This window comes from Staphylococcus sp. HMSC62B09 (assembly GCF_001839115.1).
In the GTDB taxonomy this organism is placed as follows: Bacteria; Bacillota; Bacilli; order Staphylococcales; family Staphylococcaceae; genus Staphylococcus; species Staphylococcus haemolyticus.
Window position 1 is genome coordinate 1 of record NZ_KV840134.1, and the last position, 49140, is coordinate 49140.

Below are 49140 nucleotides of genomic sequence, written 5' to 3' on the forward strand. Positions count from 1 at the left end.
TTTTAGTCATCAGTCCAATTTATTATAGAGCCCTAATTATTCAACATTAGGAGGTTTCATTATTAATTCACTCACAATATGTGACTATTCAAATTTAAGAGCATCACCATCAAATGGTTCTTCTTCAATCTTAATTGAATCAGTCGGACAACCTTCAAGCGCATCTTCCATATCTTCATATAATTCTTCTGGTACTTCTGCAGTACCTTGATTATCATCAAGAATTACGAAAGCAATACCTTCGTCGTCATAATCGTAAATGTCAGGTGCAGCAGCACCACATGCTCCACAAGCAATACATGTATCCATATCAACGATTGTATACTTTGCCAAATTCTTCGCCTCCTTTGATAAAAATGCTACACTAGTATAACAAATGTTAAATAACACTTCGATTAATTTATTTACTATTCTATTAGTTATATAAAGTGAGGATTCATTAATGCACTCAATTATTACCTATGCATCAAATCATTCATTCGATTATAAAACCAATAAAAGTATTTATAATATTTTGAATGGAAAAAAATCACATCAAACATTTTTTGATGCTTGTTCCCAACAACTTTTATCATTATATCATAGTTTACCTAAATTAAAATATCCGTCTTTTGAGCGATTTTTAGACACCTATAATAATCAAAATACTGACATTACAATACATCCAAGATATACATACGATAGTATGATTCAAACTTTTAGTTGCATTCAATTACTAATACAAACTATAACTCATTTTAAAAACAACCACTTAAACTTTATACCAATTACACAACAAATAACTGTTCAAAGTAGAGTGAAACAAATCTATTCAAAAATACTGGAACAAAATTTAGTTGATGATTTTGAAAAAGAAATCGAACAGCTCTTTCATTTTATTGATGAAAAATGTAGTAACAACTGTTTAATCCATTATTATCTACAAGGTTATGAAGAACCTATGTATACGCGACAGCAGGTTTCTTTAATAGAAGATATACCTGTAACTAAGTTATTTGAACTTGAACTCAATAATTTAGTGCAAATGATGTTTGCATTAGAAAACGATAAACAATTTCCTATATTAACTCAAACAATCATATTACCGACTTTGTTAAATAAAACGACAATTACGTATCATCAATTACTCAAAGGTCTTTCTATGGATGAGGCTGCAGTGACCCAAAATGTTAAAATTAACACAATCGAAGATCACGTTCTTGAATTATTTATAAAAGGATATTTTTCAGAATACCAAACCTTTGTTAATGGCCCACAAACAAGTGAATTTATAGCATTTTATTATCAAAACAGAGGACATAGATTAAAATTATATAAAGAAGAATTTGATCAATTATCTTATTTTCAAATTAAATTGTTAATAGTCGGTATTGAGAGAGGTGAATTGAGTGCTTGAAGAAAAATTGAGAGAATGGTTCGGATTCTCATCATTTAATCCTGGTCAAAAAGAAATAATCGAAAGTGTAGTTAGTAAGAAAGATACCCTAGGTATTCTTCCTACGGGGAGTGGTAAAAGCTTATGTTACCAAATGCCAACCTATATAAAAGGAAAGCCAACATTAATAATATCTCCGTTAATCTCTCTTATGGATGACCAAGTGATGCAATTGAAAGCTCAAGGTGAGAAATTTGTTACTTCTATTCATTCAGGCATGGATGAAAATGAAAAACAACAAAATATAAATTCATTACACAAAAGTCGCTTTGTTTTTTTAAGTCCAGAATTTATTTTACAAACACAAAACTTTAAATTAATTAGGAAAATTGACTTCGGATTAATTGTACTTGATGAGGCACATTGTTTATCTGAATGGGGTTATGATTTCCGACCTCATTATGCATTAATAGGTAAGATAACATCTCATTATAAAAATGCATCAATACTGGCTTTAACAGCTACAGCACCACCTCATTTAGAAAACGACTTGAATCTTATCTTATCTAGGAAATTAAACGTAATTAAGACTTCTATGAATCGGGAGAATATATCTTTTTCTCATCTTAACTTTGAAAATGATGGTGCTAAAATTAAGTGGCTATTAAACTTTTTAGAACAATCCGGTCCAACTATTATTTATGTTTCATCTAAAAAGGTCTGTTTAGAATTAGCCAATATGATATACGACCATGGTTATTTAACCGGTATTTATCATGGTGATTTATCTTATCAAGAACGACATACTGTACAAAATCAATTTATGGAGAACTTTATACCCGTTATCGTGGCTACTAGTGCTTTTGGCATGGGCGTTAATAAAAAAGACATTAGAACAGTCATCCATTTTCATTTATCAACAAGTCCTTCAAATTACTTACAAGAAATTGGTAGAGCCGGGAGAGATAATTTACAAAGCCAAGCGATTAGTCTATATCAGCCAGACGATAGCTATATATTAGAGACATTATTGTTTAGTGATGCGATAACTACTGAAGACATCGATGCTTTTGATATAGGTGCTTTTTTACCTCCTCAAAAGCAAGAAATACTAACCATATTGAGTCAAAGATATTCATCCAACGTACTCAAAACAATTTTTGACAATTCATTAATTCGAAAAAAATTAGGTTATCAAAGAATGATCGGTTATACATCCCTAGATAAATGTAGACGTCGTTATTTATTAGAATTTTTTGGTGATAATCCAACTCAACCTCAGCAATGTTGTGATATAGATTCTAATTTGATGCCTATAAAAGTTACCAATAGAAAAAAAGTTAAAAGAAAATTAAGTTATACTGAAAAGTTAAAATATTTATTTAAAGTATAGTTGCTTTTCTTTACTAAATTTATTTTAAGAGGATATAATTATAATACTTAAAGTTTTTCAAGAAATATTTAAATACTATACATATTTCACGCTTTGTGGGGTATATGGTATGTGATATTTAAATAATTATTTAAGAGAGGATGATGACCGTGTCTAAAAATAATTTTAGAGATGATTTCGAAAAAAATCGTCAGTCTATTAATTCTGATGATCAATTCGAAGATAATACAAACGAGTTTGATGAAAATTCAAATGAGTCCAATGATTTTGATAATCAATCAGACCAACAATTCCCACCTAGAAACGCACAAAGACGTCAAAGAAGACGTAACCAAGCTACTAATAAAAACAGAAAATTTGATAATCAAAGTTCTGATTCAAATGCTAATGGTTCACTTGATAATCGACACGATGAAGACTCTTTCAATGAGTTACAACACAATCAGCAAGAAGAGCATCTAGATAACGAGCCAATACATAAGGATGACAAACGTTCTTTTGATAGAGACTTTAATGATGATGCTTCACGTAGAAATAATCGTCATGAAGCATCAAATAGAAAATATGATAAAGACTATGATAATGATAGTTTGAATGATGAGGATCGTCATCGTCGTAATCATGAAGAAAGTATCGATGAGCGTCAAGATAATCGAAATCACAAAGATCAACAAAACAAAAAGTCTCGACATGGCAAAGACGCTGAAATAGCTGGAGGTTCCGCAGTCGCTGGAGCTGCTGGTGCTAAAGCTGCAAAAGACAAACGTAAAAAAGATGCACATCATGACTCAAAATATAACGAACATAAAGATGATCGTGGTTTAAATAACGATAATCAATATGATCAAAACAGAAAACATGATAAAGACCTTCATGACGAGCATCTTGACGCCAAAGATAACCATTCTAAAGAAGAACCCAAAAAAGGTAATAAAGGTAAAAAAGCAGCAGTTGGTGCCGGTGCAGCTGGTGCGGCTGGCGCAGCTGGAGTAGCAGCTGCAAAACATAAAAAAGACCATAAAAATAATAATCATAACCATAAAGATAATCATAGCCATAACAGTGATCATCAAGACGATCATAGAAATCATAAACATGACGAGGGTAATGATGGATTCCAAGCTCACAATGGTAAAAAGAAACGTGGTCTAGCAGGTATTTTACTTCCACTTATCGCTTTATTACTTATTCTAGCTGCACTTGCTATCTTTATTGGAATGTATTTAAACAACGATAAAAAAGATAGCAACCAAGCAAATAACAAAACAGAACAAACTGCTAACAAAGATAACAACAAAGATAGTAAAGACAAAGCTAGTAATGATAGCGACAAAGACAAAGCAAGCAGTGACAAAGATAAAGACAAAGCAACTAATGATGACGACTCAAATGACAAAGCTACAACAGACAATGAATCATCTAGTAATTCAAGTGATGATAATAGTAGCACTTCAGATAATAGTACTTCATCAAATTCATCTGATAACGTTTCATCATCAGATAATATTGGTAGTAATTCAAATAGTGACAATAACAATGGTAACTCTCAAGCTACTTCAAACAGTAGCAGTCAAAGTAACAGTAATAATAATCAATCAAATAGTTCTAATTCAGGACAACAAACTCACGTAGTATCAGGTAATGAAAACTTATACCGTATCGCTATTCAATACTACGGAGAAGGTACTGTTGAAAATGTAAATAAACTTAAACAAGCTAATGGCTTATCAAGTAATAATATTTCTAACGGTCAAAAATTAATAATCCCACAATAACTTAATCATCATTCTAAAGAGACTGAAACAAAATTGTTTCAGTCTTTTTTTGTTTCAATGCACATATAATTTTAATTTTATATAAATATTGTGAGTGCTATTCTATTTAGAAATAGCGAAACAACTGCTATAATATATGGGTGATTAAAGGAGGCCAATGACATGCAAAGCATAGAAAGTATTATTATCGGCGGAGGCCCATGCGGTTTAAGTGCTGCTATTGAACAAAAAAGAAAGGGTATTGATACATTAGTCATCGAAAAAGGGAATGTTGTAGATGCTATATATAAATATCCAACACACCAAACATTTTTCTCATCTAGTGATAAATTAAGTATCGGTGATATTCCTTTTATAGTCGAAGAAAGTAAACCCCGACGCAATCAAGCACTAGTATATTATAGAGAAGTTGTTAAACATCATCAGTTAAATGTTCATGCATTTGAAGAAGTACTCACTGTTAAAAAAATTGACAATAAGTTCACTATAACAACTACTAAAGATGTTTATGAGTGTAAATTTTTAACTGTTGCAACCGGTTATTATGGTCAACATAATAAGTTAGAGGTTAAAGGGGCAGAACTTCCTAAAGTACAACATTATTTTAAAGAAGCACACCCGTTTTTTAATTTAGATGTTACTGTCATAGGTGGTAAAAATTCTGCTGTTGACGCTGCATTAGAATTAGAAAAAGCAGGTGCAAATGTAACTGTACTATACAGAGGTGATCGATATTCAGCTGCCATTAAACCATGGATATTGCCAAATTTTGAATCATTAGTTAATCATGAAAAAATCACTATGGAGTTCAATGCGAACGTTACTGAAATAACAGAGAATAGCGTGATTTATGAAAAGAACGGTAAAGTTACAGAGATACCTAATGATCATGTATTTGCAATGATAGGGTATCACCCTGATTACGATTTCTTAGAATCTATTGGAATTGAAATTAATACAAATGAATATGGAACTGCTCCAGTTCATAATAAAGAAACTTTTGAGACAAATGTTGAGAATTGCTATATTGCTGGCGTAATTGCTGCAGGTAATGATAATAATGCAATCTTTATTGAAAATGGTAAATATCATGGCGGGATTATTACTCAGAGTATTTTAAGTAAAAAGCAAACACCTCTTGAAAGTTAAGGACAGAAGTATAAAACAGCAGTATAGTTAATAAGAGCTGAGAACGACGCAACATTAGTGTCTTCTCAGCTCTTATCATCCTTATGAAAATAAATTAATATGATACCAAAAGATTATTAAGTAGTAACTTCTCAAGCAAATCAAATTAAATCACATTATTTTTCTAAAATCTTGTAATTAATTTTGCTTTTCAAAATAATTTTTTAATTCTACAATATTGAGTTGATTACTTAGGCCAATTAGTAACTTAAGTCTTGCTTTAGGACCATTTAATCCATTTGAAAATATTAAACCATTATTCGCTAATTGAAAGCCACCACCTTCATAGGCATAAACTGGACTTACAATCCCATTAAAAGATCTAGAAACTAACACAATAGGTATATTATTATTTAAACAAGATTGGACACCTTTCAAGCAACTTGGAGGTAAATTTCCTTGCCCTAAAGCTTCAATGACGATACCATCTACGTTTTGTTGCGCATAAAAATTAAATATGTCACTTTCCATACCCATATAAGCTTTTATCAATGGTACTTTCAACTGATAATTTATTATTTCAAATGACTGTTGTTTATAAGGTTGATTATAGAATTGAACATTATCTTTAGTTAATATTCCTAATGGTCCTTGATTTGGACTTTGGAAGGTATTGATGTTAGAAGTATGCGTCTTCGTTACATTTCTAGCAGTATGTATTTCATCATTGAATACGACCATAACGCCTTTGTAATTTGCATCACTAGAAGAGGCTACACGAATTGATGAAATGAAATTATATAATCCATCGGAACCAATCTCATTAGAAGATCTCATTGCACCAGTTATAACAACAGGACATCTAATGTCTAATAATAAATCTAAAAGGTATGCAGTCTCTTCAAGAGTATCAGTACCATGTGTAACTACAAAACCATCATATTTATCTGTCTCATTAGCTTCAATAATTATATTTCTCAACTTCTCGACATTTTGAATTGTTATATGAGGAGACGGAATGTTAAATGGATGAATTTCATCAACATCAGCGTATTGGCCAATAATGTCTCTATGAAGAGATATTGGATTCACATCATTTGTTACTACCTGACTAAATTGGTTTTGGGACATACTAATTGTGCCACCAGTATGTATAACTAATAATCTTTTCATTTCGTTCCTCCTATTTTTAATTTACATATTTATGATAAAATAATACAAATAAAACAACAAGGAAGGATAAATAATATGGACTTAATAAATATTGCCTTGGATGGTCCTGCAGCTGCAGGTAAAAGTACTATTGCACGACAAGTAGCTAGTAAATTGTCTATGATTTACGTTGATACAGGTGCAATGTACCGTGCGATTACTTATAAATATCTTCAAAATGATAAACCAGAGGATTTTAAAACACTCGTTAATCAAACGACGTTGGAATTAACCTATGACAAAAGTAAAGGACAACGAATTTTATTAGATAATCAAGACGTCACTGATTTTTTAAGAGAAAATGATGTAACTCAAAATGTATCTTATGTTGCTTCTAAAGAACCTGTTAGAACATTTGCAGTTGAAAAGCAGAAAGATCTAGCAGCTAAAAAAGGAATTGTTATGGATGGCCGAGATATTGGCACAGTAGTATTACCAGATGCAGAATTAAAAGTGTTCATGATCGCTTCAGTTGAAGAAAGAGCTGAAAGACGTCAAAAAGAAAACGAACAAAGAGGTATCCCATCAACACTATCGCAATTAAAAAAAGAAATAGAAGAAAGAGATCATTACGATATGAATCGGGACATTTCACCTTTAAAAAAAGCTGATGACGCCGTCACAGTGGATACAACTGGTAAAACGATTGAAGAAGTAACTGAAGAAATAATGACTTTGGTTAACAATATTTAAATAAATAATGACAGCTATTTAGAGTGATTCGTACTTAACTAAGTTTAAAGTGCGAATTATTTTAAATAGCTATTTTTATTCTATATAATAAAAAGTGGTAACTATTAAGCACTTTTTTAATCGTATAACATACATTTAGTTCGTATAAAAATTTTAAATTTTCAAAAGTTATAAATCAGTTAAATTTTCATTTTATAATTTTAATAATTGATAATTTTTTTAAGAACTTATGAAACTAAAGGGGAATTTCTTGACAATTCTACTGGTTTATAAGATGTTATATGTATGTAGTGTATAAGGAGGCAAACAAGATGACTGAAGAATTCAATGAATCAATGATTAATGATATTAAAGAAGGTGACAAAGTCACTGGTGAGGTTCAACAAGTTGAAGACAAACAAGTCGTAGTTCATATTAATGGTGGCAAATTCAATGGAATCATTCCAATTAGCCAGCTTTCAACTCATCATATTGAGAACCCAAGTGAGGTAGTTAAACAAGGTGATGAAATTGAAGCATATGTTACTAAAATCGAAGTTGATGAAGAAAATGACTCAGGTGCGTATATTCTTTCAAAACGTCAACTTGAAACTGAAAAATCATATGAGTATTTACAAGAAAAACTTGATAATGACGAAATAATTGAGGCTAAAGTTACAGAAGTAGTTAAAGGTGGCCTGGTTGTAGATGTAGGTCAACGCGGTTTTGTACCAGCTTCACTAATTTCAACTGATTTCATTGAAGATTTCTCTGTATTCGATGGACAAACTATTCGCATTAAAGTAGAAGAATTAGATCCTGAAAATAATAGAGTCATTTTAAGCCGTAAAGCAGTAGAGCAAGCTGAAAATGATGTAAAAAAAGCTTCTTTATTAGAATCACTTAATGCTGGTGATGTTATTAAAGGTAAAGTCGCTCGTCTAACTAACTTTGGTGCTTTTGTTGATATCGGTGGCGTAGATGGTTTAGTCCACGTTTCTGAATTATCTCATGAACATGTTGATTCTCCAGAAGATGTAGTTTCTGTAGGTCAAGAGGTAGATGTAAAAGTTAAGTCTGTAGAAAAAGATGCTGAACGTATTTCACTTTCTATCAAAGATACTTTACCTACACCATTTGAAAGCATTAAAGGACAATTTCATGAAGATGATGTTATTGAAGGTAAAGTTGTGCGTTTAGCTAACTTCGGTGCTTTCGTTGAAATTGCTCCAGGTGTTCAAGGTTTAGTTCATATTTCAGAAATTGCTCATGAACATATTGGCACACCAGGTGAAAAACTTGAGCCAGGACAACAAGTTAATGCTAAAATTTTAGGTATAGATGAAGAAAATGAACGTATCTCACTTTCAATTAAAGCTACATTACCTAAAGAGGACGTTGTTGAGAGCGATGATGCTACAACTCAATCTTATTTAAGTAATGATTCAAATGAAGACAATCCAACATTAGGTGATGTCTTTGGCGATAAATTTAAAGACTTAAAATTTTAATCTCAAGTTATTATACAAACTCATTCCCAATTAAAGTTTAAGACTTTAATTGGGAATTTTCATTTTCTCACAATTTAATGGATCATAATGGTAATTAAATTATGAAATGTAGCGAGATTTATTGTTTTAAAAACCATATTTTTGCTTAACTTACATACTTTGTTTGAAATAAGATGGTCATATGATAAAATTATAGAGATTTTAGAAAGAGAGGAAGTTAGCTTATGACGAAACCTATTGTAGCTATTGTAGGTAGGCCTAATGTAGGGAAATCTACAATATTTAATAGAGTAGTAGGTGAACGTGTTTCAATTGTCGAAGACACACCTGGTGTTACACGTGATAGAATTTATTCATCAGGCGAATGGTTAACACATGAATTTAATATTATTGATACTGGTGGAATAGAAATTGGAGATGCTCCATTTCAAACCCAAATAAGAGCACAAGCTGAAATCGCAATTGATGAAGCAGATGTCATTATCTTTATGGTGAACGTTCGAGAAGGTTTAACCCAAAGTGATGAAATGGTTGCACAGATGCTATATAAATCTAAAAAACCTGTTGTATTGGCCGTTAATAAAGTAGATAACCTTGAAATGAGAAATGACATTTTTGACTTTTACTCATTAGGTTTTGGAGATCCATATCCAATATCAGGATCACACGGCTTAGGTTTAGGGGATTTATTAGATGAGGTAGTTAAGCACTTTAATGAAGAAACTGAAGATCCATATGATGAAGATACTATAAGACTCTCAATAATTGGTCGTCCTAATGTAGGAAAATCTAGTTTAGTAAATGCAATTCTTGGTGAAGAACGCGTTATTGTATCAAATGTTGCAGGAACCACTAGAGACGCTGTTGATACTGAATACAGTTTTGATGGACAAGATTATGTTTTAATAGATACAGCAGGTATGCGTAAAAAAGGGAAAGTATATGAATCAACTGAAAAATATTCAGTACTACGTGCACTTAAAGCAATTGAACGATCTAATGTAGTCTTGATTGTAATCGATGCTGAGGAAGGTATAATCGAGCAAGATAAACGTGTTGCAGGATATGCTCACGAAGAAGGTAAAGCAGTTGTCATTGTAGTGAATAAATGGGACACAGTTGACAAAGATAGTAACACAATGAAGAAATTTGCTGATGATGTCAGAAATCAGTTCCAATTTTTAGATTATGCTCAAATTGCTTTTGTTTCTGCTAAGGAAGGCACTCGTTTACGCACGTTATTCCCATATATTAATGAAGCAAGCGAAAACCATAAAAAACGTGTTCAAAGTTCTACTTTAAATGAAGTTGTCACTGACGCTATATCTATGAATCCTACGCCAACAGATAAAGGCCGTCGTTTAAATGTATTCTATACTACACAAGTAGCTATCGAGCCTCCAACATTTGTTGTATTCGTTAATGATGTCGAACTAATGCATTTTTCTTACAAACGTTACCTTGAAAATCAAATCCGTCATGCATTTGGTTTTGAAGGAACACCTATTCACATCATTCCAAGAAGAAGAAACTAAGAAGGAGATAAAACTATGACTAAAATTACTGTTTTTGGTATGGGAAGTTTTGGTACTGCATTAGCTAATGTATTAGCTGAAAATGGACATACTGTTTTAATGTGGGGAAAAAATGAAGATAGTGTGAAAGAATTAAATGATCACCATCAAAATAAACGCTATCTAAAAGATGTCGTTTTAAATAGTAGTATTAAAGCAACTAGTGATATTAAAGAAGCCGTGAATTTTACTGATATATATTTAATGGCTCTACCAACTAAAGCAATGCGCGAAGTTACAAGTGAAATTGATAATTTAATTGATACTAAGAAAACTTTTATACATGTTGCAAAAGGGATAGAAAATGATACATTCAAACGTGTTTCAGAAATGATTGAAGATTCAATTTCAGAAGAACACAATGGTGGAATCGGTGTTTTATCAGGTCCTAGTCACGCAGAAGAAGTAGTGATTAAACAACCAACTACAGTCGCCGCATCATCAAAAGATGAAAAAGTTAGCAAATTGATTCAAGATTTATTTATGAATGATTATCTACGTGTATACACTAATAATGATTTAGTCGGTGTTGAACTAGGAGGAGCATTAAAAAATATCATTGCAGTTGCAAGTGGTATTGTAGCCGGCATGGGCTATGGTGATAATGCTAAAGCTGCTTTAATGACACGAGGTTTAGCCGAAATAAGCAGATTAGGTGAAAAATTAGGTGCTGATCCAATGACATTTTTAGGTCTTGGTGGTATTGGAGATTTAATTGTTACTTGTACATCAACGCATTCACGTAATTACACTTTAGGATTTAAATTAGGACAAGGCCAAACGATGGATGAAGCTTTAAATGAAATGAATATGGTAGTAGAAGGGATTTATACTACTAATTCTGTATACCATTTAGCTAAACAACAAAATGTTGATATGCCTATAACTAATGCACTTTACAAGGTTTTATTCGAAGATAATCCGGTTAAAGACAGTGTTAAACATTTAATGGGAAGAGATAAAAAATCTGAATAAAGTGTAATATTACTCGTTATCAAAAATTTTTCGCAGACTTGTACATAAAATACTGATATTTCAGTGTTTTAAGTGCATAAATTATTGCGGTAACATTAATTGTTGTGTTAAAGTCATAGCATAATGATATAAAGATATCATTATCATTCATCTGGAGGTGAACTCGTAATGAATAAAACTGATTTAATTAATGCAGTTGCAGAACAAGCTGATTTAACTAAAAAAGAAGCTGGTTCAGCTGTAGATGCTGTTTTCGAATCAATCCAACAATCACTTTCTAAAGGTGAAAAAGTTCAATTAATTGGTTTCGGAAACTTTGAGGTTCGTGAACGTGCTGCACGTAAAGGACGTAACCCTCAAACAGGTAAAGAAATTGAAATTCCTGCAAGTAAAGTTCCAGCATTTAAAGCTGGTAAAGCATTAAAAGATGCTGTTAAATAATTTACTTAAAAGCCCTATAAAGGGCTTTTTTTTATACATAAATCATTTTAGAGAATTAATGCATATAATTTATTACTATATTATGTATGTTGTTATTCCGTAATAGCTTTTCAATTCAATAAATAAAGTAATTGTAACGTTAAGTCGCTATATTTTATTTTTATTCATATAATGTTAAGATGTATAGTGATAATAACGTGAGGTGTGAACATGGAAAGAACTATAAGCAAATTAAATAGACAAATTAATCAAAAGCTTAAGGGAATTCATGACTATGAAGCTATTAACATAAACTCTAGATTGGGTGAATTATTAGATTGTTATGATATTCCTGAGAATGCTAAACTTGCTTGCCTCACTATCGATACTTCAATGAAACATCTTGATGAAATTACTCAAAATCAAAAGTCAAAGAAATCTATTTTGATTGGTGATTTGCTAAGTGCTCATTTTTATACGTTGTTAGCTGAAATAAATGATCCAACTTTTCAATTAGCAATGAGTAAAGCAATTGTTAAATCTAATGAATTAAAATCATCTTTACATCATCAAGTAATAGAAACTGAAGATATCTATGATGCAATTATTGAAATAGAAACAATCTTCCCATATATAACTTTGTCTCATTTCAGTAAAGAAAAAGTAGCCCCTTTAAATTTGTATCAAAAATTAATTCCTGAGGTTGATGATTACTATCCATCTTACCTTAAAATGTATCAAGCCGCTGATGTACATCAGTTTTTAAAAGATATCAATCAAAGTTATATAGAGAAAAGTAGAGGTAATATTAATGACTGAAAATAATGCAAAAAAAGAACAAGTTCATACAGTCTTTCAAAATATTTCAAGTAAATATGATCGTTTAAATAACATAATTAGTTTCGAACAACACAAAGTATGGCGTAAACATGTAATGAAAGATATGCAAGTTAAAGTTGGTAGTAAAGCACTTGATGTTTGTTGTGGTACTGCTGATTGGACAATAGCCTTAAGTAAAGCAGTTGGTGCTCATGGTGAGGTGACGGGTTTAGACTTTAGTGAAAACATGTTAGAAGTTGGTAAAGAAAAAACCAAACATATGAACAATATTCATTTAGTACATGGCGATGCAATGAATTTACCGTTTGAAGATAATTCATTTGATTATGTAACTATTGGTTTCGGTCTACGTAACGTACCTGATTATTTAGTTGCATTAAAAGAAATGAACAGAGTCTTAAAGCCAGGCGGAATGATTGTTTGTCTTGAAACAAGTCAACCAACAATGCCTGTGTTTAAACAAGTTTATAAATTGTACTTTAAATTTGTAATGCCAGTATTTGGTAAATTATTTGCCAAATCAAAAGAAGAATATGAATGGTTACAACAATCTACGTTCGATTTTCCAGATAAGGATAAGTTAAAACAATTGTTTGAACATGCTGGCTTTAATAAAATTAAAATTCGTAGCTTTACAGGTGGCGTTGCTGCAATGCATCTAGGCTATAAACAAAAAAGTTCGACTAAATAAAAGGTGATTAACGTGGCAAAGTTAAACATGAATAGCGAGATAAAAAATGTAGAAAAACGCCTTCAAAAAGCTATTGAAAGCAATGATCCAATATTACGTGAAGCCTCATCACATTTGCTTTCTTCAGGAGGTAAAAGAGTTAGACCGGCATTTGTTATATTAAGTAGTCAATTCGGTCCACAAAAGAAAACAGAAGACACGTATCGCGTCGCAGTTGCATTAGAGTTAATTCATATGGCAACGCTCGTTCATGATGATGTTATAGATAAGAGTGACAAACGACGTGGACGATTAACCATAGTAAAAAAATGGGATGTTACTACTGCAATACTAACTGGAAACTTTCTACTAGCATTAGGACTCGAACATTTATCTGAAATTCGTGACAATCGAATTCATCACATAATTTCAAATTCAATTGTAAATGTAGGACTTGGTGAGTTATTCCAATTTCAAGATCAATTTAATAGCGAACAAAGTATTACTAACTATCTGAGACGTATCAATAGAAAAACAGCTTTATTAATTCAGCTAGCAACTGAAGTAGGAGCAATTACTTCAGAAGCTAATGATGAAACCATTCGAAAACTTAAAATGATAGGTCATTATATTGGTATGAGTTTCCAAATAGTAGATGATATTTTGGATTTTACTAGCACTGAAAAGAAACTTGGCAAACCAGTTGGTAGCGATTTAATGAATGGACATATAACGTTACCAGTTTTACTTGAAATGAAAAAAGATACGTCATTTAAGAAAAAAATTGCTGCTCTAAATCATCAATCTGAATCTCAAGAGTTTAAACCTCTAATTGAACAGATTAGAAATTCTTATAGTATTAAAGAATCAAAAGCAATTAGTGACAAATATTTAGCTAAGGCGCTTAAGTTAATTGATGAACTTGATGAACCCAATGCTCAAAGTCTTTTTATTAAATTAATAAAGAAAATGGGATCACGTAGTGTTTAGAACGAAAAAATATTGAAAGCGCTTTAACAACCTGTTACTATTGAATAGTAGCAGGTTGTTTGTTACACAATATTACTATACATAAATAAACATTTATATTTTAAGTCTTAAATTAATCAGACTTAATTCACAGGGGGATCAATTACGATGGAAAGAACTTTCTTAATGATTAAACCAGATGCAGTACAACGTAATTTAGTGGGAGAAATTATTTCACGTATTGAAAGAAAAGGGTTAAAACTTGTCGGTGCTAAATTAATGACAGTTCCTCAATCTCTAGCTGAAGAACACTATTCCGAACATACTGACAAGCCATTCTATGGTAAATTAATTTCATTTATTACTTCAGCACCTGTTTTTGCAATGGTTGTCGAAGGTGAAGACGCTGTAGATGTATCAAGACATATTATAGGTAAAACAAATCCTTCTGAAGCTACGCCAGGTTCTATAAGAGGAGATTTAGGTTTAACAGTAGGAAGAAACGTAATTCATGGTTCTGATTCAGTTGAATCAGCACAAAGAGAGATTAATTTATGGTTCAAAGAAGAGGAATTAAGTAGCTACGAAGCACCTAGAGATACTTGGTTATATGAATAGTAAATTGAAATATTTTATTAAGCGTTTACAATTCAAATTGACTTTAGTTGATTGAAATAAGTAATTTCTTAAATTAAGCATATATTCAACATTTTAAAGGTAGGACAATGAATTCAAAATGAATTCTGTCCTACCTTCTTTGTTAATTTGAATATTAAATCACTAATCTATCATTTGATAATTATTAAAATATTCTAATAAATTAAAAAATACTGTAGCACACTAGTTATGTTATAAGGTTGAATGTGATATGATAACACATATCACAATTTAACGTAGTAAAGGGAAAGGAGCGTATTCTCATGAGATATTTAACATCTGGAGAATCACATGGTCCTCAATTAACAGTAATTATTGAAGGTGTGCCTGCTAATTTAGAAATTAAAGCGGAAGATATAAATAAAGAAATGTTTAAACGTCAAGGTGGCTACGGTAGAGGACGTCGTATGCAAATTGAAAAAGATGCAGTAGAGATTGTATCAGGAGTCAGAAATGGATATACACTTGGTAGTCCAATTACGATTGTTGTCACAAATGATGATTTCACACATTGGAGAAATATTATGGGTATTGAGCCTATTTCTGATGAAGAAAGAGATAATATGAAACGTACGATTACAAAACCCCGTCCTGGACACGCAGATTTAATCGGTGGTATGAAATATAATCATAGAGATTTAAGAAATGTTTTAGAACGTTCATCGGCTCGAGAGACAGCAGCACGTGTTGCAGTAGGTGCAGTTTCTAAAATTCTTCTAGAACAATTAGACATTCACATGTATAGTCGTGTTGTTGAAATTGGTGGTATTAAAGATGAAGGTTTATATGATACTGAAACATTCAAACAAAATATTGATAAGAATGACGTACGTGTAATTGATGAAACTATCGCTCAAAAAATGAGAGATAAAATTGATGCTGCTAAAAAAGATGGCGATTCAATTGGTGGTGTTGTTCAAGTTATGGTTGAAAATATGCCTGTTGCAGTCGGTAGTTATGTGCAATATGATCGTAAATTAGATGGTCGTATAGCACAAGGTGTTGTAAGTATTAACGCATTTAAAGGAGTAAGCTTTGGTGAAGGATTCAAAGCTGCTGAAAAACCAGGTAGCGAAATTCAAGACGAAATTTTATATGATAATGAAATTGGATTCTATAGAGGCTCCAATCATTTAGGTGGCTTTGAAGGTGGAATGACAAATGGTATGCCAATTATTGTTAATGGTGTTATGAAGCCAATTCCTACTTTATATAAACCACTTAATTCCGTTGATATTAATACTAAAGAAGACTTCAAAGCCACGATTGAACGTTCTGACAGTTGTGCAGTACCTGCAGCAAGTGTTGTTTGTGAACATGTTGTTGCTTTTGAGGTTGCTAAAGCCATTACAGAAGAGTTTCAATCCAATCATATCGATCAGCTAAAAACCCAAATTGATGAACGAAGACGCCTTAATATTGAATTCTAATAAATTATTAGGTAAGGAACGAGGTATTTCATATGCAATTACAAACAACTTATCCAAATAATAATTATCCAATTATAGTTGAACATAATGCTTTCGAGGAGTTATCTGAATATATACAAGACTATGATAAAGTGTTTCTTATCATTGATGAATACGTCGATTTTAACTTTAAAACTAAGTTTACACCGTTACTTGAATCAACACATATATATAAGATAATAGTTCCAGCTGGTGAGAAGATGAAGACGTTTGAACATTATCAACAAACGCTAGAACACCTTCTTGAATACAATTTAACACGTAATACTTGTTTAGTTGCGATAGGAGGCGGTGCTACTGGAGATTTCACTGGATTTCTTGCTTCATCTTTATTAAGAGGTGTTGATTTCATACAAGTACCTACAACAATACTTGCCCATGACTCTAGCGTGGGAGGTAAAGTAGGGATTAATTCCATTCACGGTAAAAATTTAATTGGCGCATTTTATAGACCAAAAGCTGTGATATACGATTTAAATTTCTTAGCAACATTGCCTTATGACGAAATACTAAGTGGGTATGCTGAAGTTTATAAGCATGCACTATTAACAGGTCAAGTTGCAGTAGATGACATTGAAAAACACTTCTCCACAAAAGAAAAACTAGAATCTTTGAATGATATAGATCAGTTTATTTTCAAAGGAATTAAAGCTAAACTAAACGTCATCATTAAAGATGAAAAAGAGCACAATATGCGAAAGTATTTAAATTTAGGACATACATTCGGTCATGCCGTTGAGTACAAGACTAAAATACCACATGGTCATGCTGTTATGATTGGAATCATTTACCAATTTATAGTTGCTAATACTTTACTTGATACACAATTCGACATCTCATATTATGCTAAGTATTTAAAGAAACTTCATTATCCAGTTCAAATTGTTCAGCAATTAAACTTTGATGATATGTATCACTATATGCTAACTGATAAGAAAAATAATGGTGAAGGTATTCAAATGGTATTACTTGAAGAACTTGGAAAACCACGAGTATGTCACGTTGAAAAAACTATATTAATAAAAGCATTTAACGATTTACAACTAGTATTAAAGTAGGTGGATTACAGTATGTCAAATGAGCAAATAATAGATATAAAAGGGCCATTAATTGGAGAAATTGAAGTGCCCGGAGACAAGTCAATGACCCATCGAGCGATTATGTTGGCGTCTTTAGCAACTGGTCAATCGACTATATATAAGCCTCTTTTGGGTGAAGATTGTTTACGCACAATAGAAATATTTAAATTATTAGGTGTTAACTTACAGCTTGCTGATGAAAAGATTATAGTTGATTCACCTGGTTATAATAAATTTAAAACACCACATCAAACACTATATACTGGAAATTCTGGTACTACAACCCGATTATTAGCTGGTTTACTAAGTGGGCTCAATCTAAATTGCGTTTTGTCCGGTGATGCTTCAATAGGTAAACGACCTATGGATAGAATAATGAAGCCACTCAGATTAATGGGGGCAAATATTACTGGCATTGACGATAATTTTACACCATTAATTATTAAACCCGCTTCAATTAATGGTATTACCTATAAAATGGAAGTAGCCAGTGCACAAGTCAAAAGTGCATTATTATTTGCAAGTCTATTTTCTAATGACATTTCTAAAATTACTGAGTTAGATGTAAGTCGAAATCATACTGAAACAATGTTTGAACATTTTAATATTCCGATTAGCATTTCTGGTAAAGAAATTACTACTCAACCAAATGCTATCGAACATATAAAAGCTAAAGATTTTTATGTGCCTGGTGATATCTCTTCAGCAGCATTCTTTATAGTGGCAGCACTTATTACTCCTGGTAGTGATATTACAATTCATAATGTTGGCATCAATCCAACTCGTTCAGGTATTATAGATATCGTTAAACAAATGGAAGGAAATATTGAATGTTTAAATATCACAGATACATCAGAACCTACTGCATCAATCCGTGTTAAATACACACCAAACTTAAAACCTGTTCTTATTGAAGGTGATATAGTTCCAAAAGCTATTGACGAGTTACCAATTATTGCACTATTGTGTACACAAGCAAGTGGTACTAGTATTATTAAAGATGCAGAAGAATTAAAAGTGAAAGAAACTAATCGAATTGATACGACTGCAGACATGCTCGGTTTATTAGGGTTTGAATTGCAACCCACTGATGACGGACTTATTATTCATCCTTCAGAATTTAAAAAGTCAGCAACCGTAGATAGTTTAACAGATCACCGAATAGGGATGATGTTAGCTATTGCATCATTATTAAGTGATGAACCACTGAATATCCGTCAGTTTGATGCAGTAAATGTATCGTTCCCAGGTTTCCTTCCTAAATTAATGCTTTTAGAAAATGAGGGATAAAACAGTATGGAAGATATCTATAAATTAATAGACGATATCAATCTTCAAAAATTAGATAATTTAGATTCTCGTGTAAATGATGCTTTAACTTCTAATAATGACGATGCATTATTTATTCTTGGTGAAACCCTATATAATTTTGGTTTAACACCTCAAGGTCTAGAGGTATTTAGAACTTTATATCATAAATATCCAGATGAAAGTGAATTACTTATATATTTTATTGAAGGTCTAATGTCAGAGAATCAAACTGATGAAGCATTAGAATATTTAAGTCAAGTTGCAATATCAACAGAAAAATTAATGTTAGAGGCTGATTTATATCAGCAAATTAATATGACAGAAGTTGCCATTGATAAATTAATTGAAGCTAGGGAATTAGAGCCAAATGATCCAATCATCCATTTCGCATTAGCTGAGATGCTATATTTTGATGGTCAATATTTGCGCGCTACACGTGAATATGAAGTCGTATTAGATACGGGTGAATACGAAGTAAATGGTATTAATTTATTTGCTCGTATGGCAGATTGTGCATTACAAAGTGGAAACTATAGTGATGCGATTAATCTATATGATGAAATTAATGAAGATGAAATGACTTCTGAAGATTTCTTCAAAAAAGCAATCGCGTATGAAAAAAATGATATCACTCATGAAGCCATTAAAATTACTAAGAACCTTCTATCGAAAGATCCCGATTTTATTCAAGGATACTTCTATTTACAATCACTTTATGAAAATGAAAAAAATTATCCTGATGCCATTGAGACCGGCAAAGAGGGGTTACGTTTAAATCAATTTTATAAAGAATTGATGGTTTCAACAGGAAGTTTAGAAATTGAACATGGTGATGCAAATGAAGGTGTTGAATTACTAAAACAAGCACTTGAAGTGGACAATGCTTATCATGAACCTTTATTAATTTTGAGTGATTTGTTCCGAAATGAAGAAGATTATGAAGCAATCATCGCATTGCTATCATATGTCGATGAAGATGATTTGGACCCTGTATTCATGTGGCATTTAGCTCATGCATTTGGCCAAGAAGAACGTGATAAAGAAGCACAACATTTCTTTGAACTAGCTTATCCTACAATGAAAACTCAAAGCGCTTTCTTAAATGACTATTACTATTATTTAATCGAAATCGGTTATAAAGAAAAAGCGAAAACAATATTACAACAATTAATAGAAATGGACCCTAGTAATGAGACATGGCAAGAAGAAGCCAATCGTCTTGATTATTAATGTAGGTGATTCTTTTGACTCAAACACTTACACAAATGAAACAAAGTTATATTGAATATACTTTGTTTCATTATCATTTTAAATCACGAATTAGCGTGTGGATTTTAAATTATATTAAATCTCATACCGAGTTACTAGAACATGTACATTTTGTAAACCAAAGAATATTTGACCATAAAACGTTAGAACTTGCTTTAACAAATACAGATGCACCAGCAATTAGATTAGTTAAAAATAATCACTTACTCATTAATACAAATGAGATATTCGAATACGTAACAACTCATCATAACGACTTCGATATTCTTATTCATTTTTCAGACCAACACTCGATAGATTTTAGATTCAATGATTTAATTATTCATCAATTAATGTACTCTCCTCAGTACATGGCTTATCTAAACACAATTTATAGTTTACCTTTAGATTCTACAAAAGTGCATTCGCTAGTAGAACACTTACGACATAATATAGATTTAAGCTTACAACTTAATGATCGAGAACAATTTTACCAATTAACACAGATTTTAGAAGTCCTTGAAAACCGATAAAGTCACAAAGGAATTTAATCACATGCTTACATTAAAACAGATGTGGGAGTTAACCTTATATCGCCACTCTTGCTTAATCTTTTTACTTATTTTCAACATACTCGGTACCTTATATGGATTTATTTGGTATGGTGATCAATTAGTTAAAACACCTTGGTATTTCTTGCCATTTATACCAGATAGCCCAATCGCTTCACTTTTTTTGTGTATTGTTATTATTTGTCTCATTTTTAATAAGCATATCCCATTTGTAGAGGCGCTTGCATTCGTAACTTTAGTTAAATATGGACTTTGGGCAATAATAATGAATATTCTCATGATTAATCTAGATCATAACTTAACCATAATGAATGTTTTTTTGATTATGAGTCATGGTATTATGGCGATTCAAGCTATTTATTTCTATCCTCGTTTAAAAATTAGGATTAGTGGGCTATTAGTGGCAATGATCTGGGTACTTAACAATGACTATATGGATTATGTTTTAAATAAGTACCCGTACTATGATTTTATTGAACAGCACAAAGAGATGGTAGGCTATATTGCTTTCTGGCTAAGTGTTTTTGCACTAAGTTTATATTATAATTTAAAAAAAATCTTATCGGTTAAATTATTTGATTAAATACTAGATAGTCAGTAGAATATGATTAAAGGAGAGTGGAATTATTGTCTATAATGTCTTATATAATATATATTGTCATTATTATGCTCATTCCTATGTGGGCACAACACAAAGTAAAATCTAACTATGAAAAATATGCACAAGTAAGATCAACAAGTGGTAAAACTGGTCGCGAGGTAGCAGAAGAAATACTTCATGCAAATGGTATTTATGATGTTGACGTAGTAAAGGGTGAAGGTTTCTTAACAGACCACTATGATCCTAAAAAGAAAGTTGTTTGTTTATCTCCTGCAAACTTCGATAGACCTTCAGTAGCTGGTACAGCTATTGCTGCACACGAAGTTGGACATGCGATTCAACATCAACAAGGGTATGCATTTTTAAGATTTAGAAGTGCATTAGTACCACTAGCTAATTTAGGTAGTTCATTAAGTTACATGATTATCATGTTAGGTATTATCTTAACAGCTATGGGTAGTGCATTTGGCTCAACAGCTTTATGGATTGGTGCTGGGTTAATGTCACTTGCAGTCTTATTCTCAATCGTAACTTTACCTGTTGAATTTGACGCAAGTTCAAGAGCAATGAAACAAATAACTGCATTAAACATTGTAAATGAAAAAGAATATAAACATGCTAAAAAGGTTCTTTCAGCCGCTGCAATGACTTATGTTGCTGCTACTGCGACAGCTGTTGCAGAACTAGTTAGAATTATTCTAATCGCTAAAGCAAGTGATAATTAATGAAATTAGGGTTATAGGTATAAAAAACAATGATGTAAAAACTACTATAAATTTTTAGTAGTTATTTAAAACTTTGAATATACAAATACCAAATTTTTTAACTTTAGATATCCTTATAAGAGAGTAGAACAATGAATTCAAGATGAATTCTGTTCTGCTCCTTTTTTATTTTTTAAATATAGCAGTATGATTTAAAATATAGTCTGTTCTTTTCATATTCATAAAATGCATGATTTTTTAATATGATATATACTTAATAAGAGTCAATAATAAAGGAGAAAGTGATCGTAATGAAATCTATGAAAGAAATGCAAAATGAAGTGGATGCGTACATTGGACAATTCAAAGCTGGTTATTTTTCTCCACTGGCAAATTTAGCACGTTTAACAGAAGAAGTTGGAGAACTTGCTAGAGAGATAAACCACTATCATGGTGAAAAGAAAAAGAAAGAAACTGAAGAAGATAATACAATTAAAGCTGAATTAGGAGACAATTTATTTGTTTTACTTTGTATAGCTAATTCATTAGATATTGATATGACTGAAAGTTTTAATGAAACAATGGAAAAGTTCAACACTAGAGATAAAAATCGTTTTGAACGCAAATAAATATAAACAAGAGGAGGATAGATTTTCATGAAAATAGGTATCACATGTTATCCATCTATGGGCGGTTCTGGTATTATTGCTACTGAGCTAGGAATAAAAATGGCAGAAAGAGGCCATGAAGTACATTTTATAACTTCCAATATTCCTTTTAGAATACGTAAGCCTTTACCTAATATTACTTTTCATCAAGTTGAAGTAAATCAATATGCAGTCTTTCAATATCCTCCATATGATATTACTTTGAGTACTAAAATTTCAGAAGTTATAAAGGAATACGATTTAGATGTATTACACATGCACTATGCAGTACCTCATGCAGTTTGTGGAATTTTAGCACGTCAAATGTCTGGAAAAGATATTAAAATAATGACCACGTTACACGGTACTGATATCACAGTGCTAGGTTACGACCATTCACTCAAAGGCGCCATTAAATTTGGGATTGAGCAAAGTGATATTGTTACAAGTGTGAGTCACTCTTTAGCACATCAAACTAAATCAATCATTGAAACCGAGAAAGAAATTGTTCCTATTTATAATTTTGTGCGTGAAAATGAATTTCCAACGCGTCATGATGAAACGCTTAAAGAAGTATATGGTATTAAACCTGATGAAAAGGTACTTATACATGTATCTAATTTTAGAAAAGTGAAACGCATAGATACTATATTAGAGACATTTGCTAAAGTTCATAAAAACATACCAAGTAAATTAATCTTGTTAGGAGACGGTCCTGAATTATTAGACATGAGAAAGTTAGCGCGTCACTTAGGCATCGATAGTGATGTACTATTCTTAGGCAAGCAAGACCAAGTAAGTGAATTTTACCAAATGTCTGATTTAGTACTTCTATTAAGTGAAAAAGAAAGCTTTGGATTAACTTTGCTTGAGGCAATGAAAACAGGAGTAGTGCCGATAGGTTCTAATGCTGGTGGGATTAAAGAGGTTATTAAACATGATAAGACTGGTTTCATTGTGGATATAGGAGATAGCACTAGTGCAAGTGAATATGCGTTACAACTGCTTTCAAATAAAGAATTATATAATAAAATGCAAACTGCTATGTTAAAGGATATTGATGTACGATTTGGTTCAGAATTAATAACTGATCAATATGAACACTACTATAGAAAAATGTTAAATCAAAAAGAGGATTAGTATGGGAACAGAACTATTTAATCAAGCAAAACCCATTTTAGAAAAAATAGAACAACATGGATTTGAAGCATATTTCGTTGGTGGATCGGTGAGAGATTACTTAATGAACAGACCCATTCACGACATCGATATTACTACTAGTGCTACACCAGATGAAATAGAAACAATATTTGACAAGACTATCCCAATCGGGAGAGAGCATGGCACTATAAATGTCGTGTATCAAGGAACAAATTATGAAGTAACAACCTTCAGAGCTGAAGCAGAGTATGTTGATCATCGTAGGCCTAGTGAAGTCTATTTCGTGCGTGATTTAAAAGAAGATTTACAACGTCGTGACTTTACAATTAATGCAATTGCCATGGATAAAAATTTTAATATTTATGACTATTTTGACGGTAATGCAGCATTAAATCAACATATTATTAAAACTGTTGGTGATGCTAAAGAACGGTTTAAAGAGGATGCATTACGCATTTTAAGAGGCTTACGCTTTCAATCCCAATTGAATTTTACTATAGAAGGTGATACTTTTGATGCGATGAAACATCAAATCGCAGATGTAGAACATTTATCTATAGAACGCATTGTCGTGGAATTAAAAAAATTAATTAAAGGTCAAAATGTAAGCCAAAGCTACCTAAACCTAATAGGTTTGAATTTCTTTAATTATGTACCTTTCTTTAGAAGTCTTGATATGAAGCAAACTAAAGTTAATTCACCAATAAGCTTTGAATTATGGTTAGCAATATTAATGACTGTTGAACAAACAAATACTTCACTTTCTGACTTAAATATAAGCAACAATGAGAAAACTAAAATCAATCAATATCATAAAATAATGCTAGAGATGCCTCATGTTTCATCTAAAGATCAATTAAAATTATTCGTTTATAACTATGGTATGAATAATATTTTAGATATCATTGCTATTAATTCAATACTTGAAGACAATAACATTAAAGTAGCCTCTCCGTTAATATTTAATCTTCAATCAATAAAAGAAATTGATCAACATTTACCTATTAGAAGTCGTAGAGATCTAAACATTAATGGTGGAGATATACTTAGAATTACGTCTAAAAAAAGTGGCCCTTGGCTGAAAGAAGTTCTTAGACAAATAGAAAATGATGTGTTAACAAATAAAGTTCCAAATTTAAAAGATGAATTATTGAAGTGGGTGAAAGAGAATGTCAAAATATAGTCAAGATGTTATACGTATGTTATATATACATCAATCTGAATATATTTCGGGACAATATATTGCTGATCAGCTAAATATTTCTAGAGCAGCTGTTAAAAAAGTCATTGATCAATTAAAAAAAGATGGTTGCAAAATCGAATCTATCAATCATAAAGGCCACCAATTAAATGAACTCCCAGATAGTTGGTATAATGGTATCGTATCTTATATTTTAAAAAATTCACAACTAGCTTCGGAGATAAAAGTATTTGAAAGTGTTGAATCAACTCAGATTATTGCTAAGCAAGAATTGGTAGATAATAATAAGTCTATGATTATATTAAGTGACGAACAAACAAAAGGAAGAGGTCGATTTAATCGTAATTGGGCTTCTTCAAAAGGAAAAGGCTTATGGATGTCTCTAGTATTGCGTCCAAATGTACCTTTTTCAATGATCCCAAAATTTAACTTGTTTATTGCTTTAGGAATTAGGGATGCAATACAATCTTTCACGAATGATAAAGTAGAAATTAAATGGCCGAACGATATCTATATTGCTGATAAAAAAGTATGTGGTTTTTTAACTGAAATGATAGCAAATTACGATTCAATTGACGCTATTATTTGTGGTATAGGTATTAATTTAAACCACAGTGACAGTGATTTCTCTGATGATATTAAACAGAGAGCAACAAGCATTCGTTTACATAGTAATAATAAAATTAATCGATACTCATTTTTAGAAAAGCTCATTTCATCAATCGAAAAACGATATTCACAATTTTTAACAAAGCCTTTTACAGAAATTCGAAATGAGTATATTGAAGCCTCAAATATATGGCAACGCCAATTGCGTTTCACTGAAAACGACAAACAATTTATAGGTGAAGCAATCGATATTGATGACGATGGTTTCTTAATAGTTAGAGACGAAAATAATGAAGTTAGACGCCTTATTAGTGCGGATATAGATATATAATGCGAATGACATGAGATAAGGAGAGTTAGTTATGGGACACACAAGTTATGCAGTTGTGGATTTAGAGACAACTGGCAATCAACTTGATTATGATAAAATTATACAAATTGGTATTACTTTTGTAAGTAACAATAAAATATCTGGGACTTATCATTCTATGATTCGTACTGATTTGGAAATTCCTCCATTCATCCAAGCGTTGACTTCTATTGAAGATACCATGTTAGAGCAAGCCCCTTATTTTCATGAAATTGCACAAGAAATTTACAAACAATTGAAAGATTGTGTGTTCGTTGCTCATAATGTTGATTTTGACTTAAATTTTATAAAAAAAGCCTTTCAAAACTGTAATATAGATTTTGAACCTAAAAAGGTTCTGGATACGTTAGAAGTATTTAAAATTGCTTATCCTACTGATAAGAGTTATCAACTTAGTGAATTAGCAGAGGCACACGACATACCCTTAGACAACGCACATAGGGCTGATGAAGACGCTACTACTACTGCATTACTAATGATTAAAGCCTTTCAAAAGTTCGAACAACTACCAATAGATACATTAAAACAACTCTATTATTTAAGTAAAAATTTAAAATATGACTTATTTAATGTCTTGTTTGAAATGGTACGTCAACATGAAAATTCACCTTTAGATAATCAATACGGTCAATTCGAACAAATAATTTATAAAAAGCAAATTGATTTAAAAGCACCTAAAACAACATTTAATGGATCACTTAAAGAATTGTATAGTGAAGTAGTTAAATCACTTAATCTAACATATCGTCCACAACAACTATATTTATCTGAAATCATCTTAGAGCAACTCATGCACAATGATAAAGCGATGATTGAAGCACCTTTAGGTAGTGGAAAGTCATTGGCATATCTTTTGGCGGCTTTGATGTATAACATTGAAACTGGACGTCATGTCATGATTTCGACTAATACTAAACTGTTGCAAAATCAACTTTTGCTAAAAGATATTCCGAGTATCAATCAAGCACTAAACTTTAAAATTAATGCCACACTCATAAAAAGTAAATCTGAATACATTTCACTTGGCTTAATTAGTCAGATTTTGAAAGATGAAACTACCAACTATGAAGTTAATATTTTAAAAATGCAATTATTGACCTGGATTATCGAAACGAAAACTGGAGATATTCAAGATTTAAATCTTAAAGGTGGCCAGAAAATGTATTTTGACCAAAAGATTGAAACTTATGTACCAGTTAGACATGATATACATTATTACAATTACATCAAACGAAATGCACATCATATTCAAATCGGAATCACTAATCATGCACATCTCATACACTCAGACCAAGAGAATTCAATTTATCAACTTTTCGATGATTGTATAATTGATGAGGCACATCGTTTACCTGACTATGCATTAAACCAAGTCACTAATGAACTCGATTATTCAGATTTAAAATATCAACTTGGTTTAATAGGAAAAAATGAAAATGAAAAATTATTAAAAGCGATTGATAAACTAGAACAACAACGAATTTTAGAACGTTTAGATATCGCACCGATAGATGTATTCGGTTTGAAAATGAATATATCAGAAATACATGATTTAAATGAACGTCTATTTAATCATATATTCGAAATCATTCAAAACTCTGACGTTTATGATGACGATATACATCGACACCATTATGTATTTGAATTTGATTCAACTCAGATACTTAAAGATTTGCATTTGATTGTTGATAAGATAAATAAGACATTAGAAATTTTTAATGGTATGACGCACAAAACAATTAAGACTTTACGCAAACAACTTTTATATATTAATGATACTTATCGAAATATAGAGCAGAGTTTAAAAGATAAACATACTGCGTACTTATCCATTAGGAATCTAACTCAAAAGTCAACTATTAAATTGATTGTTAAAGATTATGCAGTTCGTGATATTTTAACGACTCGCGTTTTAGATAAATTTAATTCATTAACATTTATTTCTGGAACATTGACGTTTAATCATAAGTTTGATGCCTTTAAAAATTGGTTTAAAGAAGATGTGCATTTTAACACGTATCAAGTTCCATCGACATTATCTAATCGCACGAATACGAACGTGTTTATTCCTAGTGATGTTAGTTCTTATAACTTCAAAAATATCGATGATTACATAGCATCTATAGTGGATTATATTCAAGAGTATGTAACAATCACTGATTCGAAATGTTTAGTGTTATTTACAAGCTACCGTATGATGCACATGGTACAAGAGTTATTAAATGAATTACCCACTTTTGAAGACTATGTAGTACTTACACAACAACAAAATCAAAACTATAAAATTGTTCAACAATTTAATAATTTTGATAAGACAATTTTACTTGGCACATCAACGTTTTTCGAAGGTTTTGATTATCAAGCTAAAGGTATTAAATGTGTTATGATAGCTAAACTTCCATTTATGAATAAATACAATACGAAACATTGGCTTATGGATTCTGAATTTGATTCTACCTTTAAGGACTATGTTTTACCCGACGCAGTTACTCGTTTTAGACAAGGTTTAGGTCGTTTAATTCGCAATGAAGATGATCAAGGGTTGATTGTCTCTTTTGATGATCGTCTTGTAAGCAGTAACTATAAAAACTTTTTTGCTCAAACTTTAGAAAATTATAAGCAAAAAAAGGGCGATATTAAACAATTTAGCAAACTTGTTAACAAAATCCAACATAATATTGATGCTAATAAATGATTCAAACTGTTATACATTGAGATAGTGTGTTCACATGCTAGAACTTCACAATTTATTTTGTTAAAATAAATAAGTATTGATTACAAAGAATGACAATTAGGAGATTGGTTATGAAAACAACGATTAAACAAGCTAAACAACATCTTAACCAAGAAGTGACTATTGGTGCTTGGTTAACAAATAAACGTTCAAGTGGCAAGATTGCCTTTTTACAATTACGTGATGGTAGTGGCTTTATGCAAGGTGTAGTGGTTAAATCAGAGGTTTCTGAAGAAACATTCCAACTAGCTAAAGAAATTACACAAGAATCATCACTTTATGTGACTGGTGTTATCACAGAAGATAACCGTTCAGATTTAGGCTACGAAATGCAAGTGAAATCAATTGAAGTTATTCACGAAGCACATGATTATCCAATTACACCTAAAAATCACGGTACTGAATTTTTAATGGATCATAGACATTTATGGTTGCGTTCAAAAAAACAACATGCTGTTATGAAAATCAGAAATGAAATTATTAGAGCGACATACGAATTCTTTAATGAAAATGGATTCACTAAAATTGATCCTCCAATCTTAACAGCAAGTGCTCCAGAAGGAACAAGTGAATTGTTCCATACTAAGTACTTTGATGAAGATGCTTTCCTTTCTCAAAGTGGTCAATTATATATGGAAGCAGCTGCAATGGCTCATGGTCGTGTATTCTCATTTGGACCAACTTTTAGAGCTGAAAAATCTAAAACTCGACGCCATTTGATTGAATTCTGGATGATTGAACCAGAAATGGCATTTACAAATCATGTGGAAAGTTTAGAAGTCCAAGAACAGTATGTATCACATGTCGTTAAATCTGTACTTAAAAATTGTCAATTAGAACTTAAAGCACTAGATAGAGATACGAGTAAACTTGAAAAGGTTTCAGCACCTTTCCCAAGAATTTCTTATGATGATGCAATTAAGTTCTTAAAAGAAGAAGGTTTCGATGATATTGAGTGGGGCGAGGACTTCGGTGCACCACATGAAACTGCTATTGCAAATCATTATGATTTACCGGTATTTATTACAAATTATCCAACTAAAATCAAACCATTCTATATGCAACCAAATCCAGAGAATGAAGAAACAGTTTTATGTGCAGATTTAATTGCACCAGAAGGTTATGGTGAAATCATTGGTGGTTCTGAACGTATTAATGATTTAGAATTATTAGAACAACGTATAGATGAACATCAATTAGACGCTGAAAGTTATAACTATTATTTAGACTTACGTCGTTATGGTAGTGTGCCACATAGCGGATTTGGATTAGGGTTAGAGAGAACTGTTGCTTGGATTTCTGGTGTGGAACACGTAAGAGAAACTGCTCCATTCCCACGATTATTAAATCGTTTATATCCATAAGTTCTAATCCCACATACCATATTAATTTACTCGTCCAGTCAGCATGTTGACTGGACGCTTTTTCAACTTTAAAGAGGGGGAATATCAATTTGAATAAAATTCAACTCAAAACACGTCCTGTCGTCGTTAGAAGAGAATTATTTGACCATTATAGTGAATTAGGACTGACAGAAAAAGATTTAATTATTTTAATTAAATTGATTTATGCCTCTGAAACAACAAATAAACAACCATCCATCGATGAGTTGAAATTAGGCTCAGATATGGAACCACGTGAAATAACTAGCATCATTCAGCATTTAATTCAAAGGGATTTATTACAACTTCATGTAAAAAAGGACGAAGAAGGTAAATTTACGGAATATATGAATTTAGATGGTTTCTATGAAAAATTAAGCAATATTTTATCTCAAGATCATTCAAAACAACTAACAAATCAAGCTCAACAAAATTTTAAAGACCTTTTCCAATATATAGAATCCTTGTTTGCTAGACCTATTTCACCATATGAAATTGAAACACTTAATCAATGGATTGACACAGACAAGCATGACTTTACTTTAATTAGAGCAGCGTTAGATGAAGCATATAGTCATGACAAACTTAGTTTCAAGTACGTAGATCGTATATTGTTAAATTGGAAAAAGAATAATGTCACAACTACTGAAGAATCTAAGAAAATAAGAGAACAATTTAACAAGCCATCTATGACACATACGGTTAATCATATACCAAAATTTGATTGGTTAAATGGGGAGAAGTTAGATGATAAGTAAAAAGAAAGCACTAGAAATGATAGATGTCATAGCTGATATGTTTCCAAATGCTGAATGCGAGCTCAAACATGATAATACTTTCGAATTAACAATTGCAGTCCTTTTATCAGCTCAATGTACCGATAATTTAGTAAATAAAGTTACACGTACGCTTTTTCAAAAATATAAAACGCCTCAAGACTACTTGAATGTGGATATCGAAGAACTGCAAAATGATATACGTTCGATTGGCTTATATCGTAACAAAGCGAAAAATATACAAAAGCTTTGTCAGTCACTACTCGAACAATTCAATGGTCAAATTCCTAGTACTCATAAAGAATTAGAAAGTTTAGCTGGAGTCGGTCGTAAAACAGCAAATGTTGTTATGAGTGTAGCTTTCGATGAGCCATCATTAGCAGTTGATACGCATGTTGAACGTGTTTCTAAGCGACTAGGAATTAATAGATGGAAAGATAATGTGACACAAGTAGAAGATAGATTATGTAGTATTATTCCAAAGGAAAGATGGAGTAGAAGTCATCATCAACTTATCTTCTTTGGTCGCTACCATTGTTTAGCTAGAAAGCCTAAGTGTGACATATGTCCCTTACTAAATGATTGTAGAGAAGGGCAAAAACGTATGAAAGGACAATTAAAGGAAGCTTGATTAAATGATTAATAAACAAGAATTTGATGAAATTGAAGAGTTACTTGATGAATACACTAAACAAAGAGCATTAAATTCATCAAACGCTAAGCCAGTAATCGATAAGTACTTTGATTTAATAATTCAATTTTTTAAAGAAATTAATGAAATTAAAACTATTGATTTCAAATTATTAGATCAATACCCAGTAGTTCCAATGAACTTTGAAGAACGCTATCGATATATGTTAGCTAGAAAATATCACTTTATGGGTTATAGTCAAATGAAGACTTTAAAAAATGAGTTAATTAAAATGAATGCGTCATACCAAATTAGAAGAAAGCGACAAAGTTAATACTATAACAGTAATTAGCCAGTAAAATGAGTTATTTAATTCATCTACTGGCTTATATTTATACTCAAATATTTAAGTTTGTATCAATGATTATAAAGAAAGGCAATTTCTATTTGATGTAATAGAAATTGCCTTCTTTTAATTATTTAACATTTCAAAAACACTATGAGGACTTTTTAAAATCGAAAATATTATTTAAATTAAAGATGTTTGAAAGTGTACTTCCGACAGTATTAGTACCTTGTGTTGTTGAATTATTGTTTGTAGTTCCTGAATTAGTATTGCCACTATTATTAGTGTTACTACTATTAGAATTACTTGAGTTATTTGAGCTATTTGATGAACTTGAGCCACTGCTACCATTTACTTCACGATTAGTCGTGTTGTTATCTAGGTGACCACTTACTGATAAATTATCAGCGCTTGAGCCATTAACTGAATCTGGTTTCTTGAAGTCACCATCATCACTTGAAGTAATATCAGACATAACATCCTCATATAAATATTGTGGATATTCTTGTTCTGAGTGACCTAAGAATGAGTTAACGCCACCTTCTTTAATTTCACTAAAGCCCATCCAGATAGACATTGTGTATTTAGGTGTGAAACCATTTATCCAAACGTCTTTTGCAGCGTTATCAGGTAGGTTATATTGTTGGTTAATTTCAGTACCATAAGTACTTGTACCAGTTTTAGCACCCATAGTAACGCCTGATACGCCATGCCCATAGGCTGAACCATAGGCTTTGAATGTACCTGTAAGCATTTCAGCTAACATATAAGAAGTGTAGTCTTTCATAGCTTTATGACTTGTATGGTCAAACTCAATTGTGTCATCATCAGCTGTTACAACTTTTTGGATAGAATGTGCGTTATTGTAAGTACCGCCGTTAGCAATTGCTGCGAAAGCAGATGCTAATTGAGTAGGTGAGAACTCAGAAGCGCCACCACCAAGTACATCAGAAGGGCCAATGTCACTTTGATAATCTAATCCAACTTTTGATGCGAATTTCTTAGCTGCATTATCCCCAGCTTGTGAATTAACTTGTTGCCAAGTTTTAAGCGCTGGAATGTTGAAACTTTGTCTTAACGCATCATACGCAGTTACAGTACCATGTCCATTTCCATCATAGTTACGGAATGTACCACCATCAATTGAATAGCTTGATTCGTCTTGAATTGCATGATTCGTAGCCCATTGCATGTTTTCAATAGCTGGACCATAAGCTAAGAACGGTTTCAATGATGAACCAGTTAAATGCGCATCAGTTGCAGCGTTATTGTCAACAACGTCCTTGAAGTTACGACCTCCAGAAATTGCAACTAAGCCACCAGTCTTACTATCAAGAATTGTAGAACCAACACGTTGGTCTTCATTTTTATAGTAATTACCGTTGTCTATACGATCTTGTAATGTTTTTTGAACATCTTTGTCCATATTTGTATAAATCTTAATTCCACTTTGAAGAACATCACTCAAGTTTTTATTCTTGAATTCTTTATTGTTCATCAATTCAGATTTAACAAAGTTCACATATGAATCGTATTCTGAATCAGAGTTATCAGTGCCAATTTGACGTTCCTTAGCTGTACGATCTACTAAATTAGCTTTTAAATTAATTTTCTTAGCGGCATTATACTCTTTATCAGAAATTCTGTTGTGATAATGCATTAAATAGAGTACAGTGTTTTTACGATTTTCCGCTTGTTTAGGGTTGTCGTAAATATTATAAAGGTTAGGCACCTGTGGTAAACCTGCTAAATATGCTTCTTCCGCAAGATTTAAATCTTTCAAATCTTTATTGAAGTAATATTTAGCTGCAGCTTTAACGCCATAAACACCATCTGAATAATAAATTTTATTTAAGTACATTTGGAAGATTTCATCTTTACTGTACTCTTGTTCTAGACGGTAGGATAGGTAAGCTTCTTGTGCTTTACGTCCGATAGATTTCTCTTCACTTAAGAATGCTCGTTTAACTACTTGTTGTGTTAAAGTAGATGCACCTTGTGAACCAAATCCACCAGTCAAGTTTTTACCAATGGCACCAAATAAACGTTTATAGTCAATTGCACCGTGGTCATAGAATCGGTTATCTTCAGTTGCTAACACAGCATTTCTCATATTTTTAGGAACATCTTTTAACTCAACATGTTCTCTTCTTGCGCCGTTATCTAATTTTTTTACTAAATCACCATTTTTGTCGTAAATTTCTGCCGGTTTAGGATCTTGTAATTTAGATTCGGTAAATGCAGGAGCTTTCCATGCATAATACGCAAATAATAAAATGCCTAATAGAACTAAAACGATAAAGGCAATTAATAAAAAGCCAATAATCTTGATAATCGTTCTTTTCACATTCTTATTCTTTTTTGCTTTGGACTTCCCATTTTTACCATTTTTAGGTTGAGAAGATCCTTTATTTTCCGTCATACGCGGTCCTCACTTTCATCTAATATCAACTTATCAACTGCATTGAGGTAATTTAATCTTGGTTGATACTGATAAGGAATATAGTAACTATTTTTTCTTATTTCTTCAACTGTTATTGATTTTTTTATTTCATTTTTATATCTATCCCAATATTTTTGGAATTTGGAAAATGGCAATAAATATACTTCATCAAGTAATTTGAATCTTATAATTAAAAATACAATTCCTTTTTGAAGAAATGCATTTTTCATATGTTCTACTTGATGATCATGAATATTATTCAAAGGAAAAGATGTTTTATTTTTAGTTTCCTTTGCTTCAAAATCAATATAATGACCATTATAAACGCCATTATAATCTGTAGTTGAAGGTGTACGAAAGTAAGCCTCATTTATAACTGCTTTACTTCGCTTGGGATAATGAACATTAACGATTTGAACAGGTGTTGGTTTTTTATGGATAACCGCTTTACCATGTTTTAAATAATAATCATTTGAAAGTTCAATATCCTTTTCAAGAGTCATACCACGGCCACCATATTCTATATTACTAAAATTCGATTTACCGTTTCTTCCGACCATAGTCGTATTTCCCTTAAAAGGTTTTCCATTAGGGTAATTCATTTAATTCACCACACAAGTTTGAATTCATATAATAGTGGTTATGTAATACTTACACTAACTAATACTATTAATAATCATTTATGTAAAATGATTATATGTTCAAACTATGATAGATAATAATAAAAATAGACAAATAAGTATTTAATCTTATCTATGAATTTCATTATTAATCTACTTTATTTTAACGTTAATTAACTAGTAAAACAATATTTCAATGTATTTATCCTGTTTATATAGCTAGCAATTTAAATGACGGTTAGTTTAAATTATGATAAATTAAATTGAATATAAGGGGGGCGTCTTCATGGATACTATGTTGATAAATGATTTAATCAATGAATTACATACAATAGAAGATCGCTATAATATTGTTAAAAATTCCGAGACGAACTTTGATTTTTATGAAGTAGTTTACCCTTATTCGCAAGCGATAGACACTAAGTTAGAAAATCTCATTAAATTAAAACCCCAGATTATTCAATTGAGTTATATGAATGCTAATAAGTTTGATTTACTAATTAAGTCATATAAAGAATTATCAGTAGATTGTCACTTTTATAGAACAAGCAAAAAGCTTTTTAATGAGAAGTTAAAAGCTGTTAACTACGATTTAAATTATATTTATCAAACTATTGAAGGGTGATGTTGAGCATTTGAAAACTGTGTATGTAACAGGGTATAAATCTTTTGAACTAAATATTTTCAAAGATGACGCACCTGAAGTATATTATTTAAAAGCTTTTATCAGACATAAATTATTACAATATATTGATGAGGGGCTTGAGTGGGTACTTATTCAAGGACAACTTGGTATTGAATTATGGACGGCTGAAGTAGTTATTGATTTGCGAGTTGAGTATCCCGATTTAAAATTAGGAATTATAACGCCTTTTTATGGGCATACTTCTAAGTGGAATGAACAGAATCAAATGAAGTATAATAAAATTGCTCAAGAAGCTGATTTTATGGAAAGTGTACATCATACCGAATATGAAGGACCATATCAATTTAAACAAACAGATCAGTTTATGTTAGATCATACAAATATGACTATACTTATATATGATGAAGAGCAAGAAGGAAGCCCAAAATTCTTTAAAAGGATGTTAGTTGATTTTATAAATAAAACAAACTATACTTGTGATATTGTGGCATTTGATGAACTCACTGATTTTATAAATGATATGCAGTGGGAGCAAGTTCAAAGTTTCGAATGAGGTGGAAAAAATGGCAGATGTTTCTTTAAAGCTTTCAGCAAAAGATATCTATGAAAAAGATTTCGAAAAAACTATGGCCCGTGGTTATCGTCGTGAGGAAGTAGATGCTTTTTTAGATGATATCATTACAGATTATCAAAAAATGGCTGATATGAATAATGAAGTTGTAAAATTGTCTGAAGAAAATAACAAATTAAAAAAAGAAGTTGAAGAATTAAGACTAAGAGTGGCAACAACAAGACCTTCTGACAATAAATCGTTTTCTTCAAACAACTCAAGTTCATCAAACAATAATGTTGATATTTTAAAAAGAATTTCAAATTTAGAAAAAGCTGTTTTTGGAAAGTAATCTAACTTAGCTTAATTAATGAATGTTATCAATTGGATATTTTTTGTCTAATAATAAGTATTCAATTAACAACAGATATTCTTTAAAAATATCTGTTATAGTATAAAAAATTATGATATAATCGCAAAAGTGATATTTTGGGTAATCGCTATAGAAATATAGAGGAAAGTCCATGCTCACACAGTCTGAGATGATTGTAGTGTTCGTGCTTGATGAAACAATAAATCAAGGCATTAATTTGACGGCAACGAAATAACCTAAGTCTTATGATATGGTTAAATTAGTTTGAAAGTGCCACAGTGACGTAGCTTTCATAGAAATATGAAGGGTGGAACGCGGTAAACCCCTCGAGTGAGCAATCCAAATTTGGTAGGAGCACTTGTTTAGCGGAATTCAACGTATAAACGAGACATCTTTATTCGGAATATAAAGATTTGTAGACAGATGGTTACCACCGACGTACCAGTACAACTAGTGTACGTTATGAGTACAACGGTACAGAACATGGCTTACAGAAATATCATGAACTAGTTTAGCTCTCCCATTGATTGGAGAGCTTTTTATTTTTTTACTCATACATAATAAATTTTGTTAACATATAAATATATCTATAAAAAAGGAGAAAACGTAATGTTCCAATTATTAGCAGTTTGTCCAATGGGATTAGAAGCTGTTGTAGCCAAAGAAATCCAAGAACTCGGTTATGAAACACAGGTTGAAAATGGACGTATCTTTTTTGAAGGTGATGCTAAAGCTATTGTGCAATGCAATTTATGGTTACGCACAGCTGATCGTATTAAAATTGTTGTAGGCCGTTTCAACGCTACAACATTTGATGAACTTTTTGAAAAAACAAAATCGCTACCTTGGGAAAACATTATTGATAAAGAAGGGCAATTCCCAGTTCAAGGTAGAAGTGTTAAATCAACATTATATAGTGTACCTGTCTGTCAAGCTATTACTAAAAAAGCGATTGTTGAACGTTTAAAAAAAGCTTATGATGAAAAAGGCTGGTTAAATGAATGTGGTGCTAAATACCCTGTTGAGGTAGCTATTTTAAAAGATAATGTATTATTGACTATCGATACCTCAGGTTCAGGTTTGAACCGTCGTGGATATCGTATTGCTCAGGGGGAAGCTCCTATTAAAGAAACGTTGGCAGCGAGTCTGGTACGACTTGCCAATTGGAAGGGAGATACGCCTTTTATAGATCCTTTCTGTGGTTCAGGTACTATTGCCATAGAAGCATGTTTAATCGCTCAAAATATTGCACCAGGCTTCAATCGAGATTTTGTTTCTGAAGAATGGAATATTATGCCTCCCAATATTTATGATGATATGCGAGATGATGCTGATCAACAAGCTAATTACGATAAAGACATTCAAGTATTTGCATCAGATATAGATCCTGAAATGGTTGAAATTGCTAAACGTAATGCTAAAGAAGTCGGCTTGGCAGATATAATCCAATTTAGTGTTAAAGATGTGAATACATTAACAATTGATACCGATGAATCAGTAGCTTTAGTTGGAAACCCTCCATATGGTGAACGAATTGGAGATAGGGAAGAAGTCGAAGAAATGTATCGTTATATTGGTAAATTAATGAATCAACATTCACATTTATCAACTTACATCTTGACTAGTAACAAGGAATTTGAATTTTTAGTTAATCGAAAAGCTACTAAAAGAAGAAAATTATTTAACGGCTATATTGAATGTACTTATTATCAATATTGGGGTAAAAAGCCAACTACTATATAATTTTTATTAAATTTGTAAATTTTTCTTAATGTAGCTAATAATATTTAATTAATTTAATCAATTCATTAGCACTCTTATTATTACTGATGTAAAGTGATAGTAAGAGTGTTAAATATAGATACAAATACATAAATTTATATACATCTTAGTTAGGAGAGAAATAATATGCAAACAGTATTAATAATAGGCGCAAATGGTAAGGTCTCTATCGAGGCTACTAAAATATTTTTAGAGGATTCTAATTTTAATGTAGATTTATTTTTAAGAAATGCGCATCGAATTCCTGATTACGCATCAAATCGAGTAACAGTTTATGAAGGCGATGCAAAAAACTCAAAAGATTTAGAGCAAGCACTTGATAAAGTTGATGTTGTATTTGCTAGTCTATCTGGTTCATTAGATATCGAAGCACAAGCTATTGTAGATGCTATGTCTAAAAAAGATGTTAAACGATTAATCTTTGTAGCTGCCCCTGGTATTTACGATGAATTACCAGCTAAATTTAATGAATTTAATAAATCTCAATTTGGAGAGAAATTGACAAAATATCGTAAAGCTGCAGATATTATTGAAGCATCAACATTAGATTATACAATTATTCGTCCAGCATGGCTTACATTTAAAAATGAGACAGATTACGAAGTTACATCGAAGGATACTCAATTTAGAGGAACAGAAGTTTCAAGACGCAGTATTGCAAGTTTAGCTGTACGTATAGCGAAAAACCCAGAATTATATTCTAAAGAAAACATAGGTGTTAATAAACCAAACACTGTTGGAGATAAACCAGCTTGGTTCAATTAACTATTCTTTATATTTGTTTCAAACTATTGTTGTGATAAAATTTAATAAATAGGTAGCGAGTCAGAAATAAAAATTAAAGTTTTTACTTTAGTAAGTATAATTTTTGTTGAATAAACTTAAACAGTATATTTAATTTTAAATCTGCCTACCCGATTAAGAATAGCCTGTTACATTAAGTATGTCTCAGGCTGTTACTTTTTTATTTGAATGTTTGAAACAAAGGGGACTTAGCATGGCTAATAATGAACAATTAGATATTTTATATAAATTAAAAAAAGAAGTTGAAAAATCAAAAAATTCAACTTTAATACATACTATTAATCAAGTAATAAAAAAGGTATACTTAAATCAATATACCGCTTCTTTTGTTGGTCACTTTTCAGCGGGGAAATCTACATTAATTAACTTATTATTAGAACAAGATATTCTTCCAAGTTCACCAGTACCTACCACAAGTAATACTGCAATCGTATCAGTTGCAGACAAACAAGAAATTATAGCTAATTTAGAAAATCAACAATATACAAAATTAAAAACATATGACGAAGTCAAAAAAATGAATCGTTTAAATGTAGATGTAGAGTCTGTTGAAATTAATTTTCCTTCTTCAAAATTCAAAAATGGTTTTACGCTTCAAGATACACCTGGGGTAGATTCAAACGTAACTACACATCAGTCTACAACTGAACAATTCATGTATACAAGCAACATTTTGTTCTATACAGTAGATTACAATCATGTACAATCTGCATTAAATTTTCAATTTATTAAAAGAATGAATGATGTAGGTATACCAGTCATTTTTATCATTAATCAAATCGATAAACATAATGAAGATGAAATTACTTTTGAAACTTTCAAACAAAGAGTCAATAAATCAATAGAAGATTGGGATATTAAACTTACAGATATTTTCTATGTAACAAAATTCGATCATCCCGAAAATGAACTTTCACGTCTTTCTCAATATTTAATACAGAATGATAATTATAGAGAACCTATTGAGGATTATGTAAATCGTACAGTTAAGTTTATTACAGAGGCTCAATTAGGATATATTCAAAATGAACTACAAGATATTCTAGAACAGCTTAATATAAATGAAGATGAATTTGAACAAGCCTATGCTAAATTTCAACAAAATCAAGCCGTTAGTGAAGAAGCTCGACTCTTAAATAATCCTGATCAATTATTAAGTTTTTTAAAACAAAAGCGAAAAGATATATTAGATAATGCATACATTATGACACATGACATGCGTGAAGATATTAGACATTATCTTGAAAGTATGAGTGATGATTTTAAAGTTGGCGGCTTTATAAACAAAAAGAAGAAAAAAAAAGAGGAACAAGAAGCACGCTTACAGAATGTTGTTTCTAAACTTCAAGACAAAGTTAATCAACAAATTCGACAACCCTTACGAGAGGACATGTCATTTTTAACACGTTTTATTAATAACTCTGAAGTTAATCATGATGTATTAAATCAACATTACGAAATAGATTCAAGTTTAATTTCCAATTTATATCAATCTCAAACGAGTATAAGTAATACTTATGTACTTACTTTTAGTGATGAAGTGCTTAAAACTATTACTAATTTTGTAGAAAAACAATCCAATCCGTTATTTAATCAAGCAATTGATCATACACAAGCGCAAGGTTTAACTGAAGAAACTAATGATGATCTACAGATATATGAGCATTATATTGAATTACAAAATTTAAAAGAATCTCTAACAACTAAAAATTATCAACATTATTATATCCATATGGATGACTCTTTAGATAAATTAATAGGAAGAACTGAAGCAAACTATATTTTAGAAAACAATGATCAAGTTTTAGAAAAAGATGAGAACGCGTCTGATGAAAATTTAAATGAGCGTAATACTAAAAAGGTTAACATTCAAGAAGCATTAAACATTATTGAACCTGTACCATTATTTGATAGAACAAAAAATGATATTAAAGATACATTAGAACGATTAGAAAATAAACTTGTCAAAATTGGTGTATTTGGTACATTCAGTGCAGGAAAAAGTAGTTTAATTAATGCCTTATTAGGTGGGCAATACTTAGTAAGTTCACCAAATCCTACAACTGCAGCTACGACTGAATTATCTTACGGTGAGGATAGTCAAATCACACTTAAAACTGAAGAACAACTATTAAATGAACTTAATCAACTCATTGAATACCATAATGTTTCTTTCGAATCACTCGAAGCATTTGTCCAATCTGATGTACCACAATTAAAAAACAAATTAGAAAAGAACCAACTTGCTTTTGTAAGTGCAGTTCACAAACATTTTTCTATATATAAAGATATGTTGGATGAAGGTGTGAAACATACGATTTCTCAAGAGGAAATAAAAAAATGGAGTGCTGAAGATGAGTTTGCTACTTTTGTTAAAACCGTGCACATCAATTTACCATTAGAATGGTTGAAAGGAAAAATAATCGTTGATTCACTAGGCTTACATTCAAACAATCAACGTCATACAAACGAAACTGAACAAATTTTAACTTCATCCGATTTAATTTTATATGTGAGTTATTTTAATCATTCATTTACAGATAATGATAAAAACTTCATCGAACATATGAAAGAGATGAATCAACTTAATGAAAATCAAGCATTCAAAATGGTTATCAACGCTGTAGACCTTGCTGAAAACAGTGATGATTTAGCTGCGGTAAAACATTACGTTAAAGATGCTTTAACTCAAGTAAACTTGAAGTCAGATATCTTTGGTGTTTCAAGTAGAAAAGCATTGAGAGGGAACGATGAAGGTATTAATCAGCTGCGTCATAGCATTGACCAATTTGTAGAAGTTGATTCAAATATAATTTTAGAGCAACAAATAGTTAAACAACTTGAGCAAATCAATATTTCTTTCGAAGAGATGATTCATGATTATAAAACTAACCAATCTCATATTGAACAACGTCAGCATCAATTGAAGAAATATCAAAATGAACAAAGGTTACCAAATCAATTGCTATTTACTACAGAACAACATACTAATAATGAAGTTGAAGATCAGATTTATCATTTAAATGGCAGATTAAAATTACAATTATTGGATGATGTTAAAAGTATATTTAATAGTCAGATGACTCAAAATAGTGATTTTAATGATGAAAAGAAAATTTCTTCTAAAGCATTTTTAGATCAAATACATCAACGACTATATTTAGAACAAAGTTTATTAGTTGAACGAATCAAGAAATATTATAACCGTCAACTTAGCGAACAAGTCGCACCGACAATCCAAAAATTAAATCAATTGCATGTATTTATTAATTCAGATTTTTCAATTATGCCTAATTTTACTGAAAAGGCATTCTTGCGTGTTGATTTAAATGACATGATTAATGCTTTACCTAAACAATTAACGAAACGTCGAATTTTGAACCCAAATACTCAACGAGAGTTACAAGAACAAATCAGTTCAAATACGTTGGAGTTATTACAAAATCAAATTAGTGAATTTAGACAGGCATTGATTCAGTATGTTGCTTCGATGAATAAAGAAACTGAAGAGAAATTTGCGCAAATTGAGGATGCAATTCAAGATCAAATCGATGAATTATTATCATTTAATTTAGACAATACATTAATCGAGCAATTACGTATTGCGAATCAAAAATTAAACGCACTATTAAAATAGAAGGAAGGCACAAAATATGAAAAATCGTGTCCTATTAGTAGATGGAATGGCTTTATTATTTAGACATTTCTATGCTACAAGTTTACACAATCAATTTATGTATAATTCAAAAGGTATACCAACTAACGGAATTCAAGGTTTCGTTAGACATATCTTCACAGCAATAAATGAAATCAATCCTAGTCATGTAGCTGTATGTTGGGATATGGGACAATCCACTTTTAGAAATGATATGTATACCAACTATAAGCAAAATCGTCCAGCACCACCAGAAGAGCTTATTCCACAGTTTGACTACGTCAAAGAAATTTCAGACCAATTTGGATTTATAAATGTTGGAATGACTAATTATGAAGCTGATGATGTGATAGGAACTTTGGCAAAAACATTTTCTGATAATAACGAGGTCCACATCATCACTGGAGATAAAGACTTATTACAATGCATTAATAATAATGTAGAAGTTTGGTTAATAAAGAAAGGATTTAATATTTATAATCGTTATACTTTAACTCGTTTTAATGAAGAATATCAGTTAAATCCACAACAATTAATTGATATTAAAGCATTTATGGGTGATTCTGCAGACGGATATCCTGGTGTTAAAGGTATAGGTGAAAAAACAGCTCTTAAATTGATTCAAACCTATGGAAGTGTTGAGAATGTATTATCCAATATTGAACAATTGACTCCTGGACAACGTAAGAAAATTGAAGCAGATAAGTATAATTTAACTTTGTCAAAAAAGTTAGCCGAAATATTTACTGATGTGCCACTAAATAGCATGGAAATTTATAGAGATATGGCTTATGCACATTCACTTAACCACATACTTTCAATTTGCAACGAACATGAACTTTATGTTTCTGGAAAATATATATCAACAAAATTATAATTTAGTACAAAGACTCAAGACCTATAATGTGTTTTGAGTCTCTTTTTCAACTAATTTATAACGATTCTCAATATTTATATTTTTTTATTTTATTAAATTAAAATCTATTTCACACTCAATTAAATTAATGATACAATTAAATAGAACAACTACTGAATTGTTCATTTCATAATGATAATTGAAATTAACACCCGAGAGGAGTTGTGAAACTTTTGTCGAGCAATTTTTTATGTTCTAATGACTGAAAAAATTAAGACAATAAATATGGTAACTTAATTATCAATCCATTTGATATTGAGCTATGTGTTATCGGAATTACTTTTTCAAAACTACTCATAACATCAACATCAAGAATATACAACATAGAATAGGAGAGAAGCACATCAATGAATCATCGAGATAAACTGCAAAAGTTCAGTATTCGAAAGTATGCAGTGGGAACTTTCTCAACATTAATCGCCACGTTAGTATTTTTAGGAACGCATACTGATCAAGCCCATGCGAGTGAATATACCAATACGACAGTTGAAAAAGCACAGCAAAGTACTGAACCACAAGCATCCCGAGACAATAATAGTAATCCAAATGATGCAATAACAATTCAAAATGATCAAACTCCTGATCAAGCTGCAGAAATCAATAAGCAATCAAAAGAAAATGACAAGATAACTACAGAAAAAAATGCAATAGAAACTCAAACAAGCGAAAAAGAAATTACTAATTCGACATCAACATCTATTAAAGAAAAGATGGAAGAAAGATCGCCAGTCACTAAAGATGAAAAAACAAATGAACTGAAAGAAAAATCTTCATCGATCGTAGGGACGCAATCTTCGAATCAAAGTAACCATGATGATAAGCTAGACACACCTAAAGAATCTAAGTCGGATAACAAATAGAAAATTGATGACAAAAACATTTCTAAACTGACTAATCTTACTCAAGAAATTCAAAGTAAATTATTAGAAGTTGAAACTATAGAACCTTCAAATCCTCATATTGAAGAAGCGAAAAAATTAATTGTAGAAAGTAGTCGTTTCACTCAATCTAGTAATGTCTCGCAACAATCACTTCTAGAATTAGTTACAAGATTAGAGCGAACGCGTAATTCATTAGCAAATGTGATTACTCGTTCTCATTCAGGTAAACGCGATTCAAGAAACGGTCAACAAATTGAAAAGGGTACTAATTTTAGATTTACAACTTTAAATGGTCGTTGGAATGCCGGTAGAAACGTCATTGTGTACCAACGTAACTATGCCTCATTACCTGATGGTAGGGCGTTAGGTACTGGTCAACAAGTTAATGGTGTGGAAAATATTACATTTAGAAAGACCGTAATGCGTGCTTATTATAAACGTGATGGAAATTCAAAATACTTAGTTTATGATGTTTTCTTCAACAATGATGGATTTAATTTCATTCCACGTGGTTCTCAACATCGTCTAGGTATGACATTGCTATTACCATATAAAGTAATGAAATTAAATTCAGATGGCTCATTTTCGAGTGATTCAGTTAGAAATCTATCTTATACCGCTTATGAAAGAAGAAGTGGTAGTAACAGTCTATTGAGTGAGTCACCGAGCGATTTTATCATCGATCCAGATAACAGTACTCAAATGTTTGATATGCTAAATAGCAATCAACATGACTTTGGTCACACAACATTTTATCTCAGTTATGGTGTTCGTCCTGGCAGAAGTTATAATTCTGATGCGAACGAATATTTCCACTCAAATAGAAATAATCCTGATTTGAGAAGAGCAGTCGAAGACCAAAGAGGCATTTTCAGTGGTTGGAACTATGGAATTGGTATTCAAGTGGATCCCAACCATCCAGAAGGTGCAAATCGCGCTTATCACATGCATCTTGAAGTTAAATTAAGAGATAATGTGACGAATGCAGAATTGGAAAACGCTTGGTCATATGCCAACACAGCAGCAATGGGTGGTACAAGTAAAACTGCCTATACTGTTTTATCAGGTCGTTTATTACCTGAAGATAGTGCATTAACTTCTATCGAAAATCAGCCGCCATTAAAACCAACTATTAACTCTAATTTAGTAGGTAAAGCAACAACAACTTCTGTCATAGACGTTTCTACTGATCCGAATACTAAAGTAGAAATTTTCGATAAAAATGGCAATAAAATTGGTACAGGTACTACAGGTTCTAATGGACATGCTTTCATTACGCCAACTCGTCCTATTCCTGAAGGTAATGTCACTGCAAAAGCTTATAATCACAGTGATGAATCAAAAGTTTCAACATCCGATCCTAAATTTGCAACTGACACGACCCCACCTACAACACCAGTCATTAACACTCGATTAGTATATAAAGCTGGTACATTAACACCTATTGATGTTTCTACTGATCCAAACACACATGTTGCATTAATTGATAAAAATGGACGTATTTTTGGAGCAGGTACAACGGATGCTAGTGGTCATGTGATTATTACGCCAGATCGAGTTATTCCTGAGGGAAATGTGACTGCGAAAGCTACAGATAATGCTTTACATCCGAATAGTTCTGTTTCGATTCCTGTTCAAGCGACAACACTTATACCTGTAATGAAACCAGTCATTAACACAGATGTTGCAGGTAAAGCTTTCTCTACACCAGTTATCGACATTACATCTACACCAAATACGCGAGTAGAACTATTAGATAAAAATAATAATGTCATCGGTCGTGGAATTACTGGTTCTAATGGACATGTGAATATCACTCCAGATCATTATCTTTTCGAAGGTAATATCACTGCAAAAGCATATGATCAAACTGATGCAACTAATAATGCAACATCTGATCCAAGACACGTTACTGATACAACACCACCTAGAAAACCAGTAATTAATACTAATTTAGTAAATAAAGTGGGTACGAGAACACCTATTGATGTTTCTACAGATGTTATGACTAGAGTGGAAATTTTTGATGAAAATGGAAAAAGTTATGGTTTAATTCTTACTGGAATAGACGGCCACGGTATTGTTACGCCAACAGCACCACTACCTTTAGGTAAAATCTACGCACGCGCTACAGATGGTGCAGAGACACCTAACTCAATAGACTCTGATCACGTATCAGTAACAGATACTATTCCACCAACAGTTCCAACTGTCGATACAGATTTAACTGGTAAAGCAACAACTTTAACACCGATTACTGTTACTACAGATCCAAATACACGAGTGGATTTAATTGATAAAAATGGGCACATTATAGGTACAGGTACGACTGACGGAAATGGTCATATAATAATCACTCCTACAACACCTATTGTAGAAGGTAATGTGATTGCCAAAGCGTATGACCCTGCTAACAACGTTTCAACGTCTGCACCTAGAAAAGCGACGGATACTACACCTCCAACTAAACCTAGAGTCACTTCACCATTAGTTGGAAAAGCAGGTACGACTGATCCGATTACAGTTACAACTGATCCGAATACGAATGTTCAATTATTAGATAAAAATGGGCAAATCATAGGTACCGGAACAACAGATAGTTCAGGTCGAGTGTCAATTACACCTACAAGACCTATTCCGGAAGGTAATATCACTGCCAAGGCTATAGATAATGCAGAACATCCGAATAGTTCTACATCTGATCCGGTTAAAGCAACTGATACAACGCCTCCAACTAAACCTAGAGTTTCAACACCACTAGGTGGAAAGGCGACAACTTTAACACCAATTGAAGTTATTACGGACCCTAATACGAATGTTCAATTATTAGACAAGGATAACAATGTTATTGGTTCTGGGACTACGGGAGCTAATGGACATGTTACTATAACGCCAACTCGTCCTATTCCAGAAGGTAATGTGATTGCCAAAGCAACGGATAACGCGGAACATCCTAATAGCTCTATATCTGATCCAGTCAAAGCAACGGATTCGACGCCACCGACTAAACCTAGAGTGACAACACCTTTAGCTGGAAAGGCGACTACTAAAACACCGATTGAAGTTATTACGGATTCGAATACAAGCGTACAACTTTTAGACAAAGATGGTCGTGTGATTGGTTCGGGTACGACTGGTGCTAATGGACGTGTTACAATCACGCCAACTCGTCCTATTCCGGAAGGTAATGTTACTGCCAAGGCTATAGATAATGCAGAACATCCGAATAGTTCTACATCTGATCATGTCAAAGCGACGGATACTACACCTCCGACGGAACCTGTTGTGACGAATGATTTAACTGGTAAGGCGACTACTAAAACACCGATTACGGTAACAACGGATCCAAATACTCATGTTGATTTACTTGATAAGGATAATCATGTCATTGGTTCAGGTACAACAGATAGTAATGGTCGTGTTACGATTACACCTACGATACCTATTCCTGAAGGTAATGTACGTGCTAAAGCAACGGATAACGCAGAACATCCAAACAGTTCTACGTCTCAACCGAAGAAAGCGACGGATACTACACCTCCGACGGAACCTATTGTGACAAATGATTTAACTGGTAAGGCAACGACTAGAACTCCAGTTGATGTGTCTTCTGATCCGAATACTCGTATTGAGTTACTAGATAAAGATAATCATGTCATTGGTTCGGGGACTACAGGTGCTAATGGTCATGCCATTATTACGCCAACTCAACCTATACCGGAAGGTAATGTAACTGCGAAAGCTTACGATAATGCGGAACACCCAAATGTCTCAACTTCTGCACCTAAAAAAGCAACTGATACTACACCTCCGACGGAACCTGTTGTGACAAATGATTTAACTGGTAAAGCAACGACTAAAACACCGATTACCGTAACGACAGACCCGAATACACGTGTTGAGTTACTTGATAAGGATAACAACGTGATTGGTTCAGGTACGACGGATAGTAATGGTCGAGTTACAATTTCACCAACGGTGCCTATTCCTGAGGGCAATATCATCGCTAAAGCTTATGACAATGCGGAAGTTCCTAATGTGGCAATTTCTCAACCAAAAAAAGCAACTGATACTACGCCACCAGCTACTCCAACGCTTGATACTGATTTAACTGGTAAAGCCGATACTCAAACACCGATTACGGTGACAACGGATCCGAATACTCATGTTGATTTACTAGACAAAGATGGCAATATTATTGGTTCGGGTACGACGGATGATACAGGGCATGTTACTATCACTCCGACAAAACCTATTCCTGAAGGTAATGTCACTGCCAAGGCAACTGATAATGCGGAACATCCAAATAGTTCTACATCTAATCCAGTTAAGGCAACTGATACAACACCTCCGATGAAACCATCAGTTGTTGGTACTCTTGATGGAAAAGCAGATAAGAAAGATCCTGTTGAAGTTATAACCGATCCAAATACTAAAGTGGAATTACTGGATAAGGAT

At 31.9% G+C, this 49140-nt stretch carries 41 protein-coding genes, 1 other RNA gene and 1 pseudogene; 39 read left to right on the forward strand and 4 right to left on the reverse strand.

Translation table 11 applies throughout. From position 1 onward, the window contains the following. Positions 1–84: 84 nt before the first annotated feature. Entirely contained in the window at positions 85–333 is a 249-nt protein-coding gene (locus HMPREF3265_RS05935) for a ferredoxin (protein ID WP_002449743.1), read from the reverse strand. Between the two features lie 109 nt (positions 334–442). Here HMPREF3265_RS05935 and HMPREF3265_RS05940 point away from each other — a divergent pair, with 109 nt between their 5' ends. The 4 genes from HMPREF3265_RS05940 to ypdA all read left to right on the forward strand — a co-directional run bounded on the left by HMPREF3265_RS05940 (position 443) and on the right by ypdA (position 5692). After that, positions 443–1396: a YpbB family protein gene (locus HMPREF3265_RS05940; RefSeq protein ID WP_070442929.1), complete on the forward strand. Its 954-nt coding sequence runs from the start codon at positions 443–445 to the stop codon at positions 1394–1396. Next, positions 1389–2768, forward strand: coding sequence for a RecQ family ATP-dependent DNA helicase (locus HMPREF3265_RS05945; RefSeq protein ID WP_070861144.1), 1380 nt, complete (start codon positions 1389–1391; stop codon positions 2766–2768). Before HMPREF3265_RS05940 ends, HMPREF3265_RS05945 begins: the two co-directional genes overlap by 8 nt. 143 nt (positions 2769–2911) lie before the next feature. After that, complete coding sequence (gene ebpS / locus HMPREF3265_RS05950) at positions 2912–4543, forward strand: elastin-binding protein EbpS (protein WP_256323920.1); 1632 nt, start codon at positions 2912–2914, stop codon at positions 4541–4543. A gap of 162 nt (positions 4544–4705) precedes the next feature. Next, positions 4706–5692 (forward strand): bacillithiol disulfide reductase YpdA, encoded by a 987-nt coding sequence (ypdA, locus tag HMPREF3265_RS05955; protein WP_037537045.1) that lies wholly within the window; start codon positions 4706–4708, stop codon positions 5690–5692. A 177-nt stretch (positions 5693–5869) separates the two neighbouring features. On the opposite strand, the gene HMPREF3265_RS05960 is transcribed toward ypdA, so the two are convergent. Then, positions 5870–6844, reverse strand: coding sequence for an asparaginase (locus tag HMPREF3265_RS05960; RefSeq protein ID WP_070861146.1), 975 nt, complete (start codon positions 6842–6844; stop codon positions 5870–5872). Between the two features lie 75 nt (positions 6845–6919). Between HMPREF3265_RS05960 and cmk the strand changes: the two genes are divergently transcribed. From cmk to HMPREF3265_RS06085, 25 genes are all read left to right on the forward strand, one after another. Beyond that, on the forward strand, positions 6920–7576 hold the full coding sequence (cmk, locus tag HMPREF3265_RS05965; RefSeq protein WP_011275729.1) for a (d)CMP kinase: 657 nt from the start codon (positions 6920–6922) through the stop codon (positions 7574–7576). Between the two features lie 311 nt (positions 7577–7887). Then, complete coding sequence (rpsA, locus tag HMPREF3265_RS05970) at positions 7888–9066, forward strand: 30S ribosomal protein S1 (protein WP_070861147.1); 1179 nt, start codon at positions 7888–7890, stop codon at positions 9064–9066. A 224-nt stretch (positions 9067–9290) separates the two neighbouring features. Further along, positions 9291–10601: a ribosome biogenesis GTPase Der gene (gene der, locus HMPREF3265_RS05975; protein ID WP_053026656.1), complete on the forward strand. Its 1311-nt coding sequence runs from the start codon at positions 9291–9293 to the stop codon at positions 10599–10601. A gap of 15 nt (positions 10602–10616) precedes the next feature. Then, positions 10617–11615 (forward strand): NAD(P)H-dependent glycerol-3-phosphate dehydrogenase, encoded by a 999-nt coding sequence (locus HMPREF3265_RS05980; RefSeq protein ID WP_070861148.1) that lies wholly within the window; start codon positions 10617–10619, stop codon positions 11613–11615. Between the two features lie 168 nt (positions 11616–11783). Continuing rightward, the gene (locus HMPREF3265_RS05985) at positions 11784–12056 is read left to right on the forward strand and encodes an HU family DNA-binding protein (protein ID WP_011275733.1); all 273 of its coding nucleotides are present in this window, start codon (positions 11784–11786) and stop codon (positions 12054–12056) included. Between the two features lie 210 nt (positions 12057–12266). Continuing rightward, entirely contained in the window at positions 12267–12854 is a 588-nt protein-coding gene (locus tag HMPREF3265_RS05990) for a heptaprenyl diphosphate synthase component 1 (protein ID WP_070861149.1), read from the forward strand. Next, positions 12847–13566, forward strand: coding sequence for a demethylmenaquinone methyltransferase (locus HMPREF3265_RS05995; RefSeq protein WP_070442953.1), 720 nt, complete (start codon positions 12847–12849; stop codon positions 13564–13566). The genes HMPREF3265_RS05990 and HMPREF3265_RS05995 overlap by 8 nt, the downstream gene beginning before the upstream one ends. A 12-nt stretch (positions 13567–13578) precedes the next feature. Beyond that, positions 13579–14535 (forward strand): polyprenyl synthetase family protein, encoded by a 957-nt coding sequence (locus HMPREF3265_RS06000; RefSeq protein WP_011275739.1) that lies wholly within the window; start codon positions 13579–13581, stop codon positions 14533–14535. Between the two features lie 147 nt (positions 14536–14682). Continuing rightward, positions 14683–15132 (forward strand): nucleoside-diphosphate kinase, encoded by a 450-nt coding sequence (ndk, locus tag HMPREF3265_RS06005; RefSeq protein WP_037537054.1) that lies wholly within the window; start codon positions 14683–14685, stop codon positions 15130–15132. 302 nt (positions 15133–15434) lie between these two features. Then, the gene (aroC, locus tag HMPREF3265_RS06010) at positions 15435–16601 is read left to right on the forward strand and encodes a chorismate synthase (RefSeq protein ID WP_070485458.1); all 1167 of its coding nucleotides are present in this window, start codon (positions 15435–15437) and stop codon (positions 16599–16601) included. 32 nt (positions 16602–16633) lie between these two features. Next, positions 16634–17698, forward strand: coding sequence for a 3-dehydroquinate synthase (gene aroB / locus HMPREF3265_RS06015; RefSeq protein WP_070581661.1), 1065 nt, complete (start codon positions 16634–16636; stop codon positions 17696–17698). Between the two features lie 12 nt (positions 17699–17710). Next, entirely contained in the window at positions 17711–19009 is a 1299-nt protein-coding gene (gene aroA / locus HMPREF3265_RS06020) for a 3-phosphoshikimate 1-carboxyvinyltransferase (RefSeq protein WP_070581662.1), read from the forward strand. A 6-nt stretch (positions 19010–19015) separates the two neighbouring features. Further along, positions 19016–20260: a tetratricopeptide repeat protein gene (locus HMPREF3265_RS06025; protein ID WP_037550462.1), complete on the forward strand. Its 1245-nt coding sequence runs from the start codon at positions 19016–19018 to the stop codon at positions 20258–20260. A gap of 14 nt (positions 20261–20274) precedes the next feature. Continuing rightward, positions 20275–20811, forward strand: a complete 537-nt coding sequence (locus tag HMPREF3265_RS06030; protein ID WP_070861150.1) for a YpiB family protein — start codon at positions 20275–20277, stop codon at positions 20809–20811. Between the two features lie 22 nt (positions 20812–20833). Then, positions 20834–21433, forward strand: coding sequence for a DUF1405 domain-containing protein (locus HMPREF3265_RS06035; protein ID WP_070861151.1), 600 nt, complete (start codon positions 20834–20836; stop codon positions 21431–21433). A gap of 44 nt (positions 21434–21477) precedes the next feature. Next, positions 21478–22176, forward strand: coding sequence for a zinc metallopeptidase (locus HMPREF3265_RS06040; RefSeq protein ID WP_037550453.1), 699 nt, complete (start codon positions 21478–21480; stop codon positions 22174–22176). Positions 22177–22466: 290 nt separating this feature from the next. After that, the gene (locus tag HMPREF3265_RS06045) at positions 22467–22784 is read left to right on the forward strand and encodes a nucleotide pyrophosphohydrolase (protein WP_011275748.1); all 318 of its coding nucleotides are present in this window, start codon (positions 22467–22469) and stop codon (positions 22782–22784) included. A 27-nt stretch (positions 22785–22811) separates the two neighbouring features. Continuing rightward, positions 22812–23942, forward strand: a complete 1131-nt coding sequence (bshA, locus tag HMPREF3265_RS06050; protein WP_070861152.1) for an N-acetyl-alpha-D-glucosaminyl L-malate synthase BshA — start codon at positions 22812–22814, stop codon at positions 23940–23942. Between the two features lies 1 nt (position 23943). After that, complete coding sequence (locus HMPREF3265_RS06055) at positions 23944–25146, forward strand: CCA tRNA nucleotidyltransferase (RefSeq protein WP_070839646.1); 1203 nt, start codon at positions 23944–23946, stop codon at positions 25144–25146. Continuing rightward, the gene (locus HMPREF3265_RS06060) at positions 25133–26104 is read left to right on the forward strand and encodes a biotin--[acetyl-CoA-carboxylase] ligase (protein WP_070861153.1); all 972 of its coding nucleotides are present in this window, start codon (positions 25133–25135) and stop codon (positions 26102–26104) included. The genes HMPREF3265_RS06055 and HMPREF3265_RS06060 overlap by 14 nt, the downstream gene beginning before the upstream one ends. A gap of 31 nt (positions 26105–26135) precedes the next feature. Next, positions 26136–28838, forward strand: coding sequence for a helicase C-terminal domain-containing protein (locus HMPREF3265_RS06065; RefSeq protein ID WP_070861154.1), 2703 nt, complete (start codon positions 26136–26138; stop codon positions 28836–28838). Positions 28839–28948: 110 nt separating this feature from the next. Then, positions 28949–30241 carry an asparagine--tRNA ligase gene (gene asnS, locus HMPREF3265_RS06070; RefSeq protein ID WP_070442981.1) on the forward strand — a complete coding sequence of 431 codons (1293 nt, stop codon included), beginning with the start codon at positions 28949–28951 and terminating at the stop codon, positions 30239–30241. A gap of 89 nt (positions 30242–30330) precedes the next feature. After that, positions 30331–31017, forward strand: a complete 687-nt coding sequence (locus HMPREF3265_RS06075) for a DnaD domain-containing protein (RefSeq protein WP_070442984.1) — start codon at positions 30331–30333, stop codon at positions 31015–31017. Then, positions 31007–31666 (forward strand): endonuclease III, encoded by a 660-nt coding sequence (gene nth, locus HMPREF3265_RS06080; RefSeq protein WP_070861155.1) that lies wholly within the window; start codon positions 31007–31009, stop codon positions 31664–31666. Before HMPREF3265_RS06075 ends, nth begins: the two co-directional genes overlap by 11 nt. 4 nt (positions 31667–31670) lie before the next feature. Next, positions 31671–32000 carry a YpoC family protein gene (locus HMPREF3265_RS06085; RefSeq protein ID WP_037550426.1) on the forward strand — a complete coding sequence of 110 codons (330 nt, stop codon included), beginning with the start codon at positions 31671–31673 and terminating at the stop codon, positions 31998–32000. Between the two features lie 163 nt (positions 32001–32163). On the opposite strand, the gene HMPREF3265_RS06090 is transcribed toward HMPREF3265_RS06085, so the two are convergent. Together HMPREF3265_RS06090 and recU are read right to left on the reverse strand one after the other, a co-directional pair. Beyond that, entirely contained in the window at positions 32164–34434 is a 2271-nt protein-coding gene (locus tag HMPREF3265_RS06090; protein WP_070861156.1) for a transglycosylase domain-containing protein, read from the reverse strand. After that, complete coding sequence (gene recU, locus HMPREF3265_RS06095) at positions 34431–35057, reverse strand: Holliday junction resolvase RecU (protein ID WP_070861157.1); 627 nt, start codon at positions 35055–35057, stop codon at positions 34431–34433. Before recU ends, HMPREF3265_RS06090 begins: the two co-directional genes overlap by 4 nt. Positions 35058–35361: 304 nt before the next feature. Here recU and HMPREF3265_RS06100 point away from each other — a divergent pair, with 304 nt between their 5' ends. The 10 genes and pseudogenes from HMPREF3265_RS06100 to HMPREF3265_RS06145 all read left to right on the forward strand — a co-directional run. Then, on the forward strand, positions 35362–35700 hold the full coding sequence (locus HMPREF3265_RS06100) for a DUF1798 family protein (RefSeq protein WP_070581681.1): 339 nt from the start codon (positions 35362–35364) through the stop codon (positions 35698–35700). Between the two features lie 10 nt (positions 35701–35710). After that, positions 35711–36274 (forward strand): SLOG family protein, encoded by a 564-nt coding sequence (locus HMPREF3265_RS06105; RefSeq protein WP_070581683.1) that lies wholly within the window; start codon positions 35711–35713, stop codon positions 36272–36274. A 10-nt stretch (positions 36275–36284) separates the two neighbouring features. Continuing rightward, a complete protein-coding gene (gpsB, locus tag HMPREF3265_RS06110) occupies positions 36285–36623 on the forward strand; it encodes a cell division regulator GpsB (protein ID WP_037550412.1) in 339 nt (112 codons plus the stop codon). Positions 36624–36756: 133 nt separating this feature from the next. Next, an RNA gene (gene rnpB, locus HMPREF3265_RS06115) (RNase P RNA component class B) lies at positions 36757–37140 on the forward strand. Positions 37141–37253: 113 nt separating this feature from the next. Further along, positions 37254–38387, forward strand: coding sequence for a THUMP domain-containing class I SAM-dependent RNA methyltransferase (locus HMPREF3265_RS06120; protein ID WP_070861158.1), 1134 nt, complete (start codon positions 37254–37256; stop codon positions 38385–38387). A 165-nt stretch (positions 38388–38552) separates the two neighbouring features. Then, entirely contained in the window at positions 38553–39191 is a 639-nt protein-coding gene (locus HMPREF3265_RS06125; protein WP_070861159.1) for an SDR family oxidoreductase, read from the forward strand. Positions 39192–39423: 232 nt separating this feature from the next. Further along, on the forward strand, positions 39424–42867 hold the full coding sequence (locus tag HMPREF3265_RS06130) for a dynamin family protein (RefSeq protein WP_070861160.1): 3444 nt from the start codon (positions 39424–39426) through the stop codon (positions 42865–42867). Between the two features lie 16 nt (positions 42868–42883). Beyond that, entirely contained in the window at positions 42884–43762 is an 879-nt protein-coding gene (locus tag HMPREF3265_RS06135; RefSeq protein WP_070581693.1) for a 5'-3' exonuclease, read from the forward strand. A 386-nt stretch (positions 43763–44148) separates the two neighbouring features. Next, positions 44149–44272, forward strand: a pseudogene (locus tag HMPREF3265_RS13110) (YSIRK-type signal peptide-containing protein); the annotation flags it as partial. A gap of 611 nt (positions 44273–44883) precedes the next feature. Beyond that, positions 44884–49140, forward strand: a 4257-nt coding sequence (locus tag HMPREF3265_RS06145) for a hypothetical protein (RefSeq protein ID WP_070861162.1), incomplete at its 3' end; no start/stop codon positions are given.

What these genes read in the sequence shown, in the direction of transcription:
- HMPREF3265_RS05940 (WP_070442929.1), top strand. Translation starts at nt 443, where the DNA reads ATGCACTCAATTATTACCTATGCATCAAATCATTCATTCGATTATAAA.
- HMPREF3265_RS05985 (WP_011275733.1), top strand. Translation starts at nt 11,784, where the DNA reads ATGAATAAAACTGATTTAATTAATGCAGTTGCAGAACAAGCTGATTTA.
- aroA (WP_070581662.1), top strand. Translation starts at nt 17,711, where the DNA reads ATGTCAAATGAGCAAATAATAGATATAAAAGGGCCATTAATTGGAGAA.
- gpsB (WP_037550412.1), top strand. Translation starts at nt 36,285, where the DNA reads ATGGCAGATGTTTCTTTAAAGCTTTCAGCAAAAGATATCTATGAAAAA.
- HMPREF3265_RS06100 (WP_070581681.1), top strand. Translation starts at nt 35,362, where the DNA reads ATGGATACTATGTTGATAAATGATTTAATCAATGAATTACATACAATA.
- HMPREF3265_RS05960 (WP_070861146.1), bottom strand. Translation starts at nt 6,844, where the DNA reads ATGAAAAGATTATTAGTTATACATACTGGTGGCACAATTAGTATGTCC.
- HMPREF3265_RS05990 (WP_070861149.1), top strand. Translation starts at nt 12,267, where the DNA reads ATGGAAAGAACTATAAGCAAATTAAATAGACAAATTAATCAAAAGCTT.
- bshA (WP_070861152.1), top strand. Translation starts at nt 22,812, where the DNA reads ATGAAAATAGGTATCACATGTTATCCATCTATGGGCGGTTCTGGTATT.
- HMPREF3265_RS06090 (WP_070861156.1), bottom strand. Translation starts at nt 34,434, where the DNA reads ATGACGGAAAATAAAGGATCTTCTCAACCTAAAAATGGTAAAAATGGG.
- HMPREF3265_RS06135 (WP_070581693.1), top strand. Translation starts at nt 42,884, where the DNA reads ATGAAAAATCGTGTCCTATTAGTAGATGGAATGGCTTTATTATTTAGA.
- aroC (WP_070485458.1), top strand. Translation starts at nt 15,435, where the DNA reads ATGAGATATTTAACATCTGGAGAATCACATGGTCCTCAATTAACAGTA.
- HMPREF3265_RS06035 (WP_070861151.1), top strand. Translation starts at nt 20,834, where the DNA reads ATGCTTACATTAAAACAGATGTGGGAGTTAACCTTATATCGCCACTCT.
- HMPREF3265_RS06085 (WP_037550426.1), top strand. Translation starts at nt 31,671, where the DNA reads ATGATTAATAAACAAGAATTTGATGAAATTGAAGAGTTACTTGATGAA.
- der (WP_053026656.1), top strand. Translation starts at nt 9,291, where the DNA reads ATGACGAAACCTATTGTAGCTATTGTAGGTAGGCCTAATGTAGGGAAA.
- asnS (WP_070442981.1), top strand. Translation starts at nt 28,949, where the DNA reads ATGAAAACAACGATTAAACAAGCTAAACAACATCTTAACCAAGAAGTG.
- rpsA (WP_070861147.1), top strand. Translation starts at nt 7,888, where the DNA reads ATGACTGAAGAATTCAATGAATCAATGATTAATGATATTAAAGAAGGT.
- HMPREF3265_RS06130 (WP_070861160.1), top strand. Translation starts at nt 39,424, where the DNA reads ATGGCTAATAATGAACAATTAGATATTTTATATAAATTAAAAAAAGAA.
- HMPREF3265_RS06025 (WP_037550462.1), top strand. Translation starts at nt 19,016, where the DNA reads ATGGAAGATATCTATAAATTAATAGACGATATCAATCTTCAAAAATTA.
- cmk (WP_011275729.1), top strand. Translation starts at nt 6,920, where the DNA reads ATGGACTTAATAAATATTGCCTTGGATGGTCCTGCAGCTGCAGGTAAA.
- ebpS (WP_256323920.1), top strand. Translation starts at nt 2,912, where the DNA reads ATGACCGTGTCTAAAAATAATTTTAGAGATGATTTCGAAAAAAATCGT.
- ypdA (WP_037537045.1), top strand. Translation starts at nt 4,706, where the DNA reads ATGCAAAGCATAGAAAGTATTATTATCGGCGGAGGCCCATGCGGTTTA.
- HMPREF3265_RS05995 (WP_070442953.1), top strand. Translation starts at nt 12,847, where the DNA reads ATGACTGAAAATAATGCAAAAAAAGAACAAGTTCATACAGTCTTTCAA.
- HMPREF3265_RS06060 (WP_070861153.1), top strand. Translation starts at nt 25,133, where the DNA reads ATGTCAAAATATAGTCAAGATGTTATACGTATGTTATATATACATCAA.
- HMPREF3265_RS06065 (WP_070861154.1), top strand. Translation starts at nt 26,136, where the DNA reads ATGGGACACACAAGTTATGCAGTTGTGGATTTAGAGACAACTGGCAAT.
- aroB (WP_070581661.1), top strand. Translation starts at nt 16,634, where the DNA reads ATGCAATTACAAACAACTTATCCAAATAATAATTATCCAATTATAGTT.
- HMPREF3265_RS06125 (WP_070861159.1), top strand. Translation starts at nt 38,553, where the DNA reads ATGCAAACAGTATTAATAATAGGCGCAAATGGTAAGGTCTCTATCGAG.
- ndk (WP_037537054.1), top strand. Translation starts at nt 14,683, where the DNA reads ATGGAAAGAACTTTCTTAATGATTAAACCAGATGCAGTACAACGTAAT.
- HMPREF3265_RS06120 (WP_070861158.1), top strand. Translation starts at nt 37,254, where the DNA reads ATGTTCCAATTATTAGCAGTTTGTCCAATGGGATTAGAAGCTGTTGTA.
- HMPREF3265_RS05980 (WP_070861148.1), top strand. Translation starts at nt 10,617, where the DNA reads ATGACTAAAATTACTGTTTTTGGTATGGGAAGTTTTGGTACTGCATTA.
- nth (WP_070861155.1), top strand. Translation starts at nt 31,007, where the DNA reads ATGATAAGTAAAAAGAAAGCACTAGAAATGATAGATGTCATAGCTGAT.
- HMPREF3265_RS06055 (WP_070839646.1), top strand. Translation starts at nt 23,944, where the DNA reads ATGGGAACAGAACTATTTAATCAAGCAAAACCCATTTTAGAAAAAATA.
- recU (WP_070861157.1), bottom strand. Translation starts at nt 35,057, where the DNA reads ATGAATTACCCTAATGGAAAACCTTTTAAGGGAAATACGACTATGGTC.
- HMPREF3265_RS06045 (WP_011275748.1), top strand. Translation starts at nt 22,467, where the DNA reads ATGAAATCTATGAAAGAAATGCAAAATGAAGTGGATGCGTACATTGGA.